A 57,671-nucleotide genomic window follows, 5' to 3' on the forward strand; every position below is an offset into this window, starting at 1 on the left:
GGGGTGCAGGTAACCTCGGCCGATGGCCGCCCGGGTTCAGGTGTTGATATTGTGATCCGTGGTAATAACTCGGTTACGCAGGCCAACAGTCCTTTGTATGTGGTAGATGGTTTCCTGATCGAAGATCCCAATAACAATGTGGTTAATCCGGCCGATATCGAATCGATAGACATTTTAAAGGATGCATCGGCAACCGCTATTTACGGTGCCCGTGGCGCCAATGGGGTAGTGGTAATTACAACCAAAAAAGGTAAACAGGGCAAACCGGTATTTAGTTTCTCGAGTACATTAGGGGTGCAGCGCATGGCCAAAAAAATGGAAATGATGAGTCCTTACGAGTATGTAAAATACCAGCTAGAACTTACGCCTGCTTTAACCGGAACACCAGCTACACCTACGCAAATTTATCTTACCGATGGAAAAACCGTTGATTATTACAATGGTGTTAATGCGATTGACTGGCAGGATTTGGTTTCGCGCACAGCCGTATACAACAATAACGATTTTGCGGTAAGGGGTGGAACCAAAAAACTGAAATATGCAGTTTCTACTTCAACAGTTAACCAAAACGGTATTTTATTAAATTCAAATTATCAGAGATACACTGGTCGTGCGGTGATCGATTATGCCATTACCGATAAGTTAAAAGTAGGTATCAACGCCAATTACAGCTTCCTTAAACAAAAAGGGATCGACCCCACCAGGGGCGAAAATGGTGCTACTACCAACGTAATGACTTCTATTCTAGGCATGAGACCAGTTCCTTCCGAAGTGTTTGATCTCGAAGATTCTTTCCAGGATCCGGATATGAACGCCGCGAACGATTACCGTATCAATCCGGTTATCAGCTTGCAGAATTCGTACAATGTAACCACTACACACAACATTACCGCCAATGGTTATGCCGAATATGCAATTCTTAAAGATTTAAAACTGAGATCATCTTTCGGTATCATCGAAAATAAATCCGAAAATGATGTATTTAACAACACCAAAACCTCTGCAGGTCGCCCGGGAGGAGTAAACGGCGTAAACGGAAGAATCAGCAATAACAATTACAGTAACTGGTTAAACGAAAACACGCTTACCTGGGATAAAAAAATAAGTAAAAAGTCGAAATTAAACCTGTTGGGAGGATTTACACTTCAAAAAAGGCACACCTGGAGCAATGGCCGCTCCGTAACCCAATTGCCTAACGAAGACCTGATGTTTGATGGTTTTGACCAGGGCGTACAACAAAGGGTCGATCCTTCTGCATCCGACTGGACCATGGCTTCTTTTTTAGGTCGCATTAATTACAATTACGATTCGAAATACTTGTTTACAGCCTCTTACCGGGCAGATGGATCTTCTAAATTTCCAAGCCAGAACCACTGGGGGTATTTTCCTTCAGCAGCTATTGCCTGGAGGTTTGATCAGGAAAATTTCCTCAAAAAATCTAAAATATTATCAGAAGGTAAGTTGCGTGTGAGTTACGGACAAACCGGTAACAACCGCGTAGGCGATTTCGATTACCTGACCAATTATTTCAATCCGATTGTAAATACCTACACTTTTAACAACGAATATGTACCGGGGGTAATCCCTACCAAACTGGGTAATTCCGATTTGAAATGGGAAACCACCGAACAGGTAGATGCCGGTATTGATTTAGGCTTTTTTAAACAAAGAATTACCTTCAGTGCCGATGTATATAGAAAAGTAACCAAAGATTTATTGTTAAATACCCAATTGCCGCCATCGGCAGGTTTTGGTACCGCATTAAAAAACATCGGTAGCGTAGAAAACAGGGGACTGGAGCTAACCTTAACTACCCAAAACATCGTTACTAAAGATTTTACCTGGAGTACCAATGCCAACATTGCCTTTAACCGCAATAAACTAATTTCGCTGGCCGAAGGTCAGAACACCCTCGAGAGTACCATTAACTGGGATGCCGCATGGCGTAACGTAAGTGCTTATGTTGCAGAAGTGGGCCAGCCTTTAGGTTCTATGTATGGCTACGAATGGTTGGGTACTTATAAATATGCCGATTTTAATACCTCCGTTAATGGCAGCGGTGTTACCGTTTATACCTTAAAACCAGAGGTAGCAACCAATGGCAATACAAGGGCAACCATCCAGCCGGGCGATATTAAATACAAAGACCAAAATGGCGATGGCGTGGTAAATGCCCAGGATTACGTTAAAACCGGAAATGGCTTACCGGCACACACCGGAGGTTTTTCTAATAACTTTACCTATAAAGGTTTCGATTTAAACATTTTCTTCCAGTGGTCGTACGGTAACGATCTTTTAAATGCCAATAAAATGCTGTTCGAAGGCAATTCAAATGGCTTGGGTAATTTTAATCAATATGCAAGCTATGAAAACCGCTGGACGCCACAGAACGCTGAATCTGAAATGTTCCGCACCAGGGGCTTTTTTGGTGGCGGATATTCATCAAACTACGTAGAAGATGGTTCTTACCTGAGGCTAAAAACAGTATCGCTGGGCTATAACCTCGATCCGAAACTACTTAAAAAGGTATACCTTAAAACATTAAGGTTCTTTGTGTCGGCACAAAATTTAGCCACCTGGACCAAATATTCGGGAGCAGACCCTGAGGTAAATACCTACCGTTCTGTTTTAACGCCAGGCTTTGATTTCTCTGCCTATCCGCGTGCCCGTACTGTAGTTTTTGGTACAAACCTTACATTTTAATCAAATAAATTATTTCAAGATGAAAAAGATATATGTATTATTAGTTTTGGTGGCCATTGCCAGCAGCTCTTGTAAGAAATTCTTAGATACCCAGCCAACCGATAAAATTGCACTTGAACAATATTATACCGATGAAACCGGTTTAACCCAGGCTTTGGCAGGGGTGTACGATCCACTGGGTTCAGGTAATGTGTACGGCAATTTACCAAACGGTTTCGAGGCTTGTACCGACGAGGGTTACTATGCCCGCTCGGGTCAGGTAACCGGTATACAGGTATTTAATTTCGATCCTTCTAATACCAATGTAACCAGTTTGTGGACCGATCTTTATACCGGAATTAACCGCGCAAACGATTTAATTGCACACATCGATGTACCGCAAATGGATGAAGGCAAGCGGCAGATTATATTGGGCGAGGCTTTGTTTTTAAGAGGCTATTACTACTTTATGCTGGTTACCCGTTTTGGCGATGTACCTTTAAGGTTAGCGCCAACCACAAGTCCTAACGATGTGCAGTTGGCCCGCACCAAAACGGCTGATGTTTATGCCCAGATATTGAAAGACATGACCACAGCCGAAACAAAAGTGGCCACTTCTACCGCAATTGGTTATCCCAGCCGCGTTTCAAAAACGGTAGTACAGGGTATTCTGGCCAGGGTTTGTTTGCAAATGGCAGGTTACCCGCTAAACGATACCGGTAAATATGCCGAGGCACTGGCCTGGACTAAAAAGGTAATCAGCTCGGGCGAACATGCCTTAAATACAACCTTTAGTACCGATGCTACCTTTAATGGTTTCAATGAAACTTTGCCATCGGTACCAGCCAATTCCAATAATGCCTATCGCCAGATATTTATCAATGCTGCACAAGAGATTTACAACACCAAAGAGAGCATGTGGGAAATTGAATTTAAAGGTAACCGTGCCGATGGTTACTTAGATCTGGGGCCTTTGGGGAGTCAGGTGGGAATTACCATGACACCATCGGCAGCCAATTCGCCCTTGTATTCCTACCCGGGTTATTGCTATGGTTTTATAAAAGGAACCGCACGTTTATACAATAAATACGATGCAACCGGAAAAGATTTACGCCGCGATTGGGTACTCACTACTTATACCTGGACCGTTAACAATACTACCAATACCGCTACAAAAACGGCTATTGCCAAAACCGTACAATACGGCAGGGATATGGCCAAATGGAGAAGAGAGTACGAACTGCTTACGCCTAAAGATAAAAACCAGACCGGAATTAACTTCCCGGTGCTGCGGTATGCCGATATCCTGTTGATGTTTGCTGAAGCTGAAAATCAGGTAAATGGTCCAACAGCCGACGCTTACAATGCCATTAACCAGGTACGCCGAAGAGGTTACGGGTTGCCGGTTGCGGCAGCAAGTGTTGTGGCAGATTTGACCGGACTTAACAAAGCTACCTTTCAGCAAGCTATAGAAGACGAGCGCATGCGCGAGTTGTGTTTTGAAGGTTTACGCCGTATGGATTTAATCCGCTGGAATAAATTTGTAAGCACCATGAATTCGGTTGGCGCCGAAATGGGTGCTGCACCTACCACTGGCGCACTAACTTCGGGTAACCAGCAATATGGTGGTTTAGGCGGCAAAAATGTTACGGCAAGAAATTTATTGTTCCCCATTCCTTCTTTAGAAATGTCGTCGAACAAATTAATTACAGAAAATAACCCGGGCTGGTAACAAGCTGCAAGTCAATAAAATCTGCCGGTTTAAACCCGGCAGATTTTTAGCGTAGTATAACAATCAATGTATGGCTTTAAAAAGAATCATTTTAGGTTTAATTACCATTAGCAGTTTATCGCTCCAGGCACAGGAAAGTGCGATATGGGAGGATTTTAAAACCGCAAAAAGTACAGGTGCTACGCCTGTTTTGCCCGATTTCTCTTATGCCGGTTACCGCTACAGCGAAGAAGCCATACCCACGGTAAATTATAAGGTTTTCGATGTAACCAGCTTTGGAGCCGTTCCAAACGATAATGTATCGGATAAAAAAGCATTTATAAGTGCCATTGCAGCAGCAGAGGCCAATGGCGAAGGGATTATTTATTTCCCCAAAGGCCGGTACCTGTTTAATACCGCTAACGACGACCAAAAGGTGATCCGCATCTCAGGGTCGAAAATTGTACTAAGGGGAGCGGGTAACGGAGAAGGTGGGACTGTTTTGTTTTTTGATAAAGATTTGCCTCCCGCCAATCCAAAGCAAATGTGGTCGGTACCGATGGCCATAAACATTGGTGCAAAGGGTGCGAATAAAAAACTGGCTGATGTAACAGCTAACGCCCCGCGCGAAAGCCACATCATTGAAGTAAGTAATGCCTCTAAAATTAAGGCCGGCGACTGGATTATCCTCGAGGTAACCAATAACAGCCCCGAACTAATTAGTTACGATTTAAAGGGCATAAAACCCGATACCAGCTGGGCTTCGCTGATTAAAAAAGGGGTCCAGGTTAATGAACGCCATCAAGTGGCTAAAGTAGACGGCAACAAGCTTATGCTGGTAGAACCCATCCATTACGATGTGCAGGCCAAGCACCACTGGACCGTTTTGGGCTTTGCCCATTTAAGCGAGGTAGGGGTCGAAAATATTGCTTTCGAAGGCAACTGGCTAAAGAAATTTGTGCACCACCGCTCAGCGCAGGATGATAGCGGATGGAGTATCCTGAGTTTAAACAAATCGGTAAACTCCTGGGTAAGAAACTGCACCTTCCGCAATGTAAACAACGGTTTAACCATCGGGGCATCGGCAGCCTGTACAGCTATTGATTTGGTTTTTGAGGGCAACATGGGACATAATTCTGTAGATGCCGCTGGTGGTTCGACCGGTATTTTGCTGGCCAATATTACCGATTTAACCGGTATGCACCATGCTGTAGGCGTAGGTGGCGGAAGTACTACCGCTACCGTAATCTGGCGTTCGAGATACCCCGAAAATACCTGTTTCGAATCGCATTCCTCGCAGCCACGCTGCACCTTGCTCGATCTGGTAACCGGCGGCCTGTCTGACGGAAGGGCGGGAGGAGCGATATTTAATATGCCCAACCATGGTCGTAATCTGGTGTTGTGGAACTATAAGCAGTTAGGCACTGCCAGAAAGAATTTCGAATTCTGGCCAGCCAAATCAATCTGGTGGAAAATAGTGCCGCCCATTATTGTGGGGTATCATGGTGCCGAAACCACCTTCAATAAAGATCAGGTACAGGTATTGGAAAGCCTGGGTAAAGCGGTACAACCCGAATCGTTGTTTGAAGCCCAATTGGAATTAAGATTAGGTAAATTACCCCAGTGGATAGCCGAAGAGAAAAAGAAAATTAAAGCACAGGATAATCTGGCCGAAAAATAAGAGGAGCAACAGAAAGGAATAAGCACATACCCGGCACAGCTGCCCATAATGAAAACTGATAAAAACCCAAGACGAATGAGCAATAAAAAATATCCTCCATATATCCTGTTTTTTCTTTCCCTGTTAGTTGCGTTTCCGGCCGTGGCACAAAAGGGTACTAAAGCTAAAACTAGCCCAAATTTGTTAATTATCATGGCCGATCAGTGGAGAGGGCAGGCACTGGGTTTCGAAGGCCGTGAGCCGGTATTGACGCCCTATTTAGATCGGTATGCCAAAGAGAGTTTAGTGCTGAGCCAGATGGTGAGTAATTACCCCGTTTGTTCGCCAGCCAGGGCTATGCTCATGACCGGACAATACCCACTCAAAAACCATGTTTACAGCAATGTAAACTCCAGTTCAGCGCCTTTCGGCATCGAACTTCAAAAAGATGCCGTATGCTGGTCGGATGTATTGAAACAGAACGGCTATTCGAACGGTTACATAGGTAAATGGCATCTCGATTCGCCTTATCAACCTTACATTTCTACTTCAAACAACACCGGAAAAGTAGCCTGGAACGAGTGGACTGACCCAGAGCGCAGGCATGGTTTCGATTATTGGTATGCCTATGGTACTTACGATGAACACAACAAACCCATGTACTGGGATACTAATGATAAACGTGACGATTTTAAGTACGTAAACCAATGGGGGCCAGAGCACGAAGCCGATAAAGCATTGGCTTACTTTAAAAATGAAAGCGGAAAAATCCGTAAAAATGGTGCGCCTTTCTCATTGGTGGTTTCCATGAACCCGCCGCACTCTAATTACCGCACCGTACCCGAAAAATACTATAGCCTGTACAAAGATGTTTCTTTGACCGATTTGGTAAAAGATCCCAATATCCCGGCAGCAGGTACGGCATTTGGCGATCAGTACCGTAAAGATGTGCGTTATTATTATGCCAATATTACTGGCGTAGATGAGCAGATTGGCCGTATTTTACAAGGCTTAAAAGATCAGCACTTGGAGGAGAATACCATTGTGGTCATTATGGCCGATCATGGTAACTGTTTAGGTAAACATGACGAAGAATCCAAAAACAACATCTTTGAAGAGTCGCTGCGGATTCCTTTCATTGTTAACTGGAAAGGTCATATCCAGCCCCGTAAAGATGATACCTTTTTAGGCAGTGTGCCTGATATTTATCCAACCCTTTTAGATTTGATGGGATTAAAAAATAAAACACCAAAAGACGTAGATGGTAAGAGTTACGCCCAGTATTACCTGAATGGTAAAGGTGAAAAACCAGCCGAACAGTACATTTTAGGAGCCATTGGCAGCAACAATGTAAACATCAACACCGGTTTCAGGGGCATTCGTACCAAAGACTATAAGCTGGCTTTTGTGAAGAAAAAGGGCAAAGGCGCTTATGAATTGTACGATTTAAAAGCAGATCCTTTCGAACTTAAAAACATTTATCAGCCGGGGCTGCCCATCGTGAAAAAGCTGCAGCCAGTTTTGCTGCAGTGGCTCGAAAAAACAAAAGATGTTTTTACGCCCGGCCAATAACCTTTTAACCTGTTATGACCAAACAAATGAAAAGAAACTTAATTTATAAATGCCTGGTATGTTTGCCATTGCTTGGCACTGTTACCCCCGTGCTTGCACAAAATAAAGAAGCTGATAAAGTAAAAATGGAGCACGCCCAGATTGGCATTGTTGAAGATGCAAAATCGGGCTACAAGCATACCACCCACCCCGGAGCACAGTGGTTTCCGGAGGCTGGTTTAGGTATGTTTATCCATTGGAGCATTTCATCGATTAAACAAATAGACCTCTCGTGGCCCATGATGGCCGGCACCCAGATTGGCTGGCGCTCGCCCAAAATGGATTCGGCATCGGTTAAAAAGATTATGGATTCGGGCAATTATTTTGCCGGAAATGGCTGCGAAAAAACAAACAGCTGTATTACTCCGCTTGAGTATTGGGCACTGGCCAAAGACTTTAATCCTCAAAACTACGACCCCGAAAAATGGATTAAAGCAGCCAAAGCAGCCGGTATGACTTATGCGGTGCTTACAGCAAGACATCATGATGGTTTTGCCCTGTGGCCAAGCGCTTATGGTAATTTCAATACCAAAAACTACATGGGTGGCCGCGATCTAGTAAAAGATTATGTGGCCGCCTGCAGAAAATATGGGTTAAAGGTTGGGATTTATTACTCAGGACCAGACTGGCACCAAAATGGAGATTTCCAAAATTTTATGTACTATGGGCTAGGTAGGGATTACCCAAATATCCCGGTGCTGGATGAAAATTTAAGGCCTCGGACTACCGTAAAAACCGAAGCTGAAAAGCAGGCCCATTACAATGAAATGGCGGCTTACGTAAAAGGGCAGGTTACGGAACTGTTAAGCAATTACGGGCAGATTGATATGATCTGGTTCGATGGAGCAGCCGATATTCCGCGTGGAAATAAAGCCTGGGATAAATGCATAACCATGGCCGAAATCCATAGATTGCAACCTGGCATTGTGGTAAGTCCAAGGTTTTTCGGTTATGGCGATTACAAAACCTTTGAGCAGGATAAAGCATTGCCCAAAACCAAGCAAGATGGCTGGGCCGAACTTTGTACCACCATTACCGATGGAGGCTGGGGCTATACAGGAAAGCCTTTAAAACCCGTTGCGCTGGTGCTCAACAATCTGATTAAGTGCAGGGCCAATAATGCCAATATGCTGTTAAATTACGGGCCAACTAAAGAAGGGGTACTTACTCCTGAAATGTACACCAGTCTGGCCGAAATTGCCGGTTGGATGAAAGTAAATGGCAGTGCCATAAAAGGTGCACAGGCACTCGATGCCAGCGAATCGGCATCGGTACCGGCCACAGCAGCAGCCAAGCGCCGCTACCTGTTTTTACTGGCTCATAAAAAGGGTGAAAAACCAGTCGATGAACAGGTGACTTTTAGCACAAAGGGAAGTATTAAAAACGTAAGCCTGGCAGGCAATAAAGTACCCCTTAAATACAGCGTAGCAAATGGACAGCTTACGGTACAGGTACCGGCAGCATTAAGAACCGTATTGCCTGATGTTATTGAGCTGGAGTTGAAGTAAGCAGAAATCGGGTTGCTTTATGGACTAACCCACAATAAAGGTTGTAAAGGGCCAAAGAACTTAATAAAAATAAAAATGTTGTTACGGAATTGTATCCTTTTCTCTTTAACTTATTGGCTTTTAGTTTTTTTTGCTTTCTGTATTGATAATTAGCTTAGTCATTTGTTAGTTTGAAATAGTGATGACAAGACAATGAAAAATCAGCTTAAATAGGTATTCTATATTCCACCACAAAGTGGGCTATAAGGATTTCAGTATAATTGTTTATAGCTTCCATAAAAACAGTTGTAATAGCAATGTTTACGTTAGGATTATGGATAATAAAGAGAAACCGTATCAGACCTAATGACAAATAAATCTAGGACGGCACAATGAGCTTATCGTTTAGCATTATTGTGATACTTAGAAGCAAACTCCTTTAATCGATTCATTAATTCTGGATTATTTACCTTAACATTCACACCCTTTTTCTTGTCAAATTTCTCAATTTCATAAGGCATACCTACTTCTTTATGTAGCCGTTTCAATTCCGTCTCTAAAGCTTTTGCCAATCCAGTAGTTATTCTTCCCTGTGCTGCTAACAAATTTCCATTATCTTCTTCAAGTAATTCTCCTATTTCATTGAGATTTTCGTAGCTAGGTTGTGAAGTGTTGGAATTCCAACCACTAACAGTAGTGTAGTCTACATCCACCCAAAGTGATACTAATCGTGAGGAAGCCCCAACTTTTTTTGTTATCAACTTTATCTGATTAATGTTTGTACTTTCCTTTACTGTTTTTCTGCTCATAAAAAAATGGATAGAAGTTTGCTTTATGTGCGAACTTTTGTATATTTGTTAATAGTTATTATAGCGACAAATAGGGTTGGGGAAACCTGACTGTTACGATGTCACTCATGAATGAAAACCGCTAAATTTTCCACATGAGCCGATCGTGAGTTCGCCATATCTATTGGGTTTTGTTATCTTTGTGATATCTTATATTCAATAGGGCGACACTCATGTAAGTCTTTTGTGGAACTCAAGCCTTGGCTTGAGCGGTTCTTAGCGGTACCTCATTTAAAAGCATTGAGTTTCGCCCTATTGGTTGATACCAATCTGGTTTGCCTCCTGCTTTGTAGAGTTTACATCGTTTTACATAAAAATTAACCGTTTATGAAAACGAAAAAATTAAGCGCCATCAAAATGATTCACCTCAAGGAAGTGATTTGTAATTATTCCCTACAACTATTATTAAAGAACGTTATCTGTTCTCCATCGTAATACGTGCCAGAATTCCAAGTTAAAATATAGCCCAAAAGAGCATAGGCTAGTGTGAGAGAGCGCACAAAGCCCAGCGGGTTAATTTAGCTTGTTACCAGCCCTTTATTGCTAATTAGGCAAAGGTGCAGCACAATGGTTTTTCGCAATCCCAAGGTAGGTATCTTTTTCCTAATAACAAATATGGTTTACCATATCCGCATATATTAACGCGGAAGGGCTGGTTTTTGCTTTATTTCGCCCCCATTATTAATATTAATTTGAATCAGAACATAAACAGTGATTTATGAGAGCAGAAACCATATACAACATAAACGAGAAGAGCTTTTATTTCAACAAATTCAGCAGTGGTGATGAAAAGGGCCTTGAATATTTTTATAATCAGCTCTATCCTTCGTTATTTTATCAAAGGAGAAGGTACATCAAAGATGACGTCAACGCGGACTGTATCGTTAGCGAAGCTTTTCTTCGTCTTTGGCTCATCAGAAATAGTATAACCTGTCCGAACCACCTTAAAACCTTTCTCCATAGCACCACCCTAAAGGCCTGCAAAGCTTACTATAAGACCTCCCGCCACAATTTTCAACGGAATATGCTCAAACTCGACGAGATCGATAACTACCAGGAATTCATCGGAGGCTACGATCCAGAGGTAGAACTGGATCCTGAAGACGTTGTCTATCAGGAAGAACTGGATGAAATCTTAAAGCTAAAATGGCGGCAAGTCGAGGCGGTCATGCCTAATCTCAACGAAAACCAACAACTGTTTATTCAGCTCTGCCTGAAATATGATTTCAACTACGAACGCATCGCTTGGCATATTGGTGGCATTTCGGATTATCAGGTAGCCCGAAGCGTGGAAAAAACACTGGAAACATTAAAATCAATTCTGACCAGCTCACAAAAACTTGAGTCTACCGGAAAAGCCAGAAAATTCAAATTTGAGGGCGATCTGTGCGAGGAACAATCTAGTATTCTGCACATGCGGTATGAACTCCAGTACAGTTTTGAAGAGATCGCCAGAGCATTGAATTTAAGCCAGGAGCATATCAAAAGAGCTTTTGTGCTAGCCTATACCAAAGTAAAAAGGATAAAAAATTAATGCCATGGAAAAAGAAACGATGATTGTTACCCGTAAAATCCAGCTACTGATTGACTCGGACGATAAAGAAGTGATCAGAGCTGCGAAGGATCAGCTATACGACTGGCAACGCATTTGTTTCCGTGCTGCCAATATGATCATGAGCCACCATTTTGTGCAGGAACAGGTAAAGGATTTCTTTTACCTGACCGAGGAGATCAAGCTGAAAATAGCCGATGAGAAAAAGGAAGCGAACGGGATCCTGAATTCCTCACGCCAGAATACTACCTACAAACTGCTTTCCAATCATTTCAAGGGGCAGATTCCTACCAATATCTTAAGCAACCTTAACAATACTTTAATATCCTCTTTCAACAAAGAGAAGGATGCTTATTGGAAAGGAGAAAAGTCATTGAGGAACTACAAACGCAATATCCCACTGCCTTTTGGGGCAGAGGTAATTTCCAAACTGGCCAAAACTTCTGACCACAGGAATTTTACCTTCAGGCTTTTTCAGATTCCCTTTAGAACTTATCTTGGAAAAGACAGGTCGGACAAAAAGATCATGCTGGAAAGGGTCTTGGGCGGTACATTGAAACTCCGCGCCAGCCACATTCAGCTCGATAAGGGTAAGGTATTTTTGCTAGCTGCTATAGCGATCGAAAAAGAACAACATGTACTTGATCCCACGATCATTGCCGAAGCCTCACTTTCAATAGAGCACCCGGTAACGGTTAAGATCGGTAGGCACGAGCATGCAATTGGAAACAGGGAAGAATTCCTATATAGGAGGCTAGCAATACAGTCGGCGGTAAACAGGGTCAAAAAAGCCGTAACTTTTAACCGTGGCGGCCATGGCAGGAAGCGGAAAATGAAAAGCGTTGAAGATTACCGCAATATGGAAAAACGGTATGTGGAATATAAACTACATGTCTACAGCCGGATGCTGATCGATTTCTGTGTGAAACACCGGGCGGCAACATTATTACTGATTAACCAGCAGGAAAAAGAGGAAATAGCAAAAGAAGATCATTACCTTTTGCAGAACTGGAGCTATTATAGCCTTAAGGACAAAATCAACTATAAGGCAGAAATGGCAGGCATCCAGATGATTGTTGAGTAAGATATTAAGAGGTTTTTTGCAGAACCGTAGGGTGAGATAGCAATATCCTCACAAGCCGATTAAATTAGGCGTTGCAATGGCGGACTTCATGTTAGAGAAGAAATAAAAACGCATACTACTGTTGAAAATATAAAAGGCTGCTTGTACATCATAAAGGCGGGATCATGGTTGTAACTGCCGAATCTGACAAGATGGTACAATATCTATGGGCACTATTGATTAAAAAATTAAGTGAGTCTACTTAAATAACAAAAAATGAAAGTAAAACCATCGGGATGACGATCCGGTAGGCTAGAAAAAGCATCCCATCGGTTTACAGGCCGAAATGAGGCGTTGGAGAACTAAATTAATGCTTGCCTTCAGGTTTCTGGCTTAGCCGCTTAATTAAATCATCATCTAAATCTTTTATATTTTACTCATTCTTCCTATTCCATTCCCTTTTCTTAGTTTTGAAGTTTAAAAGATAACAATACACAAACTGCTTATCGGTACCGTTTAAGCGCTTTAAAAACAGAAAATAATGAATCATTGGTTAGTGAAATCAGAACCTTTTAAATATAGCTGGGAGAAATTTAATGAAGATGGCCGCACCTTTTGGGATGGCGTGCGCTGTTTTTGAACCATTTTTGAATTTGGTTCAAGCTGATTTCTTCTTGTGATTTTCACTGATTTTGCCCTAAAATCGCCAATTTTCACTCATTTTGTCGGCTGTTTTGTCGCCAATTTGAGCATTATTTAATTCAGTATTTTCTTCGTTTAAAGAACTTAAAGCTATCTTATTGACAAGCATAGCGCAGTTAATAAATTGTTATTTGTCGCTAAGTTAATCAAATCTTACCATCATCAGCAAAACTGTAATAGTTGTAATTGGTAACGATCAAATGGTCGCACACTTCGATATCCAGCAGCTTTCCTCCGTTAAATAACTTTTGGGTTAGTTTCTTGTCAGCCTCACTAGGGTTTGTGTTACTGCTCGGATGATTATGTGCCAATATTATTTTACTGCTATTCGTCTTTAAAGCGACTGAAAATATAATCTTCGGATCGGCTAACGTTCCCTGTACTCCACCTGTGGATATATCCACGATTCCCAGTACTCGGTTACTGGTATTTAGCAGAATCACCTTAAATTCCTCTAATAGTTCAATTTTTCCTAGTTGCCAATGTTGCATTAAAATGCGGTAAACATCTTGCGAACTGTTGATTTTTGGTCGTTCCGTAATGTTGTAGTCTGATTTGTAGCTTACTTCAACTTCAGCCACTTTGAATGAGTTTTGTTCTTGTACCATAAGATTTGATTTAATTATGGTACGATGGCAAGCTTTAATCGAATCTAAGCAAAGAAGCAACGCAATAAATGGATAGTGCGTTGCCTCGCGCGTTTATGGCGGAATTTCTTTAAGCGTGATGAGATTGCAAGCTTATATTTGAGTAATAATTAATACCCATCATTGCCTTGGCTTTTCGGTAAAGTCTTTTTCTTGCTATGTTTAAATATCTCCTCTTTATTCGTTTTAAACATATTAACTGCGGCAATGCATGCTTCATAAAAATCGGTTAGATATATAACATACTTTCCTTTTCCGGGATATTCATTCACTTCAATAAACTTAACCCCTCGTCCTGCCACTAAGGTCAGTTCATCCCCGATGACAGAGTTATGGATCAGTCTAGATCTTCCTATGCGGTATAACGCATTAATCTCTTTTGATTTAAGGTCCAAATTGAAGTATTCACTATTCAAGATATTGAAGTGAGTGGAAGGTCTTGTAATCTTCACACTATTACCATCAACTTTTATTTGTAGTGGCTTACTGGATTCAGAATGGTAGCTCGCAATTGTATCAACAATAACAAATAATAGTACTGTAACAGGGTAACCTAGAGTGCCAAAGTTGGGATTGGCCCATATAGAACTATCTTGTTTACGGTATTTGAGCATCTCTCCGATAGCGTAAATATACTCGTCTAAAGCTTCAATAACCATCGTAGACGGTACGATATGTCTATTATGGTGGAATGTATTTTTCATTAACAGTGATAAGTAGAATGCTATATTTAGTTGACTAACTCACTATCACTGTTGGACTCGATTGTATAGTATGTGTATTCATCCTGTCCCTTATACCACCGATACTGGGTTTGTTTGAATCGCAACGTTGTCAACATTTCTTGCAGTGCTTCCTGTGTTTCCTTTTTATTAGCATTTGCAGCAAAGTAACCACCTGTGAATTTAAGTATCGAATTACTTTTGCCACCAAGCGTGACTTCAATATCATGTTCCCAAAGCTTGTCTCTAGTAAGTTGGTAATATGCTCGTCTGATCTTTGGAAAATATTTGATTTGCGAAGCAACTGCCTTATTTCTAAGCGTATTTGTTAATCTTAATATCTCCTTATCTGAACTAGCACTGCCATCTTTAATCAGCCCAGCGTAGATTTTAAATACAGTAACGGCAATATTAACATTCTGTAGTGTAGATAGATCCATTTTGGATATATCATCCCCTTTATTGATATCTTTAATTCCATTACTAATCCTGGCTTTTAGTGCTTCAGAACCAGTGGGGGTTGGTGTTATACTCTGGGTTGATGTGTTACTATTGGTTGAAGTATTGACTTCTAACTGTGTTTCTTTTGCTTTTTCTAAGTTAAATTGAACCAAGTCATCGGTATGAATCCAACCTATGTAGATATTGCTCAGCGACTTGGGTTCCATTACTTGAACCTTACTAAACTTACCATCGGTGTCCAATATTATTAATTTATTCGATATAATCAGTGTGCGGTATAACGTGTCGTTAAGAGTAGAAGCCCCTGTGTCAATCAATTTCTTTGATGATTCCGATGGACTTATTAACAGGTCGGTGGGTTTATTAACGGAATAGAATTTATCTTTATTGGAATTAGAGCTGTTGCAAGAACAAACCAGTATTGCAAAGAATGTTAAATATAATACGTATCTCATCAGTGACTTAGTCATGTTTCTTTTTAAAAGTGTAATCAATACCAAACGTCTGCTTTTCCTGTTCTTTTAATTCATATCCTGCATTGCTCATAAAGTTTAGGAAATCAGTAGGTGTCTTAAATTCAAGTTCTTTACCTTGTTCATCAACGACTTTAAAGAACTCTGTCTTATATTCTCTGCCAATTTGGGGTTTTAGAAGTTGTTTGCCTGCAATATAAAATTCCCCATTGCTAACAGATGATAGTTTGACTTCGAAGTATTCTGATTCGACAGTAGTAGTGGTATCTTTTCTTATCTGTTTTTCATCCATTCCAACAACATTTGTTGTAATTATGCGTAAGGGTTTTTCTTTATGATTACAGGATGTAAATGTTAATAGCGCGACCATTAATGGTATAGCTATTGATATAAAGGGAGTTCTTTTCATTATGAAAGGTTAATTTGTTACTAATGTATATAGTTAAAGGTTAGTTACCATACGGTAAACCGTAAATACTCATATTTTTGAGATTGAGTCTAATCTTTTCATTCTAAATTGATATATCATCGCTATGGTGCCATATATGTCAATTTCTCTAAGAATGTAGGTTTCAAGCTTAGCATCAAGTACACATACTCAAAACCCCATTAATATATACGAATGACCATTCTTTCTCCTTCTTTTCCCCACTGTACTTGCCACGACTTACCATTTACTTGGTCAAGCAAAATAAAGTTATATGTGTTCGTAGTAGGATAAAGGAAGAATCTGCCATTTTTCTCTTCAGCAGGACTTACCAGAGAGACATCCGAAAGTGTACTCTCAAATCTATACTTGCTCTCTGTACCCCATTGAACTTGCCACATTTGGCCATTTCTAGTGTTCAGTTTGATAAATGTATACATGTTCCGAGTGGAAAATAGTCGATACACGACAGTGCTGTCTGGTGAAATATTTTGAATTGGAGGTTCCGATGTGCTTTGAGCGCTAGCTGCAATTGATAACAAACCAAGAGTTAGAAAGATGAATATCGTTTTCATCGCATTTAATTTATATGTTAATTAAGAAGCAACGCAATGAATGCATATTGCGTTGCCTCGGGTGTTTATGACGGAATTTCTTTAGGCGTGATGAGGTACAGGCTTAAATTGGTGTTATAGTTGGATAGATATCCAAAGTATTTCTCTATCGATTACCTAGATGGTATAGTTAAAGTAGCTGCTCTTCCCGTAATCAAATACTGTTATCGAATTTCGATTAACAGTTCCATTGAAATGTGAGCTTGTACCGTAATCAAAACCTTTAAACTTAGTTCCTGTTATTGTCAATTGTATATGGTGACTGTTGCCATAATGAAATAAGTTTAGCTTTCCATTTCTTCCGTGCCCTGTAATGTGACAACTCTGGTCGTAATCAAAAACATTTACTTTATCCGCATGAAGTGTTCCGCCAATGCTGATGTGCTTTGACTGACCATAATCGTAAACAGATGACTTCTTTTGGTTGTTTATTATACAGGCTGCGATAAAGGCTATTACTGCCCTAGGGTTTGATTCCATGATTGATGAGTGTTAATAATACCTAAAGATATAAACTTTTATACAACAGAATTTATGATTTGGTAGCATGTACCAAACAACATTTGGCATATACTGAATATACAAGTTCAAAGAATGTTTACAGCAGACACATTTTCCGTTTTGCCAAGGCCATGAGCGACATAGAGTGGAGATATCCCATTATGACAATGAGGGCGATAGGTTAGGCTCATCGACTATCTTAGCTGTTCCACCTATTGCTATCTGCATTTATTAGTTTTGCTGTTGAACTTCATCAGTTAATTGTATTTGCTTTATAATATCACTATGACTCCCTTTGCCTCGGCCATTATAACAAGCGATTAGTTTAAATACCAACCAAACCAAGCTGCCTAATGTCATAAGCATAAATAACGCATGCCATATTTCTTTGGTTGCACCAAGTGAATCTTTAAACTCTGAAGTCAACAAAGTGGTAATAAAAGATATTGAGAGTCCAAAAGGTGTAATCCAATCTTTGCTTGCAGCTCTATACTTTTCAGTTTCCATTAACACCAATTTGATTTTATCAACAGTTGTTAATATGAGTTGCTGCTTAACATTCTTGTGTAAAGTTATGTTCTTTGAGAGTTCGTCACCAATATCTACCGACAGGCCTGAACCAACATTATCATTAGATTCTACTGCCATGCCTAAGATGTTTGTTGCGGAAGCTTACCTAAAACACCTAGCGCATGTTGGCTTATAAAGCCGCAATTACTGCAAACAATTGCTATCGAGGGTATGCTTGGTCCTCCAATTGAAATACTTGAGAAGTCTGTTTGCATAGGATTGTTGAAATATCCGTCGGCAAGTACAAATTTATGATTCTTACACATTGGGCATGTAAGTGTAGCAACCTTACTGTTTATTGTTTGTATTAAATTTTTCTTTTGATCTTCTGAGAGCATGCTATCTGAATTAATTAAGTATGAATTTACCTAATTCAAAGATAAAAGTTTATTTGATACAAGCAAAGATCTTCAACTGCGTACCGACATGCGTATGGAACGAGGGTCGTTGCAGTAAAGTTCGCAGAACGATGCAACGATATGTTTTATGCAATAAAACACGATGCTTGGCGAGATTTATTGAATTTTAAATTCATGTGCGGTAAATCCTCAGTAATCGTGACAAGCTGAAGCCTGAGTGACTGCGCAGGTACGCTGAACTGGGGAAGCGGTTAGATTTATCCAGGATGCAAGCGAAGCAAATCCTAGATAAATATAAGTGAGCTTTCATGGAGCACTCCGCTTGCTCAAAAGAAAAACCATGACAGAACGCAGTGATGGCGTGTTGTTTTTCGTGAGCTTAGACAGTGCGGAATACCGATCTTCCTAATCGGGGTTGCACTGCTGCAACCGATATACCACTGTCTAAGAGTAACAGCACATGCTTAAAAGAAAGCTAATTGTTGCCAAACCACTGAATTAAAGACTAAATCATTCCTTTCTCCGCTTAAGCCGCTTTTTGGAGAGAGGAATGGATTTAGGATGCTAATTAGGCCAATCTATAGCCACAAGAGCTGGGTTTTCATTATTTTGAATGATCATAACAATAGACTTCCTAATTGTAACACCAGTTAGCATCGAATAGTAAAATTCAAATGAATCACCATCTAAGTCATTGTTCCCGATATGGTAAACCAATCTTGTTTCAATTCGTCTCTTTTCGTAATTCAAGTATAACGAACTGATAAATAGATTGCTATTTAACCGATTTACGAACTCAGAAACCTCAACTAGCTTATGATCTGGTATATCATAATAAAGTGGTGCTTGAAAGACGATTACCTTTCTGTTAAAATGACTGTCAATAAAATAGTCAACTAATGTACCATCAGATTCTTCAAAACCAATCCTGAAAGATTTCCTATTTGCAGAATACACCTTAAGATCGTTCCGCTCAAACCAGTTTTTAATAAAAGTATAACAACGTGCAGTAAATTCCTTTTCAGTTTCGTTGGAATGATTAACACTTACTTCTGGTTGGATATTACTTTCATCTGTTTGTGACCCATTTGATTTTTTTCTGTCGCTGTATAGATAAATGATAATTACTGCGACGACTAAGGTTATTGGATAAATTGGTAACGGCATTGGTATAATTCGTTAGTAAGACACTATTTATTTATGTTGGGCATTGCTGTCCATTTCTTTTCTGCAATAAGGTATATTTAGCTCAATGATTTCTCTATAGACCATTCCCTTCTTTGCTTGTAATTGCATTTGATACTTCATGCGAAATAAATGCATAGCGGTTGCCTGGTATATAAATCCTGTAATTGTCACTTTTAACTTTGTAGCGGTATCGAATTAGCGTTACTTTGTCTCCAGTAATGTCAAACTTTGAAGTCAAATCCAGTCTATCCGTAGCACTTAACTCTCTTTCATTCCATTTTCCATATTCCTTACTGATTTTGTCTGCAATTTCATATTCCGTAAAGGTTTGTTTTGCTGTTACATTGTCTGGAAGGAACAGGTCTATTTCTAATAATCGATCATTGTAAAAGACAAGCTGAATTGCACTTAAGGTTTCGCCAATCAACTTATATCGTTCAACATTCTTTACATTGAAATAGGTAAAATTATCTTCAACGTCTTGCTTGATCTTTTGTATGGATACAGTAGCTTTCACTTGTTTAACTGTGGAACCAAGAACCAATACGTTGAAACCATTTTTAGCATCAAGTTTACTGGGTTGTGCGAGTGTATATTGCGTGATGATAAAAAAGCCAAGCAATGTCATAATTATCTGTTTCATGTTAATAGCTATTAGGGTTTTCCATGTAACCAGTAAATTTTAGAAAGGTATCCTTTGAGCTGATTGTGCAAGAAAAGCTTGTACCATCCTCAGTATATATCTTAAGAAGATGAACATCTGCCGTTCCTTTTACATTGTCATAGCTATTGGTAAAAGACCATTTAAATTTGGATGTTTGGGTTTTGTAAGCGGTCGAAGTTGCAGCTTTACTGCTCAGTTCCAGATTGCTCATCATTCCTGCGCTAATGGAATTGCTCCGAGGTGAATGATTGGCAAAGAAAATCTCCTTTGAATCCTTTTCGGTGTAAACAATCAGACAAGCTCCATTTTTTACAAAGTGTTCTGAGTAGTCTTCGCCATTTACTGTAGCTTTTTGAATCACAAACTTAGCTATTACCGTTGTTTCCGACTCTTGTACTGGTTGTTCTAAAGCCCTCTCTCTCTTTGGTAGCTCCCACGTTTGCATCGGTGGTGGCTGTACCCTTTGAATTGGTGGAAGCGGCTTATAAACAGGAAAATCAATTTGCGCTTTGACAAAACCTCCAGTAAGAATCAGAGCTGCTAAAACTAGATATTTCTTCATTACATTGTTTACCGATAGTCTCAGTTCGGTTTTATCGTTTCATTCAGGCAAGACTGTTCCTAAGGTATCTAGAAAATGTATCCTAGCATTACGGGAATCCGTAGTAAGGGTAATTCGTTTGACATCGTTGGAGCCTCAATGCTTTGGTTGTATCGATTGTCCACCTCGATGTTATTTTATGCATAAAGCGCAGGACTGAGCTATGTCTGCGTCTAAGAGGTTCTGGAAAAACCCGACAACAACAAACAAGCCAGCACCTGCGCTTTATGCACAGGCGTGAACTTATCTGCTCTTGTTGTCTTTGTAATTTTCCAGATTTCTTAGACAAGAACTGATAGCTTACGCTAAATCTTAATATGTATTATATTGCTTTATCTGCTTTTTAACTTTCGTTTTATTGGTAACGGTAAAGATAATAAGCAGAATTAAATAAAGCGCATTTCTGCGCCTTATTTTATGATTCAAGTTTATCAACTGTCGCTATAGATACATAGTTGTTCTCTCCCTCGGCAATTCTGCGGTAAAAGAAGTTGTGGTGCTGATCGGCTTCTTTAAAGTTGATTCTAAGTGCATATTCAATACCAGGTGTATTGTCATTTGACTGGGTAATTTCGTAAGCCTTACGAAGGAAAATATTTGTCAAACCTGATCCGAAGCGTTCTAGGGCTTCAGAACCAAGGTCTATAAAGATGAATGATCGGCCGTCTTTACTGTTTGATAAGGTAATGTTCCAGAAGTAATTTAGGTGTTCGCTGATCATGTTGCTTTTGTATTCATTCTTTACATGGTCGACAATTGCATAGGTTCTGTATTTGGCTAGGTCGAACTTTCGTAATTGTTCTGTAGCAGCATCAACGATTAAATTGTATGCTTTTTGTACTTCTGTGTTTACCAATACTTGTTGCTCGTTTATAACAACAAATTGTGTCTGTGTTTTTACTGCCTTTGCGGTTCTTGCTTTTGCTTGCATCTTAATAGAATTTTAAATGTGAAACTTGGGTTAAATAGAAAATGCCTCCGTATGGAAGCATCTATGTTGAATTGGTATATAAATGGAAATACACCATTTTTAGGCGGTGCATTGTGTTATTGTCGATTTTAATGTAGTTGTATTGCTAAGGATATTTAGTCGATTTTACCTTGTTTAGATCCCTTTAGAAGTAAAATGTCGTTGGGGTTTAATGGTGAGTTTTGGTAAATGGCAAATCGGGATCCATCAGTTTTTAAATCTAAAGTGGTGGTTTTAGGTAGGCTTGTTGTCCGACTTTCAGAATAGATTTTTCAATGGTAAAGTTGGAAATCATTGTATCTCCACTAGAGAAAGGTACGGGGGTTTGATATGTTACACCCAGTAAATGCGGTGTACAGAGCTCAATTTAAGTGGCTAGTTGAAATTATAAAAAAAATATTTTTAAATGGGAAGCTAGGTTTATTGCTTAGGCGATTTCTAGAACAAACGTACAGTTTCTAAATCTGGTCATATAGATTAACCTTTTTAACAAAACTGTACGTTATCAAAATCCTAGTTTAAAGTTCCATCCTCGAATTTAGTAATAATATATCCTCTTATATCTTTTCCTAATTCATTCTTGCCCATCCAAGCCTTTTTATTAGAGGGATTGAATTTGGCAAACTTTCTTAAGTAGTCTAGACTTGGGGTAATTCCGTGAATATTGTTATCCTTAAATCCAACCTTCAAAAGTGCAGTCATTTTATTTCCGGTATATGCTTTACCTATTTGGAAATTCTGCTGGATATAGGTCATCATTCCGAAGTGGTCGACCTGCTTTTTCTGTTTAATTAGTAGATGCTGTATTTGATAGATGTTGAAATTTACCAGCTCCGAGTTGTCAATACCATATTTGTTTATTATTGCCATTTGCTCTGGAAAGTCTAACTGAAAGCTTGTGATCTCCATTGTATATGCAAATTCTGTAATTAGGTTCATTCGTTTTCTAGTGTGTAGATCTGTCAGACTATCGGCAACTATTTCATTTAAGCTTTTTAAGCGGATATTTTTCTTATTAGCCTTTTTACGATCCTTATCAGTAAAAGAATACGATTCTTCAGCATAGTTATTGTCGATTTTAAAGTGGGAGCACTCTGAGTAAGCATCTTTCAACTTATTGGCGTTTTGATATATGCCTTTTACTCTTTCCTCAAATATTAAGTTGTCAATCATATCATAGTTTCTCTCTAAACTATATTTCTTTAAGTATTTAGCATAGTCAATTCTCTTAAGTACTTGACTGAGTACGTCTTTTGCAGCCGCTGTAGTAGCAGATTCATGATACCGATGAACTGCCTTGAACACAATATGGCACTCTGCAAGGTATTTTTTAACCTCTGCTTCAGACATCGATATCAATTCAGGATCAACATTCGAAATGTGCACAAGGTTTCTTGTAAACGGGTGTTCTTTCGTTTCCCTAAATCGACCCTGAATTTGTATGGCTTCTGTAAATGGATCTAACATGGAGTGTTGCGCGGAAACAATATCGGTAATCAAGATGATTGTTGGGTTGCATTGGAAGAGGTCGTAATCAATGTCAACAGCAGAAAAGAACCTAGAAGTAAAGAAGTTATATTTTTTAAATGCAGTTATTTCTGTTTTGACATCAGAATCTTTATATCCATTGATTCGAAGCTTTCTTCTGCTTTTCTCTGCGCAAAAGACGATGCTTTCATTCTTTATTTTAAGCTTAGTAATTACTTCGTGAATTGTATCGGTTGTATTAAAGAATATAAAGTACTTATCATTTGGATTTTCATCTATAAACTTTTTGGTCGTCGTTAGCACATTATTGGTGCAAATTAGTTGCATACTCTGTGCGTAGGTAAAGCTGGGTTGAATTTTATGTACAGTGAATTTGTTTAACTCAAATCTGGGGTCACTTGGTACTATAGGTGTAGCTGAAACAAAAGCCTTGTGCTCAAATCGGAAGAAGTCATCCATTGGTAGAGCAATATCTGTACGGTAACTGATATCTTGAATGATTTTCTCACACTCGTCAAATAAAAGAAAGAAGTCTGTATAAATTTCGAACCTTGAATCTTCAAGTGCTTCCTTAACTTTCCAGAATGATTCTGGCGTAACGATTAATTTCTTGTATTCGATATTGTTTTCTAGATATGCCAGTATATCATCCGTTGTTACTCCTTCGAATATGCCGCATACTAACTTGCCAAACTGTTTCTTTTTCCCCTTAATTACTGGAACATTTGGCTCGACAATTATGCTGTGTCGAGGGAACTCAATTTCGCACCTTGTTGCTCCACAACCAGGCAATTCTTTGAATAGGATAATGTTGCTAGGTATTCCCTTGGACTTGAAAGGCTCAATTTCATTTAGATATTGACCTTTATTAATTTTATATATTTTGATTCTCTTATTTTTCATAATCTAAAGGCAATAGAATTCCTATGCGTTGCCTGTCGCATGTTTTAAATTGTTATTAAAGTTTTTGTTGAGTAGGGGAAGCGATTGCTCCCCCTTGTGAATTGTTAATCTCTGGTTTCAGAGAAATTTACTCCTGCTTCTGATAGTAACAATTCGAAGTCGACTTCAAAATTGATGCCCTGTACTTGATAGTCAATCAAGAACGCTAGAATCCCTTCATCATGAGGAAGAGGTAGTCTTCGTTTACCGTTCTTCAATTCAAAATGTACCCAGATGTTAAACTCTTGAGTTTTGAAGTCCATTTTCGGTTCTGGACTGTTTGATATTTTACATCTCATGTTAATGTATTTAAACATTTCTTCAACATGTTTAAACTGTAATTCTGATAAGTGCTCCGCATAATTACAGAATTCTCCTTTTGAACAGTAACCATTTACATTATGTTCGGTAAAGAACAGGTTTGTAGGGTTTACGTTAGCAACGCCGGTTGCTTTCTTGAATTTTTTATATAGTGACATTGTGTTTGTGTCGGTTTTTTTAGTGGCTATTAACCTCCGACACTGCAATGATCAGAATACCTTAAAAGCCACAGAAAATTACCTTTTTAGAAATCTGTGTCAACTGATAATCAGGCTATTAAATTTTATTTATAAATGGAGTAAATGTGAGATTATAGAATTCAACCTCTTTATCTTTTAGATCTTGCCTTAGGAACGAACGTATAAGCTTGGCCTTATCACGGTCTGATTTTGATACTGGAATATCGTTTTCAATTTTGATGTCGATAACTCCAAATAAAAGAAAGAGGGTATATATTAAAACCGCTTGGGATTGCGTAACCTCAATGTCTTTTTCTTGCAGAGTGGTTTCGGCTTTTAAATAGGCTAAGATTTTTTGCGTTGCATATCTTCCAAATAACCATCTAGCTCTGTAATCTGGAAATGGCTGTTGTAGATATTCTAGGATTTCGTCGGTTAAATCGTCATTCCAACCACTTGGATGCGAATCTGTAATATGATAGTAGAGATAGCTTATATCTTGTATTTGCTTAATTCTATTTTTCAATATTACTTTTATCAATTGCTTGTTTTCATCTAAACCATTGACCGTTACACCCATTCCTCGCACATCATAAGGTACTTCACTTTTACCAACCTTTTTAAGTTCTCTCAGCTTGATCTTAGTCTCCAGTATTTCATCAGTAGATAATTGCGCTTTCAGAACCTTAAGATCTGTAATTAGGCTTTTTAATTCCGCATTTAAATTAATCCCGTTTATTGCATCATCAGACGAAAAGTGGGCTTGGTAATAGCCCCACTCAACATCATTCATATTTCTAAGTAATACAAATAGGTTTTGTAAGTGACTTTCTTCGATTTGTACTTTATGGGTAACTTTCCCAATGTTGAAATCGTTTGTTATATATGCTTCCTCACCATCGATTTTATAAAGTAATCTGATATTTGCTGTTGCATTTATGATGTTAGATTTATTAGGATTTAGCAAAGACCTTGTACCATCATGATATTTTGCAATAATATTGAGGTCTGCATTGATATTGCCTATTTCTTCTATAACAAATGTGTATTCCATCGTGGTGAATCTGAGCCTTAAAGTTAGCACTTAGCCTTTAACTTCATAAAGTAATATCGAATGCAAGTAAATTTATAGGTCTTATGGTGGTTTAGGTATGCATTTTCATGGTTAAATCTGGGCATCAGATGAGGCAAAAAAATTATTATAACTTATGATATAAATAGAGAAATAGTTGTATATCTGGATATAGCGGAGCTTTGAGACTCCGCTATCAAATTATCCGCGATATCTAAAATAGAACACTCTTCGATGGCTTTATTTCATTTTTAAACAATCTTTCCTTTATGTAGAGCGTTGTAACCTGTAAATTGGCATGTCTATTCCGTTGACGGATTTCTTCATAACTAGCTCCCGATTCTATATCATAATAATTAGAGGTATGTTTTAATGCATAGAGTTTTAAATGCATTGGCAGCTTGTATTTATTTTTGAAGAACCTCCAGTTTTGACCGAAGTAATCTGAGCAGACCTGCAACGCCGCGGGTTTATTTCTTCCTCCGAAAATATACCATTCTTCAGGGCAACCAGAGATTAGCTTTCGCAGTAAGGTGAGAGTTTCGTCATCTAATTTAAAGCGCGCTTCATTTCCATTCTTTGTTTTTGTATGCGGTATTGTTAATATTTCATCCTTTAAATTTAAATCTATAATCTGCAGTCTAGTTAATTCCAGCGGCCTTATATTGTACTTAAATAGGAATTTTGTTGCAACATGTAACCCAAAATAACGTTTGTCGGACGATAGGAGAGAAGAAACTTGCAGCAATTCATCTTTCTCAAACACTTTAAAACGTGTTGAATCATAACGTGTAATTTTCTTACTTACTTTATCGCATGGGTTTTCTTTAATGATTTTTAGATCTTTTAAATAATTGAAGAATGTTCCGAGGTCAATAAGATAAGTGTTGTAACTTACTTTACCCCAGTTCCTTTCAAATGCTTTACTGTCAGCAAATTCCTTTACGTGTACGTTAGTTATGTTTTTAGCTTTAATGTGGGTAAGACTATTATTGTTGAGAAACGATCTAAAATGCATCATCAGAATTTTGTTATTCTTAAGCGTTTTCTTAGCAATCGATTGATTTTTAAGAGCCTCTTCACGTTTATTTATCCAATATGCAATGCATTCCTCAATTGACGAAGTTGAGTTTATAACCTCTTCATTCTGTAAATTCGTTATAGGGTTCCAATTGTCGTTGAGTAATGTAACTAATTCTAATATTAGTTTCTTAGCTTCATCTTTGATCAATTTTATATTCCCGTCATTCTTTCCAATGTATTTCCTAATCCGTGTAGATTTAGTAGTTTTGACATCTAAATAATAATAGTAGACATAAGGTTTATTAGAACCTGTAAAGTTTTTCGGAACGCTTAAATAGAATTCATAATCTTCCCAAATGTGTATAAGTTGGGATTGTTTTGACTGTTTCATAAAGTTGCTTTTGTCGCCACTTTTGTCGCCAATTCGAAAATCGAACTAATAATATGCCTTTAAAGCCCTTTAAAAACAGAAAATAATGAATCATTGGTTAGTCAAATCAGAACCTTTTAAATACAGCTGGGAGAAATTTAATGAAGATGGCCGCACCTTTTGGGATGGCGTGCGTAATTACCAGGCCCGGAATAACCTCAAAGCCATGCAGGAAGGCGATTTAGTGCTTTTTTACCACAGTAACGAGGGGAAAAACGTAGTGGGTATTGCCAAAGTAGTAAAAGAGTTTTATCAAGACCCTACAACCGATGATACCAACTGGGTGGTGGTTGATTTATCGCCTGTTGAAAGCTTAAAAAATCCGGTTTCGTTAGAGCAGATCAAAGCCGAACCAAGTTTGGTTGATATTTCGCTTGTGCGCCAGGGCCGTCTTTCGGTTATGCCTTTAAAAGCTGCCGAATTTGATAAGATCCTGGAGATGGGAAGCTAGGCAGTTTGCAGATGGGACTTTTCAGTTTGGAGTTGGCAGTTACTGGACTAAAGCCTAACGCTAAGCGCGTAAGGCCGTGCTCCGTGCATTACTCTTTTACATAAGATCTTACTATCTTGAGCAATCTTAACGCTTTCATATGAAAACCATCTTTTTTACCCTCTCTCTTTTTTTTACCGCTACTCTGGCTATGGGTCAAAGCATTAAACCCTATATCGCCATTGTTAAAACCGAAAAGGCTAAGTACAAAGGTATTTTGCAAAGGGTAGATTCGGTAAAGGTGGTTTTAAATCATGAGGGTACGCTTATTCCGGTGCTGCTTAATGAAATTAAAACGGTGCAAATCAGGACGGTCAAAAAAGGCTATGAAGGATTTAGTTTAATTAAAATTGGTGAAGACCGCGCTGAAGAATATAAAATGGATGCCAGTGGTAAAATGGTAGATAAATGGGGCAAAGAAGAACCAACTTTTAAGGAAGATGTATCGGCCACTGTATTTTCGGTTATTTTTACCGCATTGGGCAATGCCATTGCTTTACCTATTCATGCCATTAACCCTAATGTTGCACGTTTTAAGTTCAGTGATAAAGCTCCCAAACAGGTAGAAGAGCTGAGTTATTATTCTATTTATTACCAGGCCAACCCCAACACTTTGGCCGAGCTGCAACAGCTCAAAGCCATTTCAGGCAGCTTTAGACCTTAGGTATTTCGGCTGTTTTTCTTTTGCTGAGGGTAATGCCCAGCGTCATTATGATACTGGAGCCCAATACCACCAGGAATAAAAACGGCGTGCCTACTCCGGGTATTTTCAGGCTATCAGGTAGGTGCAAATACAGCAATATACTGATTAAACCACGCGGAGCAATGTATAAAATGGGACTCAGGCTTTCTTTTTTAAATACTTTTAGAAACACTAATCTGATGAGGTAAATAGCGAGCAGGATGAAAAATCCGTTGGCTAGTACATTCTGGTTGTTCAGCTCGTTCAGGTTCATGGTAAATCCAAATATCACAAAAAAGAAGGTGCGTAAAATGAAAGCACTCTCGGCAGAGAGTTGGTAAAGCTGCGATAAATCTGTTGACAGATTTTTATACAAAAACACACTCCTGAACCAGGCATTCCGGATGGTATCGGCATTATTGAGGAATAAACCGGTACTTAATATGAGCACTAGCGAAGATAAATGGTACGACTGACCTATGGCGTAAACGAGTATGAGTATGGCAATAATTAAAAAGAATTTAATGTGGTGTACAAGCCTGCCCATGATATAAAGCAATACCACGCAGGCAATGGCCGAGAGCAGTACAATTAAAAAAGTGCTTAAGCCGAGGCCAATCACTGCCGAAGTACTAAAGCCGTGGTTGGTAATGGCAAAGTTAAAGATAATAACCCCCAGGATATCGGAAAAGGAAGATTCGTAAATTACAAACTCGCGGTCTTTATTGCCCAGGGCAGCTGCCGAAGGGATGGCAATGGCAGAACTAATTACGCTAAAAGGAATGGCATTGGCCATGCAGGTGTATAAATCCTGATGCGTGATTTTATAAATAATAGCAGTAATAACAGCAATGGAACCTAATAAAACGCTTAGCGCCGATAATAAAGCCGTACGGATAACTTTGTTTTTATGCTGGTCGTATTTCAGCTCGAGCGAACCCTCGAAAACAATCAGAATTAGCCCAACAGTACCCAGCATAGGTAAAATAGACAGAAAATTGAAGGTATGGATCTGGAGATAATCAACCAGAAACCGCAGGCCTATGCCTAATAAAAGTAACAGTAAAACCGACGGGACTTTGGTTTTACTAGCCACCAGATCAAACAGATAGGAGAAGATCACCAATCCGCTTAAAATAATAAGTATGGTATAGGTTGTCATATTTTTCAGCGCAGGGTAAGCTGCTAAAATAAAACAAACCGTTTAACTACCAAGAAGTTTTAGTGTAAAAATTAGGCTTTAAAGAAGAGTGCCTTCAGTTCGCTGGCATCATCCGGATCCATTTTGCCACCTAAAACCAGGCGTAACTGGCGACGGCGCAGGGCACCATCATACAGGTCTTTTTCCTCAGGTGTTTCTGGCATCAGTTCGGGTACGGGAATGGTACGGGCACTCTGATCTACGGCTACAAAGGTGTAATATGCCTCATTGCTTTTCTGGCGTGCACCACTGGGAATGTTCTCTGCCCAAACATCCAAACGTACCTCTACCGAAGTATTGAAAGCGCGGGTAACCTTGGCTTCAATAGTAATTACGTCGCCGAGTTTAATGGGTTGCTTAAAAGAAACATTATCAACCGATGCGGTTACCACAATGCGGTTGCAGTGCTTTTGCGCTGAAATTGCCGCTGCAATATCCATCCAGTGGAGCAGGCGGCCACCCATCAGGTTGTTTAGCGTATTGGTATCGTTCGGCAATACCAACTCGTTCATGATGGTAAAACTCTCTCTGGCAAATTTCTTTTTTAAGCTCATTTGCCCGCAAAAATAAGGAAATTGTTGTTAAAGTTGTATTTAAAACGGGCAGCTATGCTATTTCCATGGAAATCTCTGCAATCAGCAGGAGAATTATGGGTTAGATTTTTCCCGCAGATGAAACAGACTAGCGCGCAGAGTGATTGTTTTGTTTTTTTGCGGTGATCTGCGAAAACAGCAGAAAAAGCATACAGGGTTATTCCTGTAAATCTAAAAAAAACAATTGCATATTAAACATGTTATGTAATCAAAAATCTATTTGATGCAGAACCAGACCCTGATCCAATTTTTCCATTGGTATTATAACGAAGAACAAAAATTATGGACTAAAGTGGCCAAAGAGGCCAGTCATTTAAAATCGCTTGGCGTTACCGCAGTGTGGTTGCCGCCTGCCTACAAATCGCACAACGCGGCTTACGATGTAGGCTACGCAGTTTACGACCTGTTTGATTTGGGTGAGTTTGACCAAAAAGGCAGCTTGCCGACGAAATATGGATCGAAAGACGAATATGTACAAGCCATTGAGGCCCTGCACCAGGAAGGAATTGCGGCTTTGGCCGATGTGGTATTTAACCATAAAGCAGGGGGCGATGAGCTGGAGAAAATAGCCGTTCGCAGGGTTAACCCTGAAGATCGAAACGAATTTACCAGCGATGTTTTTGAAATTGAAGCCTGGACGAAGTTCACCTTTCCGGGCCGTCAGGGTAAATACTCGGAATTTATATGGAACCACGAATGTTTTAGCGGGGTTGATTGGGCGGAAGATCTGCAGGAAACTGCCATTTACTCGATCCAAAATACCTATGGAGAGGGTTTTGAAAAGGTGCCCTCAAGCGAATTTGGCAATTACGATTACCTGATGTTTAATGATATTGATTACCGCAACCGCGCGGTGATAGAAGAACTGAAGTACTGGGGCGAATGGGTAGTAGAAACTACCGGCGTAGATGGTTTCAGGCTGGATGCAGTGAAACACATTAACCCCGATTTCATTATCGAATGGATTGACCACCTGAACCATAAATACAGCCGCGAATTCTTTATCGTAGCCGAAGACTGGAATGTGGAGGATATTGAAGGTCAGCTGGCTTACATTGAAACTACAGGAGGCCGCACGCAGATTTTTGATTCGCTTTTACACCATAATTTTTTTCTGGCCAGCAAAGCCGGCGGCGAATTCGACATGAGTACCATTTTTGAGGGCACGCTGGTTCAAGTTAAGCCTGAGCTGGCGGTTACTTTTGTCGATAATCACGATTCGCAACCTTTACAAGCCCTGGAATCGTATGTGGAATTTTGGTTCAGGCCATTGGCCTATGCGTTAATTTTATTACGCATACAGGGCATTCCGTGCTTGTTTTTCCCGGATTTATACGGCGGGATTTATGACGACAAGAATGAAGCGGGCGAGGATGTACATGTGGAACTTGTAGGGATACCAGAGGTAGAAACGATGAGTAAAATCCGTACCGCTTTGGCTTATGGTGAGCAGCGCGATTATTTTGATCATAGCGATTGTATCGGCTGGACACGCGCCGGTGATGAGGAACATGAAAACAGTGGTTTGGCGGTGCTTTTGAGCACGGGAGATGATGGCTTTAAACAAATGGAATTAGGCGCTCTTTTTGCAGGGAAGACCTTTATTGACGCTTTGGGCAACCGGGAAGAGGAGATAACCATAGATGAAAACGGCTGGGCAGAGTTTTACTGTAATGGTGGTAGTGTTTCGGTATGGGTTTTGAAGGTTGGGTAGGTGGAAATGGGGTTGGTTTGTACAGAAGCGACCTTGGCACTAGAAAATCCGTCGTTGCTGGGAAGGTTTTTTCAGCCGGCGAAGCAATCTTCGAGCGCTAGTAGCGCAAGCATTAAAACTGCTTCACCGTTGAAAATGACGGATTTTAATTACAAAAAGTTATCCTCACTACGGTAGGCGGAAATTACTGCCAGCTCACCTTCCTTACCACCTTTCGAGTTACCATGCTCCATCCCCATAACACCTTTATAACCTTTTTTATGAAGGTGTTTGAACAGGTTTTTATAGTTGATTTCGCCTGTGGTCGGCTCTTTTCGGCCCGGATTGTCACCGATCTGGATGTAGGCAATTTCATCCCAGCAGCGGTCGATGGTTTTGATCAGATCACCTTCGGTGCGCTGCATGTGGTAAATATCGTAAAGGATTTTGCACGAGGGGCTTTTAACAGCCTTACATACCGCGTATGTTTCGTTGGTTTTTTGCAGAAAAAGCTCCGGGGTATCGCTTAAAGTTTCGAGTACCATAATTAAGCCGTGTGGCTCAAAAATCTCAGCGCCTGCACGCATGGCATCTATTACGTTGGCAAACTGGTTGCCGTAAGGTAAATTGCGTTCGTAAAAGCCGGGTACTACGGTTAGCCATTTGGCATTGCATCGTTTAGCGGCTTCTACTGATTTTTTGCAGGTTTCTACAAACTTATCTTTAAACTCTTTTTTACCGGTAGTGAGCGATGTTTTCCAGTTATCACCGCCATCAACCACAAATACCCCCATGCGCATACCTAATTTCGACAGCAGCTTACCAATTTTTTCCTGTTCTTCAACAGGGCGGTTAAGGTAGCCGTTGTCTTCAATAGAGCGGAAACCTTTATCGTACATAAACTGGATCTGATCTAAAAAGCTTTTACCGGCATGGTTTTCGAACATGCCCTGGTGCGGAGCGTAATCGAGATTAAAGGTCTTATCGCCAAGAGCAGTACTAGGCTTTTCGGCTGCAAAAGTATTGGTAATTCCTGCACCTGTGGTTATAGCACCGACGGTGAGTAGGCTATTTCTGATAAATTCACTTCTTTTCATCATTTAGTTTTTAAACTGAGGGGAGGGGATAATCAATTTTTTAAACCCTGTGGTCAGGGTGTCGGCAACGGTACCATCTTTTTTATGGTATACAAAATAAGCTTCGAGGTTTTTGCGGCTTTCAACAAAGGCCATGGCATCTTTGAGGTGCATGGCCATCAGTGCATTGTCGTAGCCATCGGCGGTAATGGCATCGTTAGCATAAACGGTTACACTGATCATTTCGTTATCCAGCGGATATCCGGTTTTAGGATTAATCAGGTGCGAGATTTTCTTTTTCCCGCTTTGGTGAAATTTGCGGTAATTGCCCGAAGTGGTAACGGCACCGGTATTAATGGCGGCAATATGCCTGATTACCGGCGTACCGTCTTTATCAGGTCCTTCGATACCTATTTTCATGGCTTGTCCATCGGGTTTTGGTCCCGAAATGCGGATTTCGCCACCCAGTTCGGCAACATATTGTTTAATGCCTTTTTGGGCAAGGTAAGCGGCAATAAGATCGACACTGTAGCCCTGCGCAATTCCGTTTAAATCAATCTGTACAGCTGGGTTTAACTTGCTAAGCCAGCCACCTTTTAATTTTAACCGCTGCATGCCTACATTGGCCAGTATGGATTTGATGGTTGCCGGATCAGGTTCTGTTCTGGTTTCTTTAGGTCCAAAGCCCCAGGCTTGTACCAAAGGTGCTACCGTAATATCGAAAACACCTTTGGTATCCTGGTTAATTTCAAAGCTTCTTTCCAGCACAGCGCTCATAAAATGGTCTAATTTGACCCCGCTTTTGGAAACGTTAAACTGATTGATCAACGATCCCTTTTTATAAAGCGACATCGATAAATCGATTTCATTTAATAAGCTATCTATGCCCTGTTTGGTTGCCAAACTATCGCTGGCGTAATAGGTAATTGCATAATCAGTTCCCTGCGCATAACCGCTTATTTTATATGGTTTAAGTTCCTGCTGAACAGAAAAACCTAAAAACAAGGGGATGAGCAGGAATAGCAATTTATAAGGCATTACACTATTGGTTAAATTACTTTAGCCTGTCCGGGCATCGCTACCGGATATAAACCTTTTTCATCAGGCATTAATTTAGGGTTCGCATCCCAGGCAAAACGCTCAGGCATTAAACTGATGTTCGATGCCAATGCCTCATCCCATTTAATGGTTTGGCCCGAATAAGTTGCATAACGGCCAATGATTGATGAAAATGTACTGGTTGCAGCATAATCTACATTGCTGAATTTGTACTCGCCTTTAGAAACTGCTTCGAAAAGTTCATCGTGCTCGGTTTGATATGGGTTGGCATTTCCTTTGGTATTGTGGTTGTACAGTTCTTTGCCGCTGTAATCTTTCATAATGGCCTGGTTGCTGCCCGATAGATAGATTTTACCTTTAGTACCCTGGAATGATTCATCAACACGATTGCTGATCCCCTCAAAGTGCCTGCACTGGCTATGAATAATGGCGCCATCGGCGTAGGTTAATTCGATAGAGTGGTTATCGTAAATTTCGCCATAATCTTTACCGGTACGCCACGCACGGCTTCCGGTGCCCTGTACTGAAATCGGGTGTGCATTTTTTACCCAGTTGGCAATATCGATGTTGTGTACGTGCTGTTCTACAATATGATCGCCGCATAACCAGTTAAAGTAATACCAGTTTCTCATTTGGTATTCCATTTCGGTTTGGTTGGCTGTACGCGGACGTACCCAAACGCCACCGCTGTTCCAGTACACCTGGCCTGCCATAATATCGCCTATGGCGCCATCGTTAATGCGTTTAATCGATTCGCGATAATTGGTTTGGTAACGGCGTTGTAAACCCACCACCACGTTTAGTTTCTTCTTTTTAGCTTCTTCGGCAGCTGCAAGTACTTTCCTGATTCCAGGTGCATCAACAGCAACCGGTTTCTCCATAAAAATCTGTTTGTTTTGTTTTACCGCTTCTTCGAAATGGATAGGACGGAAACCCGGAGGCGTAGTTAGTAATACTACATCAGCCAATGGAATAGCCTTTAAATAAGCGTCAAAACCTACAAACTGACGTTCTTTTGGAACTTCTACTTTTGCGCCGAATTTTGAGCTTAGCGATTGGTAACTGCTATCCAAACGATCCTGGAAAGCATCGGCCATGGCTACCAGTTTAATGTTAAATTTAGTGCTTAAAGCCTGAAATGCTGCTCCGGTACCGCGGTCGCCACAGCCGATCAAGGCTATTTTAATCGTGTCCGATCCTGAAGCGTAGGCTCCGGCCAATGGGATGCTGCTCAACATTGCTCCACCGGCAAGCATGGCTGTTGCCTTTAAAAAATCGCGGCGATCTTGTTGATTAATTGGTTTTTTCATGTGTTTAGTTTTTTATTGTGGTTAGGATATTTTTATTTACTAATAGTCTTTGATCGGTAACTTGTTGTAGTAAGCATCAATTTCTGCCTTTGACGGGGTTTTAACCGGTCTAACTAATCGCATACCCACAAACGGTGCTTCAGGGAACCACCAGTTACTTTTCGGGATTTGCGGATCTAATTGTTTCCAGGTTGGATTTGAAGCCAGCCTTGCGGTTGAAGTTAGGTTATCGGGTGTTTCATCGTAAGAGCCACCACGAACGGCATTGGGGTAAAGTTTTTCGGGTGTTGCTACAGGGTTTTCGGCTGTTTTACCGGCACTTTTAGCATAAAAATCGGCTATGTATTGGTCGTAGGTCCATTCGCTAACATTACCATGCATATCGAATAAGCCCCATGCATTTGGCTTTTTTAGTCCAACCTGATGCGTTTTGTTATCGCTGTTGTCTTTATACCAGGCATAATCGCTCAGTTTGGCAGCATCGTTACCAAAGCCATAAGTGGTTTCGGCACCTGCTTTACAGGCGTATTCCCACTCAGCCTCGGTTGGTAAGCGGTAAAAAACGCCGGTACGTACATATAACCATTTACAAAACTGAATGGCATTATATTGGGTCATGGCTACGGCTGGCTGGTGTTCTTTACCCATACCGAAAGTCATGTCCAGATAAGGTTTGGTTGGGCGGGTTACGGCATCAACTTCGGCCGGAATGGCACCTTCACTGGCCTTTTTTTCGTAATCGCGGTATAAGAAAGGTTCGAAAATATCCCAGGTTACCTCATGTTTCCCGATCCAGAAGGCATCGAGTTTAACTTCGTGCACAGGTTGTTCGTCTGGTTTACCTGTTTTACTTCCCATTTTGAATTTGCCTGCAGGGATAGCCTGCATATCAAATTTTAATTTAGTCCCGTTAATAGATTGAGTGTACGAGCTGTTGGTGCTTTGTGCAAAGATTTGCGCACAAGGATTGGCTAATAATGCTACGGCAATTAATTTCTTAAACATAATTTTTGGTTAGAAACACTTATTATCTAGGTGTTTATCTGGTTCCTTCTGGTTTGCTAAAGTAAAGAACAGCAGATAAAACAAAGAAAATTAATGTAACAATAAAGGTAAGTATTGTAACATTAAAAGTCAAGTTGACAATTAATGTGTAAACGACGGTTTTGATTTATCTTCTGTCGCCAACCTTATTGCTGAGGTTGGTAAAACCTACCAGGGTATCCCAACGGGCACCCGGACGGCGGTAATACACAAAAATCTGGTAGCTGTTTTCTGTTTGGAAGAAAGCGCCTTCAAAGGGTTTGGTTTCCATCAAGTTGGTATCTTTGTTAAACCAGGCAAATTCGTAATCGTATAAGCCTTGTTTAAGCATAATGTTGCCATAAAACTGTTTGCGGCTGGCATCGTACAAGAGCTTGTTTTCGTTGCTCATGGTGTAATTATTAAAACGGCCTACTACGTAAGCATCGCCATCAGGACTGGGTGCAGCTGCATTTAGCGTAAACAGAACACCCATGTATTCGGCTTCTGTTTTATCATCACGGCCATCGGTATTGCGGATAAAGAAGTTGCCGTTTTCATCGAACTGGTTGCCAAAGGCACCAACGCTCCGTGGCGCATCCTGAAAAAGCATTACGTTTACCGATTCTTTATCACGGTAGATATCTTTCACATTATCGGCTTTGTACCTTAAGCTCCGGGTATCGAATTTCCTGAATTCGTTATCGCCCCAAAAATCGTTGGTATTTAAATCGTTATACACCAATTGATTTGGGCGTACAAAAGATGGCCTCGAATTCGACTGAATAGTATTGGCATTAAAGTTCTGCATCACCACCGCTTTTAAATCCTGGTAGGGGTTTGGGATTGGGAAGGCATGGTTAACCGTGAAGTTGATTTTTTGCTTGTTGTTGCGAAATTCTACCTGTAAGGAGTTGGTTATTTCGGCTGCTATGGCAACCTGACTATCTAACACATAGAATCGCTGCGAAATTACGGGCTTGTTTTTATCGCCATCCAAATAAACCTTTAGTACATAATTACCTCCAATTTTGGGCTGAATTTGTGTGTTGGGCAGGCTAATTTCGTAATGGGTATATTTTCTGGCAGTATTAGAAGAATAGCGGTAATTGATAATCCGGTCGTCGTTAAAGCTGCCTAGATAATCGATAGTAGAGATTGGTGAAGGTTTCCACTCAGCAGTACAATGCTCAATGGTGTACCAGTAATTTTTAGTGCCCGCCAGTAAATCGTCAAAAGAAAAAGTAATCGTTTCTGACGAATTGAGCATAATAACAGGCAAGCTCTGCTCTTTATTGCTGTTATAACACAGCACAGTTTTAATGTTGGGAAGGTAAATTTTGTTTTCGCTGGTAAACGTTTTATCGTTTTGGGCAAAGGTGAGTGTCGGAATGAAGAAAAGTAGTACAGCGATTAGTTTTTGCATGGATAAAGCTACATAGTATTCGGCAGAGATAAAAAGAAATTTTGTTTTGTGCTTAGTGCAGCCACGGATGCGACAGCTCAATTTATGACGACAACTTTAAAATGCCACGGATGCACGGAAGCGACAGTGTACTTTCCGTCATGCTGATCAGGTAGCTATCGGATTTGTTTCAGCATCTCTTTAATAGTGATAGACCCTGAAATAAATTCAGGATTACGAGCACTATGATAACCACAAAAAGCATTCCTTGTAAATCAGCGCCTCAGTGGCTTGAATTACCTGACCGCACAGCAAAAAAAAAGCCGCAGGTTTATCTGCGGCTTCATTATGAATTGTAGTTACCCTTCCAGCTCCATAATTTCGGTAGCAAGGGTTTCCCATTTGGTTTGACTGTTATCTAAATCCTGTTTTGCGGCCAGATAACGTTTATTTGCTTCAGCCAGTTTATCGGCATTGCTGTAAACATTTTCATCGGCTAGTTCCGTTTCGATGTTTTTAACCGTTGTTTCCAGTTCAGCAATTAGTGCTTCGATTTTTTTCAGTTCATCATTCAGCTTTTTTAACTGATTGGCTGTATTTGGGCTGGCAGGTTTTGGTGCTTCCTTGGGTTTATCGGGCATTTTAACCGGAATAGGTTTCGATGCCGGAATTACACGTTTGCTGTTCCATTCTTCGTATTCCTCGTAGGTGCCAGGATATTGTTTGATTTTCTCGTTCTCAATAAACCAGATTTTGTTGGCTACGTTATCCAGGAAATACCTGTCGTGAGATACCGCAATAAAAGTACCTTCAAACTGATCTAATGCCTGAATCAGAATATTAACCGACTGGATATCCAGGTGGTTGGTAGGCTCATCCAGAATCAGGAAGTTCGAATCGGTAGTTAGCGATTTGGCCAGGGCTACACGCGATTTTTCACCTCCCGATAGTACCTTGATTTTCTTGAAAACATCATCGCCGGTAAACAAGAAGCAGCCTAAAATACTACGTAGTTCCGTATCACTATGTTTAGGTGCAAAAGCCTGTAGCTCTTCTAAAATCGAATTGCCTAAATGCAATGATTCTAACTGGTGCTGGGCAAAGAAAGTGGTAGAAACGTTATGACCGGTTTCGCAGAAACCTTCAAATTTTTCAGTACCGGCAATCATCCGTAGTAAGGTCGATTTACCTTTACCGTTTGCACCAATCAATGCAATTTTATCGCCCTTTTCAATCACAGCTTCTGCATCTTCCAGAATATGGACATTGGGGTAATGCTTGGTAGCATGCTCAATGCGCACTACGTGCCTGCCCGATGGTTTTGTAAATTTAAAAGCGAAATTAACAGTTGGGTTTTCGTCGTCTACATCCTCCACACGTTCCATTCTGTCTAAAGCTTTCATGCGCGATTGCGCCATCTTCGCTTTAGATGCTTTGGCCTTGAAACGCTCAATTAAGCGTTCTTCCTGTTTAATTTTAGCCTGCTGGTTTTTAAATTCGCCTTTTTGTATCTCACCGCGCAGTGCTTTTTCTTCTACATAAAAGCTGTAGTTACCTGCATAAACGGTTAATTTTCCTTTGCGCGATTCAACCGTACGGTTTACAATCTTATCTAAGAAATACCTGTCGTGCGATACAATTACAATGGCACCTTCAAAACCCATTAAATAGTTTTCTAACCACTTGATAGAGGGTAAGTCCATGTGGTTGGTTGGCTCATCGAGTAATAAGATATCCGGATCTTGTAAAAGGATTTTCGCCAGCATTACCCGCATCCGCCAACCTCCTGAGAAGGTATTTAACGGACGAAGCTGATCGGCTGTGCTAAAACCCAAACCGGCCAGGATTTCGTTGGCCCTGTATTCGATGTTGTAACCATCTAAAGCCTCAAATTCCTGTTGTTTATCACTCAGTTTATATAGAACCTCTTCACTGTAATCAGTTTCGATTTTTTTAAGCAATTCTTCAATTTCATCGTGCAGCTGGTTCTGGCGCTCAAAAGCCTCCATGGCCACGTGCAAAATGCTATGGTGCGAATCGTAAGAAAGTAAATCCTGGTTCAGGTAACCTATTTTCAGGTCTTTCGACATCGAAATAGTACCCGAACTTGGGGCATACTCGCCTACAATTAATTTTAAAAGTGTCGATTTTCCTGTTCCGTTAGCGCCAATCAAGCCCGCTCTGTCGCCCGGTTTAATGTGCCAGTTGGCATCATCGTATAAGGCTCTCGATCCTATCAGGAATGTTAAATTATTTATTGAAATCATTTCGGCTGCAAAAGTACGAATTTTAAAAGGCTTTTTTAAACCTGGTGCTCAAATAGAAACGATTGTACTTTTTAAAACGGCTTGCCCATGCGTTCATTTTAGCAGGGTATGCTGTTAAATAGACCCTATAGAACGGAAAGCCCGAAGCGGGAAGGGCTTTGTCGCGGGCGGACTTGAAGTGATAGCGGGACGGACGTTAAAAAAGCAACTGTATCTGCTTTTCACAACAGTAAGGTTGAGCTTTAAAGCAAGCGACAACGAATATGATATATTTATTACCCTGGCACTTAACGAGCATCGCTGGTAAAATGTATTTTTGGACTACAGACCATAATATGAGCAACGAAAACATTCAGATAATCAGTAAAGAAATCCTTTCGGATAATTGGTATACTTTAAACAAAATAACTTTCGAGTACCGTAAAAAAGACGGTAGCATTGAGGTTCAAAACCGTGAAGCTTACGACAGGGGAAACGGGGCAACAATTTTGCTTTATAACAAGGGACAGCAAACGGTTATTTTAACCAGACAATTTCGTTTGCCGACTTATATTAACGGCAATGATGATGGTATGCTGATTGAAACCTGTGCTGGTTTATTGGATAAGGACAACCCGGAGACGGCAATAAAGCGCGAAACGGAAGAAGAAACGGGTTACCAGATTAGAGAGGTTAAAAAGGTATTCGAAGCTTATATGTCGCCGGGTTCGGTAACCGAAATCCTGTATTTCTTTGTGGCCGAATACACCAAAGATATGAAAGTTAGCGCCGGCGGAGGCCATCACGAAGAGCAAGAAAATATTGAGGTTTTAGAAACAAGCTTTAATGAAGCACTGAATATGATTACTACCGGCGAAATAAAGGATGGCAAAACGATTATGCTTTTACAGTATGCACAGATTAACCACTTGTTGGATTAATGATCATTGCTGTTGGCTTTAACCAACAGCAATGATCAATTTATTTCCCTTCAGAACTTTCTTCGAGTTTTCCTTCTTTATTTCTTTTCAGTTTAACAATCGGCTTTTCCTGCGTACCGGTAATGCTTAGCGGGATACCAAATAAACCAAAAGGGGGTAGGCCTAAGCGTCCGCTTAAATTTAAACGCCCGTCAAAACTTACCTGACCTTCAAAGCGCGGCCTGAAACCGGCAACCTTCATTTTAGTTTGTTCGATGGTAATGATATTGTTTTTGATGGTCGATTTTACCTGTACATCGGATAAATCGGGGTTAGTTAAGCTGTCTCTTTTGGTAGCCTTACTCACTGCGTTCATCATTTTAAAACCCATTAAGCTTACCTTTTTTAGATTTAAAACACCACCACCTTTCAGGGATGGGAATACAGGGAACATCTGGTCGTTTAACTTCCCTGAAAGCTGATAATCTAAACCTACAATACCTTTAACTTTCGATGCTGAGCTGGCCATTTCTCTAAATAATTTAATTTCTTTATAAGCTCTGGCAATGTCGAATTCTTTAGCTGTTAGGTGAAAATCAAATAAACCACTCTTCAGACTTGTGCTTTTATACGAAGCATCCATTCCTACCTGTGCGCCGGCAATGTTAAAACCGGTTTGTTGTAAGGTTAGTGCGCCGTTGTTAATGCGCATGGTTCCCTTTGCGTTTTTGATATTAAGGCCGTTGTATTTTACCTCGCTGGCATTGGCCGAAAAAGTAACATTCATGTTATGGGGAATCAGGATTACCCCATTTGAGGTAGTCGGATTGTTGGCTGCACCGGCTGAGTAAACCATAAATTCGTCGGCTAAAATTTGTTTACTGGTCAGCTTAAAATTACCTTCCAGTTTAGCTTTATCATTTAAAACATAGTTGATTACATTATTCAGGCTGCCATTCAGTTTAAAATCAGATTGGCCATAAGTGGCATTAAATTCATCAAAATTCATCTTGTCCTGACGGAAAGAAAATACTCCGTTTTTGATTAAAAAACTTTTGGGGAATAAATCAGACTGGATATTCAGGTCTTTAATACTCATGGTGCCCTTGTTTTGCAGTTTGCTGTACCTGCCTGCCATGGCATCGCGCTGTAAGCCTTTAAAGGAAACGTTGGCGAAAATAACTCCATTAACCTGATAACCTTTAACAGCAAAAAGCTTGTACATTTTGCCGATATCAATCGTGCCTTTCGAAGAAACGTTGTAGGCAATATTCTCGAAATTGTGCACATCAGCCTTCAGCATAAAAGGCTGTCCAGCCATTTGAAAGGCAATGGGTTTAATGTTCAGTTTGGTGTTTTTTAGTGTTCCGTCGTTGTTAATCAGGTCGGCATCAATTTCAATCTGTTCTAAAGGCTGGTCGAAACCTGGCGTTTTAATGCGGCCATTATTTAATTTGATACTGGCTGTAGTAACCGGGAAAAGATTTTTTATTTTATTGTACGGACCTTTACTTTGCAGGTCGATATGCATGATACCACTTAATTCGTAACCTTTAACCGGATAAAAGTTTTTGATATCGGCAAAGTTGATCAGCGATTTCAGCTGGATATCTACCGGCATGTCTGCTGCGGTTTGCAGCTTCGCAAAACCGCTGATGTAATTGTTGAGCGCCTGGATATCGATGTTTTCGATCGCCAGTTTCGTGGTTTTGTAGTCGCCATCGGTATTAGAACCATTAATATTGAAGTTAATTTTATCAATAGCAGCAGGCAGGGCAGGGTATTTGAAATAGCCACCCACCAAACTGGCTTTTAATGAAAATTTGGGTACGGTAGCAACAACGGTATCAACCTGCCTGATGCCCGAACGCTGTACCTTTTTAGTGTATTTCCCGTCAGCTTTCAGATTGATATTTAAGCGGCCTTTAAGCTGCAGATCGTCCATATTCACCACTTTGGCCCATTTGGCTAAATCGATATTGGAACGGGTGTCGGTATAAATTTCTGGTGCCGATAAACCTTTAATTTTGGTAACCGAAGCTACATAGTCTTTCCCTACGTTAAAATAAAGGCTATCCATATCAATTAACAGGCTATCCGGATTAAGGCTGGGTAATTTGGTTTTAAGATTTAAAAACAGGTTACTGATGGGCTCAGGAGCATTAGGGTTTGAAATGTTACCCTCGCGCACCTTCATGTTAAAAGCAAGCGTAGGCATGGTATGCGATGCAGCCAGGTATTTTCCAATCAGTGAGGCATTGATTTCAGCATAGCCTTTAATTTTGGTTTTTTCCAGCCTGTCAGCAATTTCAGCAGGTAAGGCGGTGAAAATATTTTGCAGATCAGTTTCTTTTGCGTTGGTTCTGAAATCAATATCATAGCCATCCTTTAAAAAAGAGAAATGACCGACAAAGCGGATGGGCAAAGAGTTAATCATCAGGTTGTTTTCGTCAAAAATCAAATTCAACGAGTTGGTATTTACCTTGGTGATAAGCCTGGCGTTTATTTTTTTCTTTAACAGGTAAGGTGTATTGGCATAATAAACGTCCATTTGATCGATCGAAAGATTACTCTTCAAATCAAAAATGGCATTGCTTAAATCACCTTTTCCGGTATAATTGAGGCCTTGTGTACGGATAATCATCGGGATAGACTTATCGCTGTAGGTAAGGTTACTGTTGTTGATAAAAATGCCTTCAATTTTTATGGCTGTTGCACTTTCTTCTTTCGGTGTATCGTTTTCTTTTTTGCTTTCGTAAACGTTGTAATTGGCATGGCCCTTTTCATCGGTAAGGATGTTTATGCGCGCATCATCGAGGTAAAACTCATCGATTTTAACCTGTTTGGAAAATATCGAAAGCAGGTTAATGCCAAGCGCCAGTTTTTTGGTGTAAATAAGCGTATCCTGCTCGAAGGGGGCCGATCCTTTCAGTAAAAACTCGTTTAAGTTTAAGGTTAACGAAGGAAAATGGTTGAAAAAAGAAATATCGGTACTTTGAAACTTTACTTCGCCTTTTATGTTTTTATTAATGATTTGGGTAATCTCTTTATTAATGGTTTGTGGGATTAAATAAGGAATAATAAATAAAAGCGCCAATAATGCCGCAAGCGTTATGGCCGAGATTTTTAAGAACTTTTTCAAGATATTAATATAAAGGGAGTTTCGGTTGCAAAGATACGTTTTAGATGAATTAGGAATAAAGATTTAACATTTTTTGTTTTACTGAATTTTTTGATACCTTTGTTCTGTAATAATAAAAGTTACAGTATGAATAGCAGTCATTTTTCCATATCGCTTCACATTTTAACGCTCCTTGATAAGGTGAACGGGCAGCTATTGAATTCTGAATACATTGCCGGAAGCATTAATTGTAATCCTGTTTTGGTACGTAAAGAGCTGGCCAACCTGCATAAACATGGCTTTGTGCAAAGTAAAGAAGGGAAGGGGGGCGGTTCTACCCTGGCTAAAAAACCTGCTGATATTAATTTAGGTGAAGTGTACAAGGCCGTTAAACAAAAGGGCTTGCTCGGCGAAAGCAAGAATGAACCCAATCCAGATTGCCCGGTAGGAAAACAAATTACCAAACAGTTAACACAGTTGTATAGCGATGCCGAAAACGCACTGATTAAAGATCTTTCGTTAAAAACCTTAAAAGATTTTAGTATGGGATTTGATTAAAAAAATTTGGACATAACTGTAATAAAAAATGTTTCAGTTTTCAGTTGCTACTTTCCAGTTGGATCGGGCCATTGACTATGAACCATCAACTACAAACCATTAACCAATAAACAAAATAATAAACAATAAGCAGAGCGGAAGATTTCCGAAAATCAATGTAATCAACCCATCTGCGTAATCATTTAATAATATGAAAGTAGCATTAATAGGAGCCTCAGGATTTGTAGGCAAAGCAATTTTAAACGAATTGGTAAACCGTGGAAATGAAGTAACAGCCATTGCCCGCGATACGGACAAGATCGAAAGTTCGGATGAAAAAGTAACCAAAGTAGCTGTTGATGTACTGGATACCGAAAAATTAGCTGCAGCTTTAAGCGGTGCCGATGCAGTAGTAAGTGCATTTAATGCCGGCTGGACAAACCCTAACCTGTACAACGATACCGTTAAAGGTGCCGAAGCCATTCAGGCTGCGGTTAAAGCCTCGGGTGTTAAACGTTATATTTTTATTGGTGGGGCAGGTACCTTGCAGATTGATGGACACCAGATTGTAGATGGTCCGAATTTTCCGGCGGAATTTAAGCCCGGAGCATCGGCAGTGCGCGATTATTTCAATACGCTAAAACAAGAAACCGAACTAGACTGGTTATTTTTTAGTCCGGCTATAGAAATGCACCAGGGGATTACCACAGGTCGCACCGGTAAATACCGTTTAGGTAAAACAAGTCCGGTGTTTAACGAAGCTGGCCGCTCTATTCTTTCGGTAGAAGATCTGGCCATTGTAATTGTGGATGAGCTGGAAAATAACGCGCATCACCAGGAGCAGTTTACAGCAGCGTACTAAGGGAGGGATGATGTAAGATGGGAGATGTAGGATGGGAGATGGAGAACATTTCTTCTTCCATCTTCCATATTTTTTACATTTTCCATATTTTACTTATCTTCGTGGCATGTATCGCTTAATTAAACCAATATTCTTCAAGTTTGACCCCGAAAATGTACATTATTTTGTAGTAAAGCGGTTAAAATGGTTTAATGATAAATTTCCTTTAGGCAAAACCATCATTCGCAGCAGCTTTGATTTTAATGTTAAAGGTCTTGAACGTGAGGTTTTTGGGATTAAATTCCGGAATCCTGTTGGTTTAGCTGCCGGATTTGATAAAAATGGCGAATACGTAGAACCCTTAAGTAATTTGGGTTTTGGTTTTATTGAAGTGGGAACGGTAACCCCGATGCCACAACCCGGAAACGATAAGCCGCGGATGTTCCGTTTGCCGAATGATGAAGCTTTGATTAACCGCATGGGTTTCAACAATAAAGGAGTAGATGTGATGGCTGAGCGTTTACGTTTGCTAAAAGATAAACATCCTGATATTGTTGTAGGAGGTAACATTGGTAAAAATAAAGCCACGCCAAACGAAGATGCAGTTAGTGATTACATTAAATGTTTCGACAGGCTTTTTGATGTGGTAGATTATTTTGTGGTGAATGTAAGCTCGCCTAATACACCGGGCCTGCGCGAATTGCAGGAGAAAGAGCCATTAAAAAATATCCTCAATACTTTGCAGCAGCGCAATCATAAAAACAATATTTCGCGTCCGATACTACTGAAAATTGCACCAGATTTAACCGATGCTCAACTGGACGATATTATAGAAATCGTTGCTGAAACCAAAATTGCCGGAATTATTGCCACCAATACGACTATTAGTCGCGAAAACCTGGCTACAGAGCAAGTTTTGGCTGGAGAAACCGGCGGTTTGAGTGGTAAACCTGTAAAAGTTCGCTCAACTGAGGTAATCAGATATCTTTCAGAAAAATCAAATAAAGCTTTCCCGATTATTGGGGTAGGAGGTATTCATTCGGCTAAAGATGCACAAGAGAAACTGGATGCAGGTGCCAGCCTGGTTCAGTTATACACTGGTTTTATTTACGAAGGACCTGGGCTCATTAAAAGTATTTGTAAAGCATTGGTAAATGTTAAAGCGTTAAGTTAATCGCAGGGTAACTTACCCCCGCTTACATACTTTAGAACGAAATCAAAAAAACATTTTTGCTTTCAAAAATCTGCTAATATTTTAATATCACTGATTTCAAGTACCTGTTTGGAATAACCTTTTTCTACTGCGTTTATCATGGCTTTGCCAACCTGCTTAAGGGTTAGCGATTGCCTGGGTAGTAATAACGGAAACAGGAAAATAAGCGGCTTAAAAATAGCTTTTACATTTTTCTGTTGTTTAAAGGGTTTCATAAAGCCCGGGCGGAAATTGTATTGTGCTTTAAACGGTAGTTTCATTAACGCATTCTCTGTTTTTCCTTTTACACGTGCCCACATTACTTTGCCTTTTTCTGTACTGTCGGTATGGCCGCCCGAAACAAAATTAAAAACCATTGCTGGGTTAAGCTGAAGCAACTTTTCGGCAAAAGCCAGAGTGGTATCGTAAGTAATGAAATGATATTGTTCCTCTTTCATGCCAACCGAGCTGATTCCTGCACAGTAAAAACAGGCATCATAATCGGTTAGCTGGTCTTCAAATCCATCCAGTTTCATGAAATCAGCTATAAGAAGTTCTTTTAATTTAGGGTGCTGTATATCGTAATGCCTGCGGTTTATAATTAATACCTCTTTTATCGCATTATTTTCTAAACATTCGAACAGAACGCCTTCGCCTACCATTCCGGTGGCACCTGTAATAATTACTTTCATTTTTGTAGCAGATAGTTTTATGCTGTTAACTGTCAGTTTTTTTTCTTTTTCTCGCGCTTTTGGACTGAAATTGATTTAACAATGGTTTGCCCGTGCTTTATTTGTTTTTTGTCCTTGACTTTTGCTTCGGCATTGAGGTATCCCTCGTTCATCAGATTTTGGATGTAGGCCTGAGGGAAACTATTTTTATCTGCTACCAAAATATAACGGTATTGATTCCCTTTTCCTAAAAGAATGTTGTTGGGATCAGTAAGTTCGCTGCCCCAATAAAACCCGAAGTGAATATTTTTACTCGTTCTTCCAACTGCAATTGAGCAGAATGTGTGCCCAACCTTATCTGTTGGCGACCATCCAAAGGCTACTGCATTATAATTATCGTAAATCAGCTCATTGGTTTGCGGGTAAAGTTCCCAAACAAAATTGCGTAGCCACATTACCAGTGTGGTAATATCTTCACCAAATGGCTTTAAAAATATTAGCAGGTCTTTAGTTTGTTCTTTACTCATGCCTTTAAGTATTAGTTGTATTTACGAGGCTGTAGTACAATTTTATCCCTGTCGTCGCACCATCTCATTAATCCATATTGGAGCAAAGGGAGAGGTGCAGCCTTTTGAAACCGGGTAATCGCGGTAAATGCCCAGCTTTTCACCTATCGCTAACGCGCGTTCGCGGTAAGCAGGATGATTAATGCCGGTTTGTGCTAAAGCGGTATTCATGGTCCACTGAACTTCTGGTGCTTCATTAGACATTTCGCTTTCAATGCGGGTAAGGATAGCAGCAATGTCGATCCCTTCTGGCGCTCTGGCAATGCGGCCACTGGTTAAACTCCAGCCGGCACGGGCCAGCATCTTATCGCCCGAGTTCATCCATTTTTGGCGGAATTGCTCTTTGTCAGGATATTCTTTAACTACGTAATTATAAAACCAGTCGGCTGCCCAGGCAAATTGTTCTGATGCAACCATTTTCTCTATTTCAACTGCGGATAATTCCTTTGGATTAAGAATCAAAATGGCCAGCATCCTTGCATCTATGTTTTCGGTTTCCCAAAGTTCGAGTGCCAGGGCGTGGTTGGTTTTAATCTTTTTGGCGAGGGTTCTGATATCGCCCATTTTTACACCATAAAGATTTTCGCGTGCGCCATTTTTAATGTGTTGTTTGCGTACTTTTTCGTCGGCAAGAGATTCGAGCTGTTTTAATATTTCTTTAAGGTTCATGTTCAGTGAAAATGCTGGTCTTATAAAGTTAAGATTTTTAACACTGAATGGGCAGGAAAAGCGAAGAAACTATTAGGGATACGGTATTGGCGGAGTGGATAAAGATCAATACAAATGATATGCAATAACCATATAAGAATTGTAAGGCCATTAAAGCTTAAATGAGCTGATATGGCTTACATGGTTAATAATAATTGGTGTTACCATACATTAGAAAATATAAAGCACAAAAAAAGCATCCTTTGATCAGAAGGATGCTTTAAATTTTTTGTTTCTAAAAACTATTTTGCCAAAGCAGCTAAAACAGCATTGTTTTTAGCTAATTGATCGTTTTTAGGTTGTGCAGAACGGCTTCCTAACTCGATGTTAGTTGCTCTTTTTAAAAATGCTACCTCTTGGTGAGCTGTATTTTTATTTCTTCTGTCTTTTCTTTTTAATCTGGTAACTGCCATGGTATTAACCTTTTATTATTTTATTTGTACAAATGGAGGTCGAGAGCGGATTCGAACCGCTGTAGAAGGTTTTGCAGACCTCTGCCTAGCCACTCGGCCACTCGACCTTAAATTCAAGGCTGCAAAAATAGCAATTATTAGTTAGCCCGCAAATATTATCTTAAATATTATCCATTTTAATTCCGAACTCGCACTAATTCAGCACAAAAGATTGCAGCACTCACGGCTACATTTAGCGATTCGGCTTCGCCAACACGTGGTATAGTTACCGGTTTGCTTATCTTTTGGATTACTTCGGCTGATATTCCCTTGCCTTCGTTGCCCAAAACAATCAATCCCTCATTGCCCCATTGGGTGTGGTAAATCGATTCGCCATCTAACAAAGCACCAAAAATAGGTAAAGTATTATTAGCTAATAATGCGGGCAGATCTTCTTCGTAAATATTTACTCTGGCCAGCGAGCCCATGGTAGCCTGTACTGTTTTGGGGTTAAAAACCTCTACACAGTCTTTTGAGCAAATGATATTGTTGAAGCCAAACCAATCGGCCGTACGGATAATGGTGCCCATGTTACCCGGATCCTGAACACCGTCTAAAACCAAAGTAAACTGTTTTTTTAAATCGTTGCTGTTTAGCGTCTTGTTTTTGGGGATATGAACGAGCGCTAAAAAACCTTGCGGGGTTTGCAGCGTACTAATCTTGTCTAATTCAGCGTTGTTTACTTCAAATAAGTTTATATTTGCGGGTAATTTGGGTAACAAATTGTATTGTTCGCTGTTATAAAATATAGTATGAATGTGGTAGCTTGACCGGAAAAACTCCTGGATGGATTTTATGCCTTCAACAATAAATAAACCATGTTCTTTACGGTACTTTTTTTGATGTAACGACTTTATAAAACTAATCTGTGATTTTGAAAGCATACCAATACTTAATGAATTTTAAACTGAAAAGTACTGCAATATTACTATTTATTATTCTTTTAATTCAAGCCTGTTCATCAACCAGGTACATTCCCGACTACCAATCGATTGTTAAAAAGGTAAGAATAGATAGCGTTGACGCCAAATTTGAAGAGCAGGCATACAATTACGTTCAGAAAGATATCAGGCCGGCATCCAAGCTGAGTATTAATGTACCTCTGTACAATTTGTTCAATACCAAAGATGGTCGCTATAAAACCAACGACATTAAACCTTTTGGTTCTCCGCCTGCAATTCTAGACAGTACCCTGGTTGAAATTTCGAGAACACAGATTCAAAAATTTTTAAAAAGTAAAGGGTATCGTCAGGCTGAGGTTAATGCCGCCATTAATGTGGCCAATAAAAAAGCCGAAATTGTATTCAGCGCTAAACCAGGGCCAGCCTATGTTATCCAAAGCATAAGCGATTCTATTCCCAATGTTAATATCAGAAATCTCTACGAATCGAATAAAGCAAAAATTACCCATTTGCATAAAGGCATGCAGTATGATGAAGATTCGTTAACCTACGAAAGAGAGCAAATTTACCGGATCATGAAAGAAAACGGCTATTTCTATTTCTTAAGGCCTTACGTAACTTTCGATGTTTTTGGAGCCGAACCCAGTTCTAAAACCAATAAAATCGATTTGAATTTAAATGTAGCCGATCCGGATAATGGTAGTCATAAGCAGTTTAACATTGGTTATACGCACATGATTATTGCGCCAAACCCTGATGGATTTCCTGATTCGGTAAGGTATAAACTCAGTAAGGATACGCTAAACGGGATTATTTTTACCGATTTTTCTAAGCGGTACAGAAGAAATCCGATTGTAAGGTACGATTTTCTTAAACAAGGTGACCTGTACGACATACGCAACGAAAACCTCACTTACGACCGTTTGTACGAGCTGAATGTTTTTAAAAATGTTAAAATAGATTATTTCAGGAGAGACAGTACTTCTAATAAAATCAATACGGTAATTCAGCTTATTCCCCAAAAGGTAATGAGCAACCGGGTAGAGGGAGAGGTGCCCTTCAACGGCGGAACGGTTGGCTTTACCATTGGAAATACCTATACCAATAACAATATTTTCAGGGGTGCCGAAAGGTTCGAACTTCAGGTTAAAGGTGGTTTACAGTCCCGTATTGGCAACGGCGCTAAGGTTTTCAGCGATATTTACCAGCGCGATTTCTCAATTAGTGCCAGTATTTCGGTGCCAAGGTTAATGATTCCGTTCTATAATCCGGTTTTAGGAGGCAATGGAATGCCGCATACCACTTTTGCCACCAGTTACATTTATGCTTTGCAAAAAGACGTTTCTGTGCGGAGAATTTTCATCAATTCGATTACTTACGATTGGTTTGAAACCAAATCTAAACTGCACTCATTTACGCCCTTAAATTTTGAGTACCGCTTTGGAAATCTTGATCCAAATGTTGATTCCGCTACGGTAATCAATAATATTTACTATTCAACGCTATTAAACCGGAAGGATTTAACCTTAGGTATGAAATATACCTACACGCTAAATGCCGATAAGCTAAATCAATACCGCACATTTGTGTATTTAAGGGCAGGAATGGATATTGCGGGGAACTTGTTGCAAGGAGTATCCAGGTTAACGGGTGCTAAGCACGATCCGGCCAATGGCGATCCTGCGAAGATTTTAGGTTTGCCATTTAACCAATATATGCGGCCAGAAGTAGATATTAGATGGTATAAACATCTTGGAGGAGACCGGCAGTTTATTGCGCGTTTAAATACCGGAGTAGCCTATGCTTATGGTAACTCTGTACTAAATGGTATTCCTTTCGAAAAGCAGTTTTTTGCAGGAGGATCGAACGGGATCAGGGCCTGGCAGGCCAGAACTTTAGGCCCGGGCAATTATAATAGAGAGGTAATTGCAAGCAATGAATTGCGCAAGGCATTTTTCGGACTGGATCAATTGGGAACCATGCGGATTGAAACCAACTTTGAATACCGGTTTACCGTTGCCCGAAACTTTTTTGGTGCCACCTTAAAGGGAGCAGCCTTTCTGGATGCGGGTAACGTGTGGAGTATTCGCAAAAACGAGTCAATCAGCGCCGGAGTTCCGGAATTGGATGAACTAACCATCTTTAGGTTAAATAAACTGGCTAAACAAATTGCAATTGGCACAGGGGTTGGCTTACGCTATGATGTGCAATATTTTGTTTTCAGGTTTGATGTTGGTTTGAAACTAAAAGATCCACAGTTTACCGGATCGGAGCAATGGGTAATTGGTAAATTTTTATCGGGTGCCCGCGATTTTAAAAACGCATATAACTTAACCCATGCTCCCGATACTTACCGCTTTTTACAATATAACTTTGGGATCGGTATGCCGTTCTAATTAATCGAACAGGCTAGGTATTTTAGGCTTATCGGCAACATTTTGAAAGGCAAATTCCCTATAGGGCTGCCACCTTTTATCTATGTGTTTGTAAACTGAAAAGGAAGAAACCTGAAATTCCCTTTTTAATTTGCGGTCTTTAAAATCGGTTAAAATCTCCTTAAAAACCGGAGGTTTCAGATCCCTGAAAGCCAGGGTTAAATGCGGGTTAAACTTATTGCTGTCTTTTTTATCCAGGAGCTTTAACGGGACTAATTCTTTTCTGATTTGTTTTTCGAGGTTCATGATACCCTCATTTCGTTCCACATCGATATAAAAAGTATGTTCGGGAAAAGCATTAAAGTTTTTTAAAACCTGGTTAAAGGGACTAATGAAAGAAGCTGCTTCTAGCGCATTGAAAAACCTTTTTTCTGCTTCTTGTGATGACAGTTTTACCGGGGGATATAGCGTAATGTGTGCCGGACGTTTTAACGATTCGTGTACATTAAATTTATCCGAAATATAATTCCTGATCTCATCAATATCTTCTACAACAGATACCGGAGGCACTAAACATACTAAAAAAAGATTTTCCATAGCGGTAAATTTACTAAAAAAATTAGTAAAAAACCAAGCAATGGATAATGTCGTTAGAAACGACTGCTTATTAATACGCTCGTTAGAAACAAGTGTAAGAATGTTTAAGGGATTGTAAATAACTGTCAGCTGGTAACAGCTGACAGCATGGATTTATCAAATCAGGTTCTTTAAACCATCAAAAATACTTTCGAAAAAAGTAGAAAGGTTGAGGCCATTGCTGTGGTTAAAATACACAAATATTAAAAAGGCGATCACCACAAAAATGATGAGCTTGCGGAAAGCGAAGGCGATAATAATCAGCGCAATGGGGATAATGAAAAGCCACAAGCTGCTAATGGCGTAGGGGCTTAAATCACTATCTTTTTTAATTACATAAACAAGTTTGCTATGGGTGCCAGAATCGTTTTGATGTTTAATGTAAACAAAGGTCGATTTATCAATGGGGAGAGGTAGTACAGCTATCCCATCATTAAACTTTAAAACCTGAGTAAAGCCACTTACGCTAAAGGTATAAATGCCATTAATGTTTTCGTTGGGGTTATTTAACGAATCGGCGGCTATAATGGCCAGTTTGTTGTTTTTGAGCAGATTTTCTTTAACCAGAAAATTATTGATGGCAGCGGTTTGCGCCTGGCCTAAAAAACCAATTAAACATAAGGAAAGCAAGAGTAAGATTCGTTTCATTCGATAGAACGTTTATTGTAAATTAAATAACCGATATGCAATAATACACCATTTCTTTTAACTGCATCATTATATAAATTATAACTTAAACTTACAGGCCCCAATGGAGAGTGATATACCAGGCCCGCAGTGCCCGCATAACGGACTTTTGTAATGGCCTTTGCATATTCTACATCCTGAAAACCGTTCAGTACGTATTCTTTATGGGGTAAAAATAAATATCCTTCTAATCTAAAATCAAGATTTTTTTTCACATTGTAGATATTTTTAATGCCGCCTGCAGCATAAGTTTTAGCCCTGAATTTATCAAGGAATAACGAGCGGCTATCTTGCAGCGGATAAAATGCGGGAGCAACCAACAGCGTAGAATAATAGTTGCTGAACAAAGGCTGGTTGGAAATTACCCCTTCAACGATATAACCAAGTGTATATTTTTTGAGGTGAAGGAAGTAATTTTCCTGTCGTAGCTTAATGCTGCCCCAATGGTGAAGCTGGCTGCTGCCTGGTATTTTAACAAAACCTGGTGTGTTGCGAAGTATATTACCTGGATTATAGTTTTCGCGCCCGGTGGTGTAATTAAAGCTGAGTGAGAAGCTTTGTCCGTTGGTGGCATATTGTTTTCGGTTAAGCGAGTTTTTCTCGAAATTTAAAGAGCCCCTGAAACCGTTAAAGGTGGTTTGATCTAACAAATCGCCAACTGCAAAAGTATTGTTGGGGCTATACCTGTCGTTATTGTTGATGAAGGTAGAATGCAGTACAATTTTGGTGTTGTAATTTAAGGGCATACCCACCATTAAATCAATTTTGCGGTCTGATTGCTCGATGTAAATCGGGCGTGGGTTTTCGATAAAAATCTGACTGGTGTTGTAGTAGTTCCAGTGGTTGTAAGTAAGTTCTCCGGCTAAAAATAAGGGTAGTTTTGTTGGGTAATCTACGCGGCCGTTAACCTGTACCGATTCGTAAAAGCGTCCTGAATAAAAACTGGTTCCAAACGTGTACGATTTACGGTTGAGGTAATTATACTCTGCACCGAGAAAAACATTGCTGATGGGCCTTGTTGAAATGTTACCTCCCAATTCGAGTTTGAAGCTCTTTTTAGGTTGAGCCACGACTTCGAAAGTGTAACTATCTGTTGCAGGCTGATAGGAAATTTTGGGATACACCGTTTCAAAAGTCTGATCGGCTACCAGTTTGTAGTAACCGCGTTTAATGTCTTTTAAATCGAAGGTAGCTTTGTCGCTTTTAAAAAGCCGCTCCACGTATTTTTTTTGCTGGTTATTTACACCCGAAACAATGATGTTGCTAAATTTCAGGTCTGGCTTTCTGGCATTAAATTTTTCTCTCCGTCTGGCCAGTTCTTCATCGTTTACTCGGCGACTAATTAATGCTTTAATGCGTGGCATATCGGCCATGGTGGCATCGTAACCTTTTTTAATCAGTTCTGCTACCGGTGCAAAATTGGTTACGCTATAACCGGCCAAATTAGGTTGAATATAAACACCGTTTTTACCAATCATGGTCGAATCCGATTTAGACAGGAACATATACACCAAAAACCGGTTCATTAAGCGATCGTCGATATTTTTTGGGTATTCGTTATAGGTTTTAGAAGATACATTGGCACCGATTACAAAGTCGGGTTTAAAATCCCTTTCCATCACATCGGCGGGGAAGTTGTTGTATAATCCACCATCAAACACATACTTGCCATCCAATTTAATGGGCCGGTATATAATGGGCACGGTCATAGTTGCCCTTACGGCTTCTGCCAAACTGCCTTTATTAACCGTGATGCTTTTTTGCGAAAGTACATCGGCAACCATACAGCGGTAAGGAACAAAGAGGTTGTCGAAATTATCTTTAGAAACTGCCGAAGCCTGCGAAAACAGCTCAAGAAAGGCAAAATTCAAAGGAATATCGTTAATCAGGTTAGAACGGAAACTAAAATGAAAGCCGGTATCGATAGCTACTTTTGCCGTTAGCATCGATGCATTTGGAGCCCTTTTTTGAAAGTAAAAAGTATAATCGCTGGTATAACGGCCGTTTACCCAGTTCTGAAAATCATTACTGAGGGCAATCTCTTCTATTTGCGAGGGACTATAGCCCGAAGCATACATAGCACCTACAATGCCACCCATCGAAGTTCCGGTGATGTAATCGATGGGGATATGGTTTTCTTCAAGTGCCTTTAGCGTACCGATATGCGCGAGGCCTTTGGCCCCCCCGCCACTAAACACAAGACCAACCTTTTGCGCAAGTAATTGGTTACAGCACAGTACGAAGAGTATCAGCAAAAATCGTTTAAAAGTTACCACACCTAAAAATAGGGTTTTCTTTTAAATTAATTCAATATGAGGATGTTGTAGGTTAAAAATGATGCAAAACTTACCCAAAGGATATAAGGAATAAAAATCAGGCCTGCCCATTTGTCTATTTTGTAAAATGTAAGGGCGTTTATCACAATAACGATGAGCAGCAAAATAATTTCGGCCAGGGCAAAACCAATTTCATGCAGGTAAAAGAAAATGAACGACCAGGCCAGGTTTAAGATCAGCTGGATAAAGTATATAGCTACTGTGCGGGGAAAATGTAGAATGCGATCGCGTTTTATCCACACCAGGTATGCGGCAATGCCAATGAGGATGTAAAGTGTAGTCCAAACGGGGGCAAAGAGCCAGTTTGGTGGATTAAATGAAGGTTTGTTTAGTGTTGGATACCAGGTTTTAACTGATTGTGCTGTTGCCCAACCACCTAAAGCACCAACGCCTAAGGTAATGGCTATATTAATGATGAAAGCAAGAGGTTTAAATTTCATGGGATAATTTTCAGTTTAAACAACATTTAGTACTAAATGTTTCTGTTCCGGGCATAAAAAAAGCCTCCGGGATTAAAACCAGGAGGCAATACTTATAATTGTTTTAGACGGCTTATTTTGCTAATCCATTTGTGGTGTGCTTGTTCCAGTTGCCGAAAGCATTTTTAGCAGAAGCTTTAGCTGTGCTTAACTGTACATCGCCGGCAATGGTTAAAAAGGTTTTTTCAGGAGAAATCTGGTTGTAAAAGCTTTGTACATCTGCTAATGTTAAAGCGTTGATTGATTTTTCGTTTACGGTTTGGTCGTAATCGTAATCCTGCAGTTTTAAGCTGGTAATCAGTTTTGCTTTGGCTGTGTTGAAAGTTTTCTGATCTAAAGTTGCATTTTGGATCAATGCTGCCATTTTTGCCAGGTCTTGCTCCAGGTCAGAATTGGTTGTAGCCAATTTTCCACTGTTATCTTTAAAGCTAATGTTCGCGTTTTTGGCAACACTTTCGTTCAGCACAGCATTTAATAATTCTGCCACACCATCTTTTTTGCCTTCAAAAGCTTTTGCATCTAAAGTAAAGCTCGAATAAGCTTTTGGCGATTTGTCATTTTCAGAAATAATGATGTTCATCCCGTTTTTAAGTTTGTAGCCAACAGGCTCTTTAAAATTCTGGGCTTTTGCATTATAAACCGATAGGAGAGCTAGCGTTGAAAGTGCAATTGTTTTAATGGTGTTCATTTTATTTTTTTTATTTTTTATGATTTACGAATTGTTTAAATGTTGAACAAAATTACGGTAGTTGGCTTTATTCGTCTATGTCCAGGCGGTAGAAAGGCAAAAAACCTAGACGAACGGGCGTATATACGAGACGAAACGGGAGACAGATTTCTACAAATATATATTTTATTCATTTTGTTCATTGTTTATTCGTAAAAAATATTGCTATCGGTTATGCTTAGTTTTATTCGTGACGCTAATCTGATAGATATGAATTGTTTAATCGTTGATGACCACGAAATAGCCAGGCGTACAGTGAGCCACCTCCTGCAGATTGAACAATCGTTGAAACTCATTGCGGTATGTGAAAATGCTACCGAAGCCTACCGTAATCTCGCTATTCACAAAATAGACTTACTGTTGCTCGATATCGAAATGCCAGGCATATCGGGTATTGAACTGGTTAAAGGTTTGGGAGAGACAAGACCGCTGATCATATTTATTAGCGCGAAGAAAGATTATGCAGCTGCAGCGTTTGATTTAAACGTTGTCGATTTTATTACCAAACCCGTAACACCCGACCGCTTTTTAATGGCGATTAATAAAGCAAAGGAGATTTACAATGTTAGTAACCTGCTTTTAGATAATAGGCAGGATGATTTTGTTTTTATCCGTGATGCCGGCTTGATCAGGCGTTTGAACCTTGATGAAATTAATTATCTCGAAGCAAAAGGCGATTACGTAAAGATTTATCAGAATGAAAAAACCTACGCTGTTCGTTCTTCATTAAAATCAATCGAAGAAAAACTGCCGGGTAAAACTTTTATTCGGGTG

The 57,671-nt window shown here is 39.9% G+C and carries 50 protein-coding genes, 1 tRNA gene and 2 pseudogenes (2 of these 53 cut by a window edge); 17 read left to right on the top strand and 36 right to left on the bottom strand.

Annotated elements, in window-relative coordinates; translation table 11 throughout:
- The 5 genes from HWV58_RS09580 to HWV58_RS09600 form a co-directional block, all read left to right on the top strand.
- A protein-coding gene (locus HWV58_RS09580; protein WP_175633900.1) for a SusC/RagA family TonB-linked outer membrane protein crosses the window boundary here: on the top strand, nt 1-2,703 show its 3' portion. It extends 447 nt beyond the left edge of the window; the window shows 2,703 of its 3,150 coding nt (coding positions 448-3,150); the start codon falls outside the window, past its left edge; the stop codon is at nt 2,701-2,703.
- 19 nt (nt 2,704-2,722) lie between these two features.
- Complete coding sequence (locus tag HWV58_RS09585; protein ID WP_175633901.1) at nt 2,723-4,414, top strand: RagB/SusD family nutrient uptake outer membrane protein; 1,692 nt, start codon at nt 2,723-2,725, stop codon at nt 4,412-4,414.
- A 70-nt stretch (nt 4,415-4,484) separates the two neighbouring features.
- On the top strand, nt 4,485-6,074 hold the full coding sequence (locus HWV58_RS09590) for a DUF4955 domain-containing protein (RefSeq protein ID WP_175633902.1): 1,590 nt from the start codon (nt 4,485-4,487) through the stop codon (nt 6,072-6,074).
- Nucleotides 6,075-6,149: 75 nt separating this feature from the next.
- Nucleotides 6,150-7,625: a sulfatase family protein gene (locus tag HWV58_RS09595; protein WP_175633903.1), complete on the top strand. Its 1,476-nt coding sequence runs from the start codon at nt 6,150-6,152 to the stop codon at nt 7,623-7,625.
- A gap of 26 nt (nt 7,626-7,651) precedes the next feature.
- Complete coding sequence (locus tag HWV58_RS09600; RefSeq protein WP_175633904.1) at nt 7,652-9,172, top strand: alpha-L-fucosidase; 1,521 nt, start codon at nt 7,652-7,654, stop codon at nt 9,170-9,172.
- 377 nt (nt 9,173-9,549) lie between these two features.
- Here the strand turns inward: HWV58_RS09600 and HWV58_RS09605 are convergent, their stop codons facing one another.
- Nucleotides 9,550-9,960, bottom strand: coding sequence for a hypothetical protein (locus tag HWV58_RS09605; RefSeq protein ID WP_175633905.1), 411 nt, complete (start codon nt 9,958-9,960; stop codon nt 9,550-9,552).
- 757 nt (nt 9,961-10,717) lie between these two features.
- Here HWV58_RS09605 and HWV58_RS09610 point away from each other — a divergent pair.
- From HWV58_RS09610 to HWV58_RS09620, 3 genes and pseudogenes are all read left to right on the top strand, one after another.
- A complete protein-coding gene (locus HWV58_RS09610; protein WP_175633906.1) occupies nt 10,718-11,533 on the top strand; it encodes a sigma-70 family RNA polymerase sigma factor in 816 nt (271 codons plus the stop codon).
- Nucleotides 11,534-11,537: 4 nt separating this feature from the next.
- Nucleotides 11,538-12,635 (top strand): hypothetical protein, encoded by a 1,098-nt coding sequence (locus HWV58_RS09615; RefSeq protein ID WP_175633907.1) that lies wholly within the window; start codon nt 11,538-11,540, stop codon nt 12,633-12,635.
- A gap of 520 nt (nt 12,636-13,155) precedes the next feature.
- Nucleotides 13,156-13,245, top strand: a pseudogene (locus tag HWV58_RS09620) (EVE domain-containing protein); the annotation flags it as partial.
- Between the two features lie 217 nt (nt 13,246-13,462).
- Here HWV58_RS09620 and HWV58_RS09625 read toward each other — a convergent pair.
- The 15 genes from HWV58_RS09625 to HWV58_RS09695 all read right to left on the bottom strand — a co-directional run bounded on the left by HWV58_RS09625 (nt 13,463) and on the right by HWV58_RS09695 (nt 26,930).
- A complete protein-coding gene (locus HWV58_RS09625) occupies nt 13,463-13,924 on the bottom strand; it encodes a JAB domain-containing protein (RefSeq protein WP_175633908.1) in 462 nt (153 codons plus the stop codon).
- 149 nt (nt 13,925-14,073) lie between these two features.
- Nucleotides 14,074-14,667 (bottom strand): hypothetical protein, encoded by a 594-nt coding sequence (locus tag HWV58_RS09630; protein ID WP_175633909.1) that lies wholly within the window; start codon nt 14,665-14,667, stop codon nt 14,074-14,076.
- A gap of 26 nt (nt 14,668-14,693) precedes the next feature.
- Nucleotides 14,694-15,389, bottom strand: coding sequence for a hypothetical protein (locus tag HWV58_RS09635; RefSeq protein WP_175633910.1), 696 nt, complete (start codon nt 15,387-15,389; stop codon nt 14,694-14,696).
- 220 nt (nt 15,390-15,609) lie between these two features.
- Entirely contained in the window at nt 15,610-16,029 is a 420-nt protein-coding gene (locus HWV58_RS09640; protein WP_175633911.1) for a hypothetical protein, read from the bottom strand.
- A gap of 200 nt (nt 16,030-16,229) precedes the next feature.
- A complete protein-coding gene (locus HWV58_RS09645) occupies nt 16,230-16,622 on the bottom strand; it encodes a hypothetical protein (protein ID WP_175633912.1) in 393 nt (130 codons plus the stop codon).
- Between the two features lie 156 nt (nt 16,623-16,778).
- A complete protein-coding gene (locus tag HWV58_RS09650; RefSeq protein ID WP_108198087.1) occupies nt 16,779-17,141 on the bottom strand; it encodes a hypothetical protein in 363 nt (120 codons plus the stop codon).
- A gap of 252 nt (nt 17,142-17,393) precedes the next feature.
- Nucleotides 17,394-17,810 (bottom strand): hypothetical protein, encoded by a 417-nt coding sequence (locus tag HWV58_RS09655; protein ID WP_175633913.1) that lies wholly within the window; start codon nt 17,808-17,810, stop codon nt 17,394-17,396.
- A gap of 845 nt (nt 17,811-18,655) precedes the next feature.
- Nucleotides 18,656-19,258, bottom strand: a complete 603-nt coding sequence (locus HWV58_RS09660) for a hypothetical protein (protein ID WP_175633914.1) — start codon at nt 19,256-19,258, stop codon at nt 18,656-18,658.
- 94 nt (nt 19,259-19,352) lie between these two features.
- Nucleotides 19,353-19,922, bottom strand: coding sequence for a hypothetical protein (locus HWV58_RS09665; RefSeq protein ID WP_175633915.1), 570 nt, complete (start codon nt 19,920-19,922; stop codon nt 19,353-19,355).
- Nucleotide 19,923: 1 nt separating this feature from the next.
- Nucleotides 19,924-20,505, bottom strand: coding sequence for a hypothetical protein (locus HWV58_RS09670; protein ID WP_175633916.1), 582 nt, complete (start codon nt 20,503-20,505; stop codon nt 19,924-19,926).
- Nucleotides 20,506-20,959: 454 nt separating this feature from the next.
- Nucleotides 20,960-21,475, bottom strand: coding sequence for a hypothetical protein (locus tag HWV58_RS09675; RefSeq protein WP_175633917.1), 516 nt, complete (start codon nt 21,473-21,475; stop codon nt 20,960-20,962).
- 552 nt (nt 21,476-22,027) lie between these two features.
- Nucleotides 22,028-23,905 carry a hypothetical protein gene (locus HWV58_RS09680; RefSeq protein ID WP_175633918.1) on the bottom strand — a complete coding sequence of 626 codons (1,878 nt, stop codon included), beginning with the start codon at nt 23,903-23,905 and terminating at the stop codon, nt 22,028-22,030.
- A 104-nt stretch (nt 23,906-24,009) separates the two neighbouring features.
- Nucleotides 24,010-24,423 (bottom strand): hypothetical protein, encoded by a 414-nt coding sequence (locus tag HWV58_RS09685; RefSeq protein ID WP_029275271.1) that lies wholly within the window; start codon nt 24,421-24,423, stop codon nt 24,010-24,012.
- Between the two features lie 118 nt (nt 24,424-24,541).
- The gene (locus HWV58_RS09690; RefSeq protein ID WP_029275270.1) at nt 24,542-25,498 is read right to left on the bottom strand and encodes a hypothetical protein; all 957 of its coding nucleotides are present in this window, start codon (nt 25,496-25,498) and stop codon (nt 24,542-24,544) included.
- 232 nt (nt 25,499-25,730) lie between these two features.
- Nucleotides 25,731-26,930, bottom strand: coding sequence for a tyrosine-type recombinase/integrase (locus HWV58_RS09695; protein ID WP_175633919.1), 1,200 nt, complete (start codon nt 26,928-26,930; stop codon nt 25,731-25,733).
- Between the two features lie 85 nt (nt 26,931-27,015).
- Between HWV58_RS09695 and HWV58_RS09700 the strand changes: the two genes are divergently transcribed.
- Nucleotides 27,016-27,420, top strand: a complete 405-nt coding sequence (locus HWV58_RS09700) for an EVE domain-containing protein (protein WP_124560171.1) — start codon at nt 27,016-27,018, stop codon at nt 27,418-27,420.
- 139 nt (nt 27,421-27,559) lie between these two features.
- A complete protein-coding gene (locus HWV58_RS09705) occupies nt 27,560-28,123 on the top strand; it encodes a hypothetical protein (protein ID WP_175633920.1) in 564 nt (187 codons plus the stop codon).
- Here the strand turns inward: HWV58_RS09705 and HWV58_RS09710 are convergent.
- The gene (locus tag HWV58_RS09710; protein WP_175633921.1) at nt 28,113-29,303 is read right to left on the bottom strand and encodes a cation:proton antiporter domain-containing protein; all 1,191 of its coding nucleotides are present in this window, start codon (nt 29,301-29,303) and stop codon (nt 28,113-28,115) included. The two genes, HWV58_RS09705 and HWV58_RS09710, sit on opposite strands and share 11 nt — an antisense overlap.
- Before the next feature lie 71 nt (nt 29,304-29,374).
- Nucleotides 29,375-29,896 (bottom strand): acyl-CoA thioesterase, encoded by a 522-nt coding sequence (locus tag HWV58_RS09715; RefSeq protein ID WP_175633922.1) that lies wholly within the window; start codon nt 29,894-29,896, stop codon nt 29,375-29,377.
- Between the two features lie 262 nt (nt 29,897-30,158).
- Here HWV58_RS09715 and HWV58_RS09720 point away from each other — a divergent pair, with 262 nt between their 5' ends.
- Entirely contained in the window at nt 30,159-31,649 is a 1,491-nt protein-coding gene (locus tag HWV58_RS09720; RefSeq protein WP_175633923.1) for an alpha-amylase, read from the top strand.
- 149 nt (nt 31,650-31,798) lie between these two features.
- On the opposite strand, the gene HWV58_RS09725 is transcribed toward HWV58_RS09720, so the two are convergent.
- The 6 genes from HWV58_RS09725 to HWV58_RS09750 form a co-directional block, all read right to left on the bottom strand.
- Nucleotides 31,799-32,725: a hydroxypyruvate isomerase family protein gene (locus tag HWV58_RS09725; RefSeq protein WP_175634031.1), complete on the bottom strand. Its 927-nt coding sequence runs from the start codon at nt 32,723-32,725 to the stop codon at nt 31,799-31,801.
- 3 nt (nt 32,726-32,728) lie between these two features.
- Nucleotides 32,729-33,742: an FAD:protein FMN transferase gene (locus tag HWV58_RS09730; protein ID WP_175633924.1), complete on the bottom strand. Its 1,014-nt coding sequence runs from the start codon at nt 33,740-33,742 to the stop codon at nt 32,729-32,731.
- An 11-nt stretch (nt 33,743-33,753) separates the two neighbouring features.
- Nucleotides 33,754-35,073 carry a Gfo/Idh/MocA family oxidoreductase gene (locus HWV58_RS09735; RefSeq protein ID WP_175633925.1) on the bottom strand — a complete coding sequence of 440 codons (1,320 nt, stop codon included), beginning with the start codon at nt 35,071-35,073 and terminating at the stop codon, nt 33,754-33,756.
- Nucleotides 35,074-35,112: 39 nt separating this feature from the next.
- A complete protein-coding gene (locus HWV58_RS09740; RefSeq protein WP_175633926.1) occupies nt 35,113-36,078 on the bottom strand; it encodes a formylglycine-generating enzyme family protein in 966 nt (321 codons plus the stop codon).
- A 166-nt stretch (nt 36,079-36,244) separates the two neighbouring features.
- Entirely contained in the window at nt 36,245-37,522 is a 1,278-nt protein-coding gene (locus HWV58_RS09745; RefSeq protein WP_175633927.1) for a type IX secretion system plug protein, read from the bottom strand.
- Between the two features lie 338 nt (nt 37,523-37,860).
- Nucleotides 37,861-39,768 carry an ABC-F family ATP-binding cassette domain-containing protein gene (locus tag HWV58_RS09750; protein WP_175633928.1) on the bottom strand — a complete coding sequence of 636 codons (1,908 nt, stop codon included), beginning with the start codon at nt 39,766-39,768 and terminating at the stop codon, nt 37,861-37,863.
- A 335-nt stretch (nt 39,769-40,103) separates the two neighbouring features.
- Here HWV58_RS09750 and nudK point away from each other — a divergent pair, with 335 nt between their 5' ends.
- A complete protein-coding gene (gene nudK, locus HWV58_RS09755; protein WP_175633929.1) occupies nt 40,104-40,688 on the top strand; it encodes a GDP-mannose pyrophosphatase NudK in 585 nt (194 codons plus the stop codon).
- A gap of 2,479 nt (nt 40,689-43,167) precedes the next feature.
- On the opposite strand, the pseudogene HWV58_RS24655 reads toward nudK, so the two are convergent.
- Nucleotides 43,168-43,809: pseudogene (locus HWV58_RS24655) on the bottom strand (AsmA family protein); the annotation flags it as partial.
- A gap of 126 nt (nt 43,810-43,935) precedes the next feature.
- On the opposite strand from HWV58_RS24655, the gene HWV58_RS09765 reads away from it, so the two are divergent.
- The 3 genes from HWV58_RS09765 to HWV58_RS09775 all read left to right on the top strand — a co-directional run bounded on the left by HWV58_RS09765 (nt 43,936) and on the right by HWV58_RS09775 (nt 46,340).
- The gene (locus tag HWV58_RS09765; RefSeq protein ID WP_124560158.1) at nt 43,936-44,346 is read left to right on the top strand and encodes an Rrf2 family transcriptional regulator; all 411 of its coding nucleotides are present in this window, start codon (nt 43,936-43,938) and stop codon (nt 44,344-44,346) included.
- A gap of 190 nt (nt 44,347-44,536) precedes the next feature.
- Nucleotides 44,537-45,187 (top strand): NAD(P)-dependent oxidoreductase, encoded by a 651-nt coding sequence (locus HWV58_RS09770; protein ID WP_175633931.1) that lies wholly within the window; start codon nt 44,537-44,539, stop codon nt 45,185-45,187.
- 106 nt (nt 45,188-45,293) lie between these two features.
- Nucleotides 45,294-46,340: a quinone-dependent dihydroorotate dehydrogenase gene (locus HWV58_RS09775; RefSeq protein WP_175633932.1), complete on the top strand. Its 1,047-nt coding sequence runs from the start codon at nt 45,294-45,296 to the stop codon at nt 46,338-46,340.
- A gap of 62 nt (nt 46,341-46,402) precedes the next feature.
- On the opposite strand, the gene HWV58_RS09780 is transcribed toward HWV58_RS09775, so the two are convergent.
- The 6 genes from HWV58_RS09780 to HWV58_RS09805 all read right to left on the bottom strand — a co-directional run bounded on the left by HWV58_RS09780 (nt 46,403) and on the right by HWV58_RS09805 (nt 49,639).
- Nucleotides 46,403-47,050 (bottom strand): NAD-dependent epimerase/dehydratase family protein, encoded by a 648-nt coding sequence (locus HWV58_RS09780; RefSeq protein ID WP_175633933.1) that lies wholly within the window; start codon nt 47,048-47,050, stop codon nt 46,403-46,405.
- A 32-nt stretch (nt 47,051-47,082) separates the two neighbouring features.
- Nucleotides 47,083-47,556 carry a hypothetical protein gene (locus tag HWV58_RS09785; protein WP_175633934.1) on the bottom strand — a complete coding sequence of 158 codons (474 nt, stop codon included), beginning with the start codon at nt 47,554-47,556 and terminating at the stop codon, nt 47,083-47,085.
- A gap of 42 nt (nt 47,557-47,598) precedes the next feature.
- A complete protein-coding gene (locus tag HWV58_RS09790; RefSeq protein ID WP_175633935.1) occupies nt 47,599-48,264 on the bottom strand; it encodes a DNA alkylation repair protein in 666 nt (221 codons plus the stop codon).
- Nucleotides 48,265-48,545: 281 nt separating this feature from the next.
- A complete protein-coding gene (locus tag HWV58_RS09795) occupies nt 48,546-48,716 on the bottom strand; it encodes a hypothetical protein (RefSeq protein ID WP_029275070.1) in 171 nt (56 codons plus the stop codon).
- A gap of 33 nt (nt 48,717-48,749) precedes the next feature.
- Nucleotides 48,750-48,823 (bottom strand) — tRNA-Cys (locus HWV58_RS09800).
- A gap of 69 nt (nt 48,824-48,892) precedes the next feature.
- Nucleotides 48,893-49,639, bottom strand: coding sequence for a TrmH family RNA methyltransferase (locus HWV58_RS09805; RefSeq protein WP_175633936.1), 747 nt, complete (start codon nt 49,637-49,639; stop codon nt 48,893-48,895).
- Between the two features lie 11 nt (nt 49,640-49,650).
- Between HWV58_RS09805 and tamL the strand changes: the two genes are divergently transcribed.
- Complete coding sequence (tamL, locus tag HWV58_RS09810; RefSeq protein WP_235972691.1) at nt 49,651-52,053, top strand: translocation and assembly module lipoprotein TamL; 2,403 nt, start codon at nt 49,651-49,653, stop codon at nt 52,051-52,053.
- On the opposite strand, the gene HWV58_RS09815 is transcribed toward tamL, so the two are convergent.
- From HWV58_RS09815 to HWV58_RS09835, 5 genes are all read right to left on the bottom strand, one after another.
- A complete protein-coding gene (locus HWV58_RS09815; RefSeq protein ID WP_175633938.1) occupies nt 52,054-52,629 on the bottom strand; it encodes a 2'-5' RNA ligase family protein in 576 nt (191 codons plus the stop codon).
- A 156-nt stretch (nt 52,630-52,785) separates the two neighbouring features.
- Complete coding sequence (locus tag HWV58_RS09820; protein ID WP_175633939.1) at nt 52,786-53,316, bottom strand: hypothetical protein; 531 nt, start codon at nt 53,314-53,316, stop codon at nt 52,786-52,788.
- Nucleotides 53,313-55,610 (bottom strand): patatin-like phospholipase family protein, encoded by a 2,298-nt coding sequence (locus HWV58_RS09825; protein WP_235972692.1) that lies wholly within the window; start codon nt 55,608-55,610, stop codon nt 53,313-53,315. The genes HWV58_RS09820 and HWV58_RS09825 overlap by 4 nt, the downstream gene beginning before the upstream one ends.
- Nucleotides 55,611-55,657: 47 nt before the next feature.
- A complete protein-coding gene (locus HWV58_RS09830) occupies nt 55,658-56,131 on the bottom strand; it encodes a TspO/MBR family protein (protein WP_175633940.1) in 474 nt (157 codons plus the stop codon).
- A gap of 112 nt (nt 56,132-56,243) precedes the next feature.
- Nucleotides 56,244-56,858 (bottom strand): insulinase family protein, encoded by a 615-nt coding sequence (locus HWV58_RS09835; protein WP_175633941.1) that lies wholly within the window; start codon nt 56,856-56,858, stop codon nt 56,244-56,246.
- Nucleotides 56,859-57,107: 249 nt separating this feature from the next.
- Here HWV58_RS09835 and HWV58_RS09840 point away from each other — a divergent pair, with 249 nt between their 5' ends.
- On the top strand, nt 57,108-57,671 hold the 5' portion of the coding sequence (locus tag HWV58_RS09840) for a LytR/AlgR family response regulator transcription factor (RefSeq protein ID WP_175633942.1). It continues 132 nt past the right edge of the window; only the first 564 of its 696 coding nucleotides appear in the window; the start codon lies at nt 57,108-57,110; its stop codon lies off the right edge, out of view.

The organism is Pedobacter ghigonis (genome assembly GCF_903166585.1).
GTDB lineage: Bacteria > Bacteroidota > Bacteroidia > Sphingobacteriales > Sphingobacteriaceae > Pedobacter > Pedobacter ghigonis.

Coding starts and splice junctions, on each gene's coding strand:
- HWV58_RS09740 (WP_175633926.1), bottom strand. CDS start 36,078: ATGTTTAAGAAATTAATTGCCGTAGCATTATTAGCCAATCCTTGTGCG.
- HWV58_RS09585 (WP_175633901.1), top strand. CDS start 2,723: ATGAAAAAGATATATGTATTATTAGTTTTGGTGGCCATTGCCAGCAGC.
- HWV58_RS09610 (WP_175633906.1), top strand. CDS start 10,718: ATGAGAGCAGAAACCATATACAACATAAACGAGAAGAGCTTTTATTTC.
- HWV58_RS09645 (WP_175633912.1), bottom strand. CDS start 16,622: ATGAAAACGATATTCATCTTTCTAACTCTTGGTTTGTTATCAATTGCA.
- tamL (WP_235972691.1), top strand. CDS start 49,651: ATGAATTTTAAACTGAAAAGTACTGCAATATTACTATTTATTATTCTT.
- HWV58_RS09720 (WP_175633923.1), top strand. CDS start 30,159: ATGCAGAACCAGACCCTGATCCAATTTTTCCATTGGTATTATAACGAA.
- HWV58_RS09795 (WP_029275070.1), bottom strand. CDS start 48,716: ATGGCAGTTACCAGATTAAAAAGAAAAGACAGAAGAAATAAAAATACA.
- HWV58_RS09590 (WP_175633902.1), top strand. CDS start 4,485: ATGGCTTTAAAAAGAATCATTTTAGGTTTAATTACCATTAGCAGTTTA.
- HWV58_RS09700 (WP_124560171.1), top strand. CDS start 27,016: ATGAATCATTGGTTAGTCAAATCAGAACCTTTTAAATACAGCTGGGAG.
- HWV58_RS09780 (WP_175633933.1), bottom strand. CDS start 47,050: ATGAAAGTAATTATTACAGGTGCCACCGGAATGGTAGGCGAAGGCGTT.
- HWV58_RS09725 (WP_175634031.1), bottom strand. CDS start 32,725: ATGAAAAGAAGTGAATTTATCAGAAATAGCCTACTCACCGTCGGTGCT.
- HWV58_RS09640 (WP_175633911.1), bottom strand. CDS start 16,029: ATGAAAAGAACTCCCTTTATATCAATAGCTATACCATTAATGGTCGCG.
- HWV58_RS09655 (WP_175633913.1), bottom strand. CDS start 17,810: ATGGCAGTAGAATCTAATGATAATGTTGGTTCAGGCCTGTCGGTAGAT.
- HWV58_RS09790 (WP_175633935.1), bottom strand. CDS start 48,264: ATGAACCTTAAAGAAATATTAAAACAGCTCGAATCTCTTGCCGACGAA.
- HWV58_RS09595 (WP_175633903.1), top strand. CDS start 6,150: ATGAGCAATAAAAAATATCCTCCATATATCCTGTTTTTTCTTTCCCTG.
- HWV58_RS09600 (WP_175633904.1), top strand. CDS start 7,652: ATGAAAAGAAACTTAATTTATAAATGCCTGGTATGTTTGCCATTGCTT.
- HWV58_RS09745 (WP_175633927.1), bottom strand. CDS start 37,522: ATGCAAAAACTAATCGCTGTACTACTTTTCTTCATTCCGACACTCACC.
- HWV58_RS09665 (WP_175633915.1), bottom strand. CDS start 19,922: ATGAAACAGATAATTATGACATTGCTTGGCTTTTTTATCATCACGCAA.
- HWV58_RS09630 (WP_175633909.1), bottom strand. CDS start 14,667: ATGAAAAATACATTCCACCATAATAGACATATCGTACCGTCTACGATG.
- HWV58_RS09680 (WP_175633918.1), bottom strand. CDS start 23,905: ATGAAAAATAAGAGAATCAAAATATATAAAATTAATAAAGGTCAATAT.
- nudK (WP_175633929.1), top strand. CDS start 40,104: ATGAGCAACGAAAACATTCAGATAATCAGTAAAGAAATCCTTTCGGAT.
- HWV58_RS09750 (WP_175633928.1), bottom strand. CDS start 39,768: ATGATTTCAATAAATAATTTAACATTCCTGATAGGATCGAGAGCCTTA.
- HWV58_RS09615 (WP_175633907.1), top strand. CDS start 11,538: ATGGAAAAAGAAACGATGATTGTTACCCGTAAAATCCAGCTACTGATT.
- HWV58_RS09625 (WP_175633908.1), bottom strand. CDS start 13,924: ATGGTACAAGAACAAAACTCATTCAAAGTGGCTGAAGTTGAAGTAAGC.
- HWV58_RS09785 (WP_175633934.1), bottom strand. CDS start 47,556: ATGAGTAAAGAACAAACTAAAGACCTGCTAATATTTTTAAAGCCATTT.
- HWV58_RS09660 (WP_175633914.1), bottom strand. CDS start 19,258: ATGCCGTTACCAATTTATCCAATAACCTTAGTCGTCGCAGTAATTATC.
- HWV58_RS09805 (WP_175633936.1), bottom strand. CDS start 49,639: ATGCTTTCAAAATCACAGATTAGTTTTATAAAGTCGTTACATCAAAAA.
- HWV58_RS09605 (WP_175633905.1), bottom strand. CDS start 9,960: ATGAGCAGAAAAACAGTAAAGGAAAGTACAAACATTAATCAGATAAAG.
- HWV58_RS09815 (WP_175633938.1), bottom strand. CDS start 52,629: ATGGAAAATCTTTTTTTAGTATGTTTAGTGCCTCCGGTATCTGTTGTA.
- HWV58_RS09835 (WP_175633941.1), bottom strand. CDS start 56,858: ATGAACACCATTAAAACAATTGCACTTTCAACGCTAGCTCTCCTATCG.
- HWV58_RS09715 (WP_175633922.1), bottom strand. CDS start 29,896: ATGAGCTTAAAAAAGAAATTTGCCAGAGAGAGTTTTACCATCATGAAC.
- HWV58_RS09670 (WP_175633916.1), bottom strand. CDS start 20,505: ATGAAGAAATATCTAGTTTTAGCAGCTCTGATTCTTACTGGAGGTTTT.
- HWV58_RS09765 (WP_124560158.1), top strand. CDS start 43,936: ATGAATAGCAGTCATTTTTCCATATCGCTTCACATTTTAACGCTCCTT.
- HWV58_RS09690 (WP_029275270.1), bottom strand. CDS start 25,498: ATGGAATACACATTTGTTATAGAAGAAATAGGCAATATCAATGCAGAC.
- HWV58_RS09675 (WP_175633917.1), bottom strand. CDS start 21,475: ATGCAAGCAAAAGCAAGAACCGCAAAGGCAGTAAAAACACAGACACAA.
- HWV58_RS09685 (WP_029275271.1), bottom strand. CDS start 24,423: ATGTCACTATATAAAAAATTCAAGAAAGCAACCGGCGTTGCTAACGTA.
- HWV58_RS09730 (WP_175633924.1), bottom strand. CDS start 33,742: ATGCCTTATAAATTGCTATTCCTGCTCATCCCCTTGTTTTTAGGTTTT.
- HWV58_RS09820 (WP_175633939.1), bottom strand. CDS start 53,316: ATGAAACGAATCTTACTCTTGCTTTCCTTATGTTTAATTGGTTTTTTA.
- HWV58_RS09710 (WP_175633921.1), bottom strand. CDS start 29,303: ATGACAACCTATACCATACTTATTATTTTAAGCGGATTGGTGATCTTC.
- HWV58_RS09735 (WP_175633925.1), bottom strand. CDS start 35,073: ATGAAAAAACCAATTAATCAACAAGATCGCCGCGATTTTTTAAAGGCA.
- HWV58_RS09695 (WP_175633919.1), bottom strand. CDS start 26,930: ATGAAACAGTCAAAACAATCCCAACTTATACACATTTGGGAAGATTAT.
- HWV58_RS09705 (WP_175633920.1), top strand. CDS start 27,560: ATGAAAACCATCTTTTTTACCCTCTCTCTTTTTTTTACCGCTACTCTG.
- HWV58_RS09650 (WP_108198087.1), bottom strand. CDS start 17,141: ATGGAATCAAACCCTAGGGCAGTAATAGCCTTTATCGCAGCCTGTATA.
- HWV58_RS09830 (WP_175633940.1), bottom strand. CDS start 56,131: ATGAAATTTAAACCTCTTGCTTTCATCATTAATATAGCCATTACCTTA.
- HWV58_RS09770 (WP_175633931.1), top strand. CDS start 44,537: ATGAAAGTAGCATTAATAGGAGCCTCAGGATTTGTAGGCAAAGCAATT.
- HWV58_RS09775 (WP_175633932.1), top strand. CDS start 45,294: ATGTATCGCTTAATTAAACCAATATTCTTCAAGTTTGACCCCGAAAAT.